At 58.7% G+C, this 57,671-nt stretch carries 44 protein-coding genes and 3 pseudogenes (1 of these 47 running past the window's edge); 18 read left to right on the top strand and 29 right to left on the bottom strand.

Translation table 11 applies throughout. The annotated features are described in order from the left end of the window. The 4 genes and pseudogenes from XH93_RS42685 to XH93_RS42945 form a co-directional block, all read left to right on the top strand. A pseudogene (locus tag XH93_RS42685) lies at positions 1-138 on the top strand (reverse transcriptase domain-containing protein); its annotated part reaches 243 nt to the left of the window's first position; the annotation flags it as partial. A 37-nt stretch (positions 139-175) separates the two neighbouring features. Continuing rightward, a complete protein-coding gene (locus XH93_RS42115; RefSeq protein ID WP_246799776.1) occupies positions 176-370 on the top strand; it encodes a hypothetical protein in 195 nt (64 codons plus the stop codon). 177 nt (positions 371-547) lie between these two features. Beyond that, positions 548-834 (top strand): annotated as a pseudogene (locus tag XH93_RS09585) (transposase); the annotation flags it as partial. 18 nt (positions 835-852) lie between these two features. Then, positions 853-1,239 carry a hypothetical protein gene (locus XH93_RS42945; protein WP_371815152.1) on the top strand — a complete coding sequence of 129 codons (387 nt, stop codon included), beginning with the start codon at positions 853-855 and terminating at the stop codon, positions 1,237-1,239. 14 nt (positions 1,240-1,253) lie between these two features. On the opposite strand, the gene XH93_RS09580 is transcribed toward XH93_RS42945, so the two are convergent. Continuing rightward, positions 1,254-2,205 (bottom strand): IS630 family transposase gene (locus XH93_RS09580; protein ID WP_371814956.1). Its coding sequence is split into 2 segments (ribosomal slippage): positions 1,254-1,860 and positions 1,859-2,205, totalling 954 coding nucleotides; the frame shifts between segments, so codons are not numbered across the junction. Between the two features lie 288 nt (positions 2,206-2,493). Here XH93_RS09580 and XH93_RS09575 point away from each other — a divergent pair. From XH93_RS09575 to ltrA, 3 genes are all read left to right on the top strand, one after another. After that, the gene (locus XH93_RS09575) at positions 2,494-2,895 is read left to right on the top strand and encodes a transposase (protein ID WP_194473306.1); all 402 of its coding nucleotides are present in this window, start codon (positions 2,494-2,496) and stop codon (positions 2,893-2,895) included. Beyond that, the gene (gene tnpB, locus XH93_RS09570; RefSeq protein ID WP_194473305.1) at positions 2,892-3,104 is read left to right on the top strand and encodes an IS66 family insertion sequence element accessory protein TnpB; all 213 of its coding nucleotides are present in this window, start codon (positions 2,892-2,894) and stop codon (positions 3,102-3,104) included. The genes XH93_RS09575 and tnpB (XH93_RS09570) overlap by 4 nt, the downstream gene beginning before the upstream one ends. Positions 3,105-3,623: 519 nt before the next feature. After that, on the top strand, positions 3,624-4,898 hold the full coding sequence (ltrA, locus tag XH93_RS09565) for a group II intron reverse transcriptase/maturase (RefSeq protein ID WP_194473304.1): 1,275 nt from the start codon (positions 3,624-3,626) through the stop codon (positions 4,896-4,898). Positions 4,899-4,994: 96 nt separating this feature from the next. Here ltrA and XH93_RS09560 read toward each other — a convergent pair whose 3' ends face one another. The 3 genes from XH93_RS09560 to XH93_RS42940 form a co-directional block, all read right to left on the bottom strand. Beyond that, positions 4,995-7,112, bottom strand: a complete 2,118-nt coding sequence (locus XH93_RS09560; protein WP_194473303.1) for a recombinase family protein — start codon at positions 7,110-7,112, stop codon at positions 4,995-4,997. Positions 7,113-7,397: 285 nt separating this feature from the next. After that, complete coding sequence (locus XH93_RS09555) at positions 7,398-7,859, bottom strand: helix-turn-helix domain-containing protein (protein WP_194473302.1); 462 nt, start codon at positions 7,857-7,859, stop codon at positions 7,398-7,400. Between the two features lie 176 nt (positions 7,860-8,035). After that, positions 8,036-8,302: a DUF5372 family protein gene (locus XH93_RS42940; RefSeq protein ID WP_194473301.1), complete on the bottom strand. Its 267-nt coding sequence runs from the start codon at positions 8,300-8,302 to the stop codon at positions 8,036-8,038. Here XH93_RS42940 and tnpB (XH93_RS09545) point away from each other — a divergent pair. Together tnpB (XH93_RS09545) and XH93_RS09540 are read left to right on the top strand one after the other, a co-directional pair. Then, positions 8,290-8,499 (top strand): IS66 family insertion sequence element accessory protein TnpB, encoded by a 210-nt coding sequence (gene tnpB, locus XH93_RS09545; protein WP_210340462.1) that lies wholly within the window; start codon positions 8,290-8,292, stop codon positions 8,497-8,499. The genes XH93_RS42940 and tnpB (XH93_RS09545) overlap by 13 nt on opposite strands. A 44-nt stretch (positions 8,500-8,543) precedes the next feature. Next, positions 8,544-10,184, top strand: a complete 1,641-nt coding sequence (locus XH93_RS09540) for an IS66 family transposase (RefSeq protein ID WP_194473299.1) — start codon at positions 8,544-8,546, stop codon at positions 10,182-10,184. Between the two features lie 94 nt (positions 10,185-10,278). Here XH93_RS09540 and XH93_RS09535 read toward each other — a convergent pair whose 3' ends face one another. The 11 genes from XH93_RS09535 to XH93_RS09485 all read right to left on the bottom strand — a co-directional run bounded on the left by XH93_RS09535 (position 10,279) and on the right by XH93_RS09485 (position 23,044). Further along, positions 10,279-10,716 (bottom strand): hypothetical protein, encoded by a 438-nt coding sequence (locus tag XH93_RS09535; protein WP_050421751.1) that lies wholly within the window; start codon positions 10,714-10,716, stop codon positions 10,279-10,281. A 331-nt stretch (positions 10,717-11,047) separates the two neighbouring features. Further along, positions 11,048-12,037, bottom strand: coding sequence for a LysR family transcriptional regulator (locus XH93_RS09530; protein ID WP_194473298.1), 990 nt, complete (start codon positions 12,035-12,037; stop codon positions 11,048-11,050). Between the two features lie 1,256 nt (positions 12,038-13,293). Then, positions 13,294-14,034 carry an IS21-like element helper ATPase IstB gene (gene istB / locus XH93_RS09525; protein WP_194473297.1) on the bottom strand — a complete coding sequence of 247 codons (741 nt, stop codon included), beginning with the start codon at positions 14,032-14,034 and terminating at the stop codon, positions 13,294-13,296. An 11-nt stretch (positions 14,035-14,045) separates the two neighbouring features. Then, entirely contained in the window at positions 14,046-15,569 is a 1,524-nt protein-coding gene (gene istA, locus XH93_RS09520) for an IS21 family transposase (RefSeq protein WP_194473296.1), read from the bottom strand. Positions 15,570-15,757: 188 nt separating this feature from the next. Further along, positions 15,758-16,222 (bottom strand): FAD-dependent oxidoreductase, encoded by a 465-nt coding sequence (locus tag XH93_RS42935; RefSeq protein ID WP_194473295.1) that lies wholly within the window; start codon positions 16,220-16,222, stop codon positions 15,758-15,760. A 145-nt stretch (positions 16,223-16,367) separates the two neighbouring features. Then, positions 16,368-16,580 (bottom strand): FAD-dependent oxidoreductase, encoded by a 213-nt coding sequence (locus XH93_RS42930; RefSeq protein ID WP_371815104.1) that lies wholly within the window; start codon positions 16,578-16,580, stop codon positions 16,368-16,370. After that, a complete protein-coding gene (locus tag XH93_RS09505; protein ID WP_194473293.1) occupies positions 16,540-17,523 on the bottom strand; it encodes a saccharopine dehydrogenase NADP-binding domain-containing protein in 984 nt (327 codons plus the stop codon). The genes XH93_RS42930 and XH93_RS09505 overlap by 41 nt, the downstream gene beginning before the upstream one ends. Positions 17,524-17,933: 410 nt before the next feature. Then, a complete protein-coding gene (locus XH93_RS09500) occupies positions 17,934-18,731 on the bottom strand; it encodes an enoyl-CoA hydratase/isomerase family protein (protein ID WP_194473292.1) in 798 nt (265 codons plus the stop codon). Positions 18,732-18,748: 17 nt separating this feature from the next. Further along, a complete protein-coding gene (locus tag XH93_RS09495; RefSeq protein WP_194473291.1) occupies positions 18,749-20,239 on the bottom strand; it encodes an MmgE/PrpD family protein in 1,491 nt (496 codons plus the stop codon). Positions 20,240-20,351: 112 nt separating this feature from the next. After that, entirely contained in the window at positions 20,352-21,911 is a 1,560-nt protein-coding gene (locus XH93_RS09490) for an AMP-binding protein (RefSeq protein WP_194473290.1), read from the bottom strand. 257 nt (positions 21,912-22,168) lie between these two features. After that, entirely contained in the window at positions 22,169-23,044 is an 876-nt protein-coding gene (locus XH93_RS09485; protein ID WP_194473289.1) for a transporter substrate-binding domain-containing protein, read from the bottom strand. A gap of 1,689 nt (positions 23,045-24,733) precedes the next feature. Between XH93_RS09485 and XH93_RS41845 the strand changes: the two genes are divergently transcribed. Beyond that, positions 24,734-25,096, top strand: a complete 363-nt coding sequence (locus XH93_RS41845; protein WP_210340460.1) for a transposase — start codon at positions 24,734-24,736, stop codon at positions 25,094-25,096. Between the two features lie 475 nt (positions 25,097-25,571). Next, positions 25,572-25,925 (top strand): transposase, encoded by a 354-nt coding sequence (locus XH93_RS41840; RefSeq protein WP_210340459.1) that lies wholly within the window; start codon positions 25,572-25,574, stop codon positions 25,923-25,925. Between the two features lie 232 nt (positions 25,926-26,157). On the opposite strand, the gene XH93_RS09475 is transcribed toward XH93_RS41840, so the two are convergent. Beyond that, entirely contained in the window at positions 26,158-27,663 is a 1,506-nt protein-coding gene (locus tag XH93_RS09475; protein ID WP_194473288.1) for a porin, read from the bottom strand. Positions 27,664-28,072: 409 nt separating this feature from the next. Next, a complete protein-coding gene (locus XH93_RS09470; RefSeq protein WP_194473273.1) occupies positions 28,073-28,912 on the bottom strand; it encodes an IS5 family transposase in 840 nt (279 codons plus the stop codon). 145 nt (positions 28,913-29,057) lie between these two features. Here XH93_RS09470 and XH93_RS09465 point away from each other — a divergent pair, with 145 nt between their 5' ends. Further along, positions 29,058-29,270 (top strand): hypothetical protein, encoded by a 213-nt coding sequence (locus XH93_RS09465; RefSeq protein ID WP_194473287.1) that lies wholly within the window; start codon positions 29,058-29,060, stop codon positions 29,268-29,270. Positions 29,271-29,533: 263 nt separating this feature from the next. Beyond that, positions 29,534-29,702: pseudogene (locus XH93_RS42110) on the top strand (helix-turn-helix domain-containing protein); the annotation flags it as partial. Between the two features lie 175 nt (positions 29,703-29,877). Here the strand turns inward: XH93_RS42110 and XH93_RS09460 are convergent. The 4 genes from XH93_RS09460 to XH93_RS09445 all read right to left on the bottom strand — a co-directional run bounded on the left by XH93_RS09460 (position 29,878) and on the right by XH93_RS09445 (position 34,163). Continuing rightward, positions 29,878-31,392 carry an amino acid ABC transporter permease/ATP-binding protein gene (locus XH93_RS09460; protein ID WP_194473286.1) on the bottom strand — a complete coding sequence of 505 codons (1,515 nt, stop codon included), beginning with the start codon at positions 31,390-31,392 and terminating at the stop codon, positions 29,878-29,880. Further along, complete coding sequence (locus XH93_RS09455) at positions 31,389-32,090, bottom strand: amino acid ABC transporter permease (RefSeq protein WP_246799541.1); 702 nt, start codon at positions 32,088-32,090, stop codon at positions 31,389-31,391. Before XH93_RS09455 ends, XH93_RS09460 begins: the two co-directional genes overlap by 4 nt. An 11-nt stretch (positions 32,091-32,101) precedes the next feature. Next, on the bottom strand, positions 32,102-32,956 hold the full coding sequence (locus XH93_RS09450) for a transporter substrate-binding domain-containing protein (protein WP_194473284.1): 855 nt from the start codon (positions 32,954-32,956) through the stop codon (positions 32,102-32,104). 199 nt (positions 32,957-33,155) lie between these two features. Beyond that, on the bottom strand, positions 33,156-34,163 hold the full coding sequence (locus XH93_RS09445; protein ID WP_194473283.1) for an aminotransferase class III-fold pyridoxal phosphate-dependent enzyme: 1,008 nt from the start codon (positions 34,161-34,163) through the stop codon (positions 33,156-33,158). Between the two features lie 1,353 nt (positions 34,164-35,516). Here XH93_RS09445 and XH93_RS09440 point away from each other — a divergent pair. Both XH93_RS09440 and XH93_RS09435 read left to right on the top strand, forming a co-directional pair. Continuing rightward, a complete protein-coding gene (locus tag XH93_RS09440; protein ID WP_194473282.1) occupies positions 35,517-35,744 on the top strand; it encodes a substrate-binding domain-containing protein in 228 nt (75 codons plus the stop codon). 57 nt (positions 35,745-35,801) lie between these two features. Next, positions 35,802-36,575: a CmcI family methyltransferase gene (locus XH93_RS09435; RefSeq protein WP_194473281.1), complete on the top strand. Its 774-nt coding sequence runs from the start codon at positions 35,802-35,804 to the stop codon at positions 36,573-36,575. A gap of 1,255 nt (positions 36,576-37,830) precedes the next feature. On the opposite strand, the gene XH93_RS09430 is transcribed toward XH93_RS09435, so the two are convergent. Next, positions 37,831-38,565, bottom strand: a complete 735-nt coding sequence (locus XH93_RS09430) for a hypothetical protein (RefSeq protein ID WP_194473280.1) — start codon at positions 38,563-38,565, stop codon at positions 37,831-37,833. A 49-nt stretch (positions 38,566-38,614) separates the two neighbouring features. Continuing rightward, positions 38,615-39,913 (bottom strand): diaminobutyrate--2-oxoglutarate transaminase, encoded by a 1,299-nt coding sequence (ectB, locus tag XH93_RS09425; RefSeq protein ID WP_194475066.1) that lies wholly within the window; start codon positions 39,911-39,913, stop codon positions 38,615-38,617. A gap of 899 nt (positions 39,914-40,812) precedes the next feature. Between ectB and XH93_RS09420 the strand changes: the two genes are divergently transcribed. Beyond that, complete coding sequence (locus XH93_RS09420; protein ID WP_194473279.1) at positions 40,813-41,271, top strand: UPF0149 family protein; 459 nt, start codon at positions 40,813-40,815, stop codon at positions 41,269-41,271. 282 nt (positions 41,272-41,553) lie between these two features. On the opposite strand, the gene XH93_RS09415 is transcribed toward XH93_RS09420, so the two are convergent. Next, a complete protein-coding gene (locus XH93_RS09415; protein ID WP_194473278.1) occupies positions 41,554-43,047 on the bottom strand; it encodes a porin in 1,494 nt (497 codons plus the stop codon). Between the two features lie 926 nt (positions 43,048-43,973). On the opposite strand from XH93_RS09415, the gene XH93_RS09410 reads away from it, so the two are divergent. After that, positions 43,974-44,714, top strand: a complete 741-nt coding sequence (locus tag XH93_RS09410; RefSeq protein ID WP_194473277.1) for an aldo/keto reductase — start codon at positions 43,974-43,976, stop codon at positions 44,712-44,714. Between the two features lie 421 nt (positions 44,715-45,135). On the opposite strand, the gene XH93_RS09405 is transcribed toward XH93_RS09410, so the two are convergent. The 3 genes from XH93_RS09405 to XH93_RS09395 all read right to left on the bottom strand — a co-directional run bounded on the left by XH93_RS09405 (position 45,136) and on the right by XH93_RS09395 (position 53,147). Next, positions 45,136-46,629, bottom strand: coding sequence for an MBL fold metallo-hydrolase (locus XH93_RS09405; protein WP_194473276.1), 1,494 nt, complete (start codon positions 46,627-46,629; stop codon positions 45,136-45,138). A 1-nt stretch (position 46,630) separates the two neighbouring features. Further along, complete coding sequence (locus XH93_RS09400; protein ID WP_194473275.1) at positions 46,631-50,188, bottom strand: S8 family serine peptidase; 3,558 nt, start codon at positions 50,186-50,188, stop codon at positions 46,631-46,633. A 523-nt stretch (positions 50,189-50,711) separates the two neighbouring features. Then, a complete protein-coding gene (locus XH93_RS09395) occupies positions 50,712-53,147 on the bottom strand; it encodes a hypothetical protein (RefSeq protein WP_194473274.1) in 2,436 nt (811 codons plus the stop codon). A gap of 121 nt (positions 53,148-53,268) precedes the next feature. On the opposite strand from XH93_RS09395, the gene XH93_RS09390 reads away from it, so the two are divergent. Further along, a complete protein-coding gene (locus XH93_RS09390; RefSeq protein ID WP_194473273.1) occupies positions 53,269-54,108 on the top strand; it encodes an IS5 family transposase in 840 nt (279 codons plus the stop codon). Positions 54,109-54,116: 8 nt separating this feature from the next. On the opposite strand, the gene XH93_RS09385 is transcribed toward XH93_RS09390, so the two are convergent. Further along, positions 54,117-55,535, bottom strand: a complete 1,419-nt coding sequence (locus XH93_RS09385) for an AAA family ATPase (RefSeq protein WP_194473272.1) — start codon at positions 55,533-55,535, stop codon at positions 54,117-54,119. Positions 55,536-55,975: 440 nt separating this feature from the next. Beyond that, positions 55,976-57,394 carry an N-acetylmuramoyl-L-alanine amidase family protein gene (locus XH93_RS41835; RefSeq protein ID WP_210340458.1) on the bottom strand — a complete coding sequence of 473 codons (1,419 nt, stop codon included), beginning with the start codon at positions 57,392-57,394 and terminating at the stop codon, positions 55,976-55,978. Between the last annotated feature and the right edge of the window lie 277 nt (positions 57,395-57,671).

Below are 57,671 nucleotides of genomic sequence, written 5' to 3'. Positions count from 1 at the left end.
CTGGGGCCGCGTTCGCAGAGGATGTTCTGCGGGTTCACTCCGGCGGTCAGCAAACCAGCGCTGAATGCCATGCGAGCGACGATCCGAGGCTTGAAACTTCGCAAGCGAACCGAGGTGACTTTGGACGATATTGCCCGCGAGCTAAACCCGATGGTTAGGGGGTGGATCGCTTATTATGGGCAATATACGCGTTCAGCGCTATCCTTTGGCGCGCTACATCAACCAGACGTTGGCTATCTGGTTGAAGCGAAAGTACAAGCGCTTCCATCACCGCTTTGGACGCGCGCGTCTCTTCCTGGAGAAGATCGCGCGTGAGAACCGCAGGCTCTTTGTGCATCGGCAACTCGGCGATGGCGGCAAGCTTGCCTGATGGGAGCCGGGTGAGGCGAGAGTCTCACGCCCGGTTCTGCGAGAGGCTGGAGGTGAAATACCTCCGGCCTACTCACCGCACCGTGCCGGTCTTGGCCAAGGGCAAGACTCGGAGCGGCCGGCTCTGGACCTATGTCGCGACGACCGGCCATTCGCCGGACCAGATCCCCCGGCGGCCGTGTTCTTCCACTCGCCCGATCGTGATGGTGAGCATCCGGAACAGCACTTGGCAGGCTACGCGGGGCTGATGCAGGCCGACGCCTATGCGGGATTCAGCAGACTCTACGAGGCCAATCGCAAAGCAGGCCCGATCGTCGAGGTGGCGTGCTGGGCGCACGGCAGGCGCAAGTTCTTTGACCTCGCACGACTCCGATCGCGGCCGAGGCTGTCAAGCGCATCGACGTCCTGTTCGCCATCGAAGGCGAGATCAACGGTCTTGTTCCGCAGGAACGTCTGCGCGTGCACCAGGAGCGGAGCCGCCCGGTGATCGTCGAGCTGGAGGCGTGGTTACGCGAGCAGCAGCGTCTTGCTGGGTATCGGGCAGCACGCCTCCTACAGGTAAGCGGGACGCGGTTCTTTGCGGCGGAGATAATTGGTCTCGTCCGGATACTTGGAATCTGCCCAGTCGATCTTGAAGAACTTGCAGGCCGCTACATCTCCGCCGAACTCCTCCAGTATCGCCGCGTAGACTTCGTGGCGATTGTCGGCGAGCCAAGCCAGCGCGTCCGTCGGGTCGACATAGTATTCGGGCTGGCAGTCCCCGTTGTCGTAGGCCCATGCGTGGAGCAGGGTGTCGTAGAGAGTAAGGTAGCCGTCGACTCCTATGACACCTTTGCTGCCTTTTCGGCTGGCGCGCCGCTCCACTTCTAGAGAGCAGATTCTGATCAGACGCGATCATAGCCGGCAGCGGCGAAGAAGTTCAGACACTCTTGGGCGGTGAAGGCGGCCAAGGCGAGGGCGATAGCGTTGACCAAAGCCTCGATAGATCTGGCGGCCGCCTTTCGAAGGGCGGCTTTGAGCTTGGCGAAGGCCATTTCGATCGGATTGAGGTCGGGCGAATAAGGCGGCAGATAGAGGAGCCGAGCGCCCGCTGCATCGATTGCGATGCCGACCTCGGCCCGCTTGTGTGCTGCGAGATTGTCCATCACCACGATGTCGCCGGGCCTGAGTGTCGGCACGAGGACTTGCGTCACGTAAGCCTCGAACGCCGAACCATCCATGGGGCCATCGAGGACCGTCGGCGCCGTCATGCCAGTCGCCCTGAGCGCGCCGACGAAGGTCGTCGTCTTCCAATGACCATGCGGGAGCGCTGCAACACAGCGCTGGCCGTACGGCGAACGGCCATAGAGCCGCGCCATCTTGGTCGAGGCTCCGGTCTCGTCGATGAATACCAACCGGTGGATGTCGATTTCAGACTGGGATGCCTTCCACGCCGCGCGTTCAGCGGCGACGTCCGGCCGATCCTGCTCGCTGGCGTGCGATGTTTTTTTTGAACGTGATGTTGCGGCGATCGAAGAACCGCCAGACCACGCTCGGCGCGAAACGCTCGCCGTGGACTTTGAAGAGATGATCGGCGATCTCGGCCAGCGTCATGTCAGGCGTAGCCTCGACCAGGGAGAGGATCTCTGCAGCATGCCCCTCGATCCGAGCCGAACGCCGGTCGCCACCCTGCGCTTCCGCCTCACAGGCGCCGGTGCTTCGCCACTCGCTGACCAGTTCGATCGCTGTCGACGGCGCCACGCCGAACCGGCCGGCGGCGCCCCGACAGCTCATGCCTTCATCTTCCACGGCCCGAACAATGCGAAGGCGAAGATCCGGCGAGAGGGGTTTAGCCATGGGGGCTGGCCTCCATCACCAGCCCTCAGGGTGAATCACGATTTGCCCCGGAAGGGAATCCCTTTCGATTCCGCCAGGTCGGAAAATGCTCTAGTCGACGAGCCTGTGGATCGCGTTGAGGTCCGCTATTTCGAACCAGGCCGAGGCGTCGAACCGAACCGCACCGTGAGTGCGAGCGTTGCAGTAGGCATGGATCATGGAAGGTTCCTGGGAATTCCTACGGCGTGGGCCGCCTTGTCTGACGTGACGGGACGGTGAAGACATAGGCGTATGACTGGTCATACGCCTATGTTGAAGGTCGCGCGGCTCGACGTAATTTCGTCGGGTGCGCGGCGCCGTTGGACGCTGGACGAGAAGCAACGGATCGTGGCGGAGAGTTACGCCGCGCCGCGGCAGGTGTCGGCGACAGCGCGGAGGAACGGGCTGTCTGCGAGCCAGCTGTTTACATGGCGCCGGCTGGCCCGGGATGGTCGGCTTGCGGAAGCGGACGGGGGGACGACATTTGCACCGATAGTTATATCGCCGGAACAGCCTGAAGCTGCGGATCGGAGCCTGTCACCTCAGGCATGTGCGCCGGCGGTGGCGGGTCGGATCGAGATCGTGCTGATGCGCGGACATCGGGTGATCGTCGACAATGACGTCGATGCGGCCGTGCTGGCGCGGGTTGTGGCGGTGCTGGAGCGGCGATGATTCCGGTGCCGAGCAATGTTCGGGTGTGGCTGGCAACCGGGCACACCGATATGCGCAAGGGATTTGCGAGCCTCTCGCTGCAGGTGCAGGAAGTGCTGCGGCGCGATCCGCTGGGTGGGCACCTGTTCTGCTTCCGCGGACGCAGCGGCAATCTTCTGAAAGTGATCTGGCATGGTGTGCTGCAGAGCATGAAGGAGGTGAATAACTGAATTTAATGCGTACAGCTTTATGAGAGATGGAGGACGGCCCTCCTGCATCGGCGTTCCAGGCGCAGATGCAAAACCACGACACTGTGGCTTCGCTTAAAAGGCGCGGTCATCAGCAAGTGTTGCAAAAGTCCCGGGTTTACGGGGCAGGTGAGTATCCAGAAGGCGAGCGAAAGCGAATCTTCCGATGACGCGTCGAAAATTATTCAGACGTCGCCAAAATCAGGGGCGCGTGCCATCCCTGAGATCAATCCGCGAGGCGCTTGGATTACTGCGCGGATGGCGACCGGCGTTTAGGGGACGCGATCTGGATACAGGCTCTTGTAGAGAACTGCAGGAACCAGTCGTTGTGATGCCAAGGGAGAAGTTCAAGCGGCGCACACCGCGAGACGAGAGTACCGAAGCACAACACTGGGGCGGATCGGCTCGTAGTAGTGATGAAGGTGCTGTAATGGTGCTGGAGCGAAGGGGTCGAAACAAGTGGGTTGCGCCCGCATGCAACTGTGATGAGCAGGAGGACATATGAGTGTAACCGGACGCAAGCAGTACGATATCGACAAGCAGACAGTGATGAAGGCCTACCGATTGGTCAAAGCCAATGCGGGCTCGGCTGGAGTGGATAAGGTGTCGCTCGAAGCATTTGAGAAGGACTTGAAGGGCAACCTTTACAAGATCTGGAATCGAATGTCTTCCGGCAGCTACTTTCCACATGCCGTTCGGGCCGTCCCCATTCCCAAGAAGAACGGCGGACAACGCATTCTAGGCGTGCCGACAGTAGCAGATCGCGTGGCGCAGACGGTCGTCAAGCTAAAGATTGAACAAGCACTCGAGGAAATCTTCCTTCCCGATTCCTACGGCTACCGGCCTGGAAAATCCGCGCTGGACGCCGTTGGCGTCACCCGGCAACGGTGCTGGAAGATGGACTGGGTGCTGGAGTTCGACATCAAAGGCTTGTTCGACAATATCAGCCATGAACTGCTTATGAAGGCCGTCAGGAAGCATGTGCAAGACGAATGGGCTCTGCTCTACATCGAACGCTGGCTAACAGCGCCGATGCAAGGCAAAGACGGAGCGACCACCGCTCGCGACCGGGGCACACCCCAAGGCGGCGTGATCAGTCCCGTCCTTGCCAATTTGTTCTTGCATTATGCGTTCGATACATGGATGGCGCGGAACTTCCCGCGGTCACCGTGGTGTCGATACGCGGACGACGGGCTCGTACATTGCCGAACCAAGGGTGAAGCGGAAGCTATCAAGGCGGCGCTGCAAGCAAGGTTCGAGGAGTGCGAACTCGAAATGCATCCCGACAAGACCAAGATCGTCTATTGCAAAGACAGCAATCGCCGGGGGAGCCATGACAGTCAGTCATTCGACTTTCTGGGCTTTACCTTTCGACCGCGCAGGGCAAGAAACCATCAGAAGAATAAGAACTTCTGCACGTTCTCGCCAGCGGCCAGCAGGGTAGCGATGAAGTCTATGCGTACGACGATCCGGCAACTCCGGCTCAGGCTTCGCTCGCAGACGGAAGTCGACGCAATCGCTTTGGAACTGAACCCCGTCCTTCGTGGATGGATGCAGTACTACGGCAGATATGGGCGGTCAGAAATGCACGACCTGTATCGATACGTCGACGAATCTCTTAACCGCTGGGCGCGACGCAAGTACAAAGGGCTGAAGAATGGAAAGGTCAGAGCCTCCACCTGGCTCAGGTTGATCCGCTGCCGTAGGCCGAAGCTGTTCGCTCATTGGGCGAGGTTGAGTTCTGCTTCGTTACTTGTTGAGAGCCGTATGACGTGAGAGCGTCACGTACGGTTCGGAGAGCGGCTCCGGGTGCAACTCCCGGGGCCGACTCACCATGGACTGGGCATGTCGCTTTATGCCAACTACGTGCATTCATACTACAGCTCCTTCAGCTTCAGTTGAGGGTTTTGGCACCATTGCCGTCGTGAGGGCGGCGGCTCGATCGACAAGACGATTCCATCGACTGCATTGCTTGCGGGGCAGGTTCGCTGTGGGAATCTCGTAGAGGCAATAGTGTGCATTGTAGGCGTGTCTGGTAACGAGTCCATGTTCAGCCCACCTGGCGATGGTCGTTTCGTGGATGTTGAGGCGCGCCGCGGCTTCCCGTTTTGTCAGCATTCCGCGATCTCGCAGTCGGTCATAGCGCGAGCGCAAGCCATAGCGATGGACGAGATACGCGACCCGCAAGGCCGTGAAGCAGGTCTCGTGGCGGCCGGGGCGCGCTGATCCACCCGGGCGATATCCTTGCTGGTTGAGAAGTTCGGCAATCTCGGAATAGATGTGTTTATCGAGGAGCTTGTCGACCAACTCGACGATACCGGGTTGCGTCTTGACCTGCTGCGCGGAAGATTTTGGGCTCATGGTGGTGAGCGTTTGGATTTTGCCACCCTTGAAGCGAACGTGAATTTTGGTGGTTCGTTCCGCCGGCATCTTGATGAGGGTGACATCCTCGATGATGTGGGCGAGCAGCCGTTTGCGTTCACGGTCCGGCGTGTCTGGATCTGCCCAAAGCTTACTGAAGTCGGCCGTCATCGCGGTCAGCCGCTCGCGGACAGCTTCATCGAGGACGAGCTGATCCCGCTCTCGTGCGCGCTCTCGATCTTCCCGGGCTTTGGCCAGCACGCGGAGCTTGTCGTTCCATTCACCTTCGAGCGTATCGGCGACGAGACGATTATTGGGGTCGACCAACATGAAGCGGCGCTGAGCGAGATCCGCTTCGATTTGGGCGCGTTCGATCGCGCGACAGCGCAGCTGGTCTGCTTCCTCATACCTGGCTTCGATCTCCCTGCGGATGTCGAGCGTCAACTCGACGGCGGCCGGCGTCATCTGTTCGGCAATCAGCATGCCGATGGCTTTATCGATCTGAGGCCCGGCGATTGACTGGCAGTTTGGCTCGCCACGATAGCCGTGAGCGCGATCACAGACGTACCAGGCATCCAGCCGTCCGCGCCGGGCAGCGTAGCGGATGCGGAAATGTTTACCGCATCGCCCGCACACCACCCGTCCTTGCAGCAGTGCCGTACCTTCCCGAGGAGGCGATGCGCGCGCCACTTCATATCCTCGACCGTTGGTCTTAAGAATTTTGAGATTCTCCTGGAACTGCTCCCAGGTGATGTAGCCGGGATGGGCATCCGGGATACAAGCCAGCCAGTCATCGTGGTCACGCCGCTGCAGAGTCTTCTTACCGTCGATGGTTCGTCGATAGCGCCGGCGTCCATAGGCGTAGGCGCCGGCATACCTTGGATTGTTCAAGACGCGTATCGCCGTTGATGCGGTCAGTGTCCGAAAAACTGTGGTCTCGCTGTTGCGCAGACGCGAGGGAAACAGAAGGCCTTCCTTGCGAAAGGCCTTGACGGTCTGGCATGCGGAGCCCACGCGAGAGAACGTGTCAAAGAAATGGACGATTGTCTCCCTGATCTGCGAGTCGGGATCGAACGTCACGTTGCCGGACTGGTCATAGATCAGCCCAGTTGGCAAGACGCAGCGGTACTCGCCGCGCCTGACCTTGTTGAGGATTCCGCCGCGTAGCCTTGCTTTGATCACATGCAACTCGGCCTCACTCATTGTGCCCTTGAGCCCGAGCAGGAGGCGGTCATTGAAGCTTGACGGATCGTAGACGCCATCCTCATCGAGGATCAGGGTGTCGGCCAGTGCGCAGATCTCCAGCAAACGCTGCCAGTCAGCATTGTTCCGCGCCAGGCGAGAGACCTCCAGGCCCATCACGATGCCAGCGTGCCCCATGCCGACGTCGCTGACTAGGCGCTGAAAGCCTTCGCGCCAGGCAGCCGATGCACCGGACTCGCCCTGATCGCTGTCGATGACGATAATTTGCTCGTCGCGCCAGCCAAGGGCAGTTGCGCGTCCGCGAAGCGCATATTGCCGCTTCGCGCTCTCGACGTTCTCAACGACTTGTCGCATCGAGGACTGGCGAATGTAGAGGTAGGCACCCCGTTCGAGGTGGTGAGGCTGGACTTTGAGGGACTCCTTCATAGCGTTCTCCGCTCGGGTGTGCTCATCGCCATTGTCGCGAGCACGTAAACGACAGCTGTGCGCTCGTTACGCGGCGCTGGTGGAGTACGCGATGCAACTGACTGTTGAACGGGGCCTGCGGCGGCCAGCGTCTGCGCCCATCCCCACATGCCCCGGCGCAGAAAAAGCATGAGGCCACTGCGGGCCGTAGGCGGCAGCGCTTCGCCGAGAGCTGCCATACGCAGCACCTCATACTGGGCCGCAATGGCGGGCGAGAGGATTGAACACGCCGGTGTCGTGGCGTGTTCATCCGGCAGTTTTTTTTAATGCTCGCTCGATCGTCCTGGGATGAACCACGATGCCGAGCTCGGCGCGGATCAAGCTCGCCAGCTCCCGAGCGCGAACTGGCTCGCCCGGGACCAGCCGCGCCTGCAGGAAGGCGAGGACCTCGCCCTGGACCTTGTGGGGGCCGCGGGGGCCCGGCTTCTTTGGGACCAGTCCCGCAATCCCTGCAGCATCGAAGTTCGCCTTCGCTTGGTAGTAGGTCGGCCTGGAGACGCCATACTCGTCGGAAGCCTCCGTCACCGAAGCGTTGTCGATCGAGACACGACGCAGCATCTCGTACTTGACCTGCACGGCGTCGTGCGGATCGAAGAACTCGCTTCCCTGAAACTTTGGATCGCGCACCTTCTCGGGCGTCGGATTGAGCGTGCCCTCCTCGAGGAGGGTGTCGGTCTTTGAGCGCTTGCTGTCGTGCTTCGCCGGCACCGTCGGCTCCGAGCGCGCGAATCATTAACGTAATTGTATTTATGCCGCACAATGTGCAAGCGTCAAGTCCACGACAGCAGTCGATAGCATACAATTGGCCGATATTTTGCGGAACTACGCGGACAAGAGAGGACTGTTGCGGCATTAATCACCTTACATTTGCGGCATAATCATCTTTACGGTTTGCGCGATCGCGAGGCTGCCCTGTCGGAAAGGCGCTTCACCAGGCTGGCCAGATCCATCAGGTCGACAGCACGCAAAAGTGCCCGTCCATGACCCATGATGATCTCTGGATCCGGGCTCACGAGATCGGTCCATTGCGGAGGAACTGACCATACGGTGGCGCCGTCGCCCTGCAGTAACAGGCGTTCGCCATACCGGTTGTATCGTTTGCCGACGCAGGGAAGCTGCCGCCCGAACAATGGGTGGAATGGATGCGTCACTCGCACAAACTGCCGCGCTGCATCCGAAGAGTCTGCATTCTCAGTTGAGGTACAAGCGGCTGGAGCGCGGGCGGTTTTTGTGGCCGAGCCCAGCCGACGGCGCGATCACGATCTCACCGGCACAGCTTGGTTACCTGCTGTCCGGAATTGACTGGCGCAATCCTCAGGAAACCTGGCGTCCGACGTCGGTCGGCTGACAGTTTTGGCTTGTGGATCGCGGCGGATGTGATTCCATCGTCTAATGAAAGACGCAGCTGAATCGCTCCCATCCGATCTCGCCGCCGCTCACGCGATGATCCTTAAGGAGCGCGCTGCGCGTGTGGAAGCCGAGGCGGTTGCAGCCCGCGTCCAGGCTGTGAACGCGAACACGGAAGCGCTGATCGCCCATCTCAAGCTCGAGATCGAGAAGCTGCGGCGCGAGCTTCACGGCAGCAGCTCAGAACGCAAGGCGCGGCTGCTCGAGCAGATGGAATTGCAGCTGGAGGACCTGGAAGCAGCCGCGACCGAAGATGAGATGGCGGCCGAACAGGCCGCGGCCGGTGCACAGACGGTACGCTCATTCCAGCGCAAGCGGCCTTCGCGCAAACCCTTCCCCGATCATCTGCCGCGTGAGCGCGTGGTGATTGCTGCGCCCGAGAATTGTCCCTGCTGCGGCTCGGCGAAGCTGTCGAAGCTCGGCGAGGACGTCACCGAAACGCTGGAGGTCATCCCCAGGTCCTGGAAGGTGATCCAGACGGTGCGCGAGAAGTTCTCGTGCCGGGAATGCGAGACGATTACCCAGCCGCCGGCGCCCTTCCATGTTACCCCGCGCGGCTTCGCTGGGCCGAATTTGCTGGCGATGATCCTGTTCGAGAAGTTCGGCCAGCACCAGCCGCTGAACCGCCAGAGCGAGCGATACCGGCGCGAAGGCATTGATCTCAGCCTCTCGACGCTGGCCGACCAGGTGGGGGCCTGCACTACGGTGCTGCAGCCGCTGCATGCGCTGATCGAGGCCCACGTTCTGGCCGCCGAACGGTTGCATGGCGACGACGCCACGGTGCCGATCCTGGCGAAGGGCAAGACGGTAAAGGGGCACATCTGGACCTATGTCCGCGACGACCGGCCGTTTGGCGGACGTGCACCGCCGGCGGCGCTGTATTACGCCTCTCGGGACCGACGCCATGAACATCCCGTCCGGCATCTTCGAAACTTCGCCGGCATTCTGCAGGCCGATGCCTATGACGGGTACAACGAACTTTACAAGGCGTCCCGCTTGCCGGGGCCGGTTACGTCGGCCCTGTGTTGGGCGCACGCAAGGCGGCAGTTCTTCGAGTTAGCGGATATTGCCGCCAATTTCCGGCGCGGCAAGAACGCAGCGGCGATCTCGCCTGTCGCGCTGGAGGCGGTCAGGCGCATCGACGTGCTGTTCGATATCGAGCGCGGCATCAATGGCCTAGGCGCCGAAGAGCGGCTGCGGGTGCGACATGAACAAAGCGCGCCTCATTTGACGGTCCTGGAAGCCTGGCTGCGCGATGAGCGTGCCCGCCTGTCGCGCTCTGCCTCCGTCGCCGAACCGATCGACTACATGCTCAAACGTTGGGACCGGTTTGCGCGATTCATCGACGACGGCAGGATCTGCCTCACCAACAACGCGGCCGAGCGCGCGCTGCGCGGCTTTGCGCTCGGACGCAAATCGTGGCTCTTTGCCGGTTCCGAACGCGGGGCCGACCGGGCCGCGGCCATGGCCACGCTGATCATGACGGCCAAGCTCAACGACATCGATCCGCTGGCCTGGCTCGCTGACGTGCTCGCTCGCATCGCCGGCATTCCGCAAGGCCGGCTTCACGAGCTACTGCCTTGGGAATGGAAGTGCGCGGCGTCCGCTATCGCTCAGGCGGCCTGATCACTATCGCGCCGGGTCAGAACGATCATCGACGGGCTGCGCGAGCTTCTGGCGTGCAATTGGAGAGCTGTACGCGAGCGGGCCAGGATGCGCGTCATCGCAGGCTGGCCGGTTCGACCGTCGTCTCGGCGTCAGCAGTATCGGCGTGGATAGCCTCCCGGATCAGCCGTTCTGTGGTCTGCTCGAAATACAGCCAGAGGTCCGTGTGCAGGTCGGAAAACTGCCGCCACACCACGGTGTCGAAAAAGCGGCGCGGCGCCCTGACCATGATCGTCGTCGCGCGCTGCCGCGGATATCGGAACGGCCGAATGCCATAACGCCGGCACAAGGCAATGAACAGCCGGACCGACCATTGGTCTGGCAGGCTGAACTTCATCTCGATCGGGGGATCGCGACGACTGACCTCCTCGAGCTTGGCCTTCAGCCGCTCTGCTGCGGCTTCAGCGGCGTCGCGTTCTCCCGCCGTGGCCGCGCCGAAATACAGCGCCTCCACCTTCTTCAGCCGATCGCGAAGCTGGTCTTCGATCCGCATGCCCTCGCTCCTCGAAAGCAACGAGGCCCTCGCACGAACCGGCCGTCAACCGCGGAAAACAGGCCGTCCACACATCATCGCACCGGAGCTAGGCTCCGCGGCCCTGGGCGAATGCTTACGTTCCTGGGGCTTCTCCAGACGATTATCGCGGGCTCGCGGCATGGTGCAAGTAGCGAGATCACTGGATTTCAGACAGTCCAGGGCAACCTGACCAGGGGCCCTCACCGGATGGGTACTTCCGATACGAGCTTGACGCTATTCTTCGCCTGATTGGATAACAGTCGAACTTGGTGTGTGTCGTAGCGCCAAGGCCGGCGCTCTCAGGCATAGTTTAGTGAGGGGGTATGGGCGCCGTGGAGCGGTGGCCCTTGTGCCTATTGAACCCGCTTTCGGTGCGTCGAGCTGTGGCCGGCCGCGGCATAGGAGCCCAATTTTCGTGTTGCTGCAAAGAAGTAAATATCACATTAACAACCACCTGCATTGGTCCAACGTACTCATCGGATCTACAAACGACGGATGTCCACCAATGAATGGGCGATCCTTCCAAAGGTCTCCAGACAAATTCGTTCGGTGCGGTTCCACTGTGTTGCTTAGGAAGCTGCTCTGTCGCGAGCGCAACTGCAGACTCGATTCTGAGAAACGCCTTCGTCATCCAGGCGCTATGCAGAATACGCGCCGGAACGTAACCGCCGGCGCGGCAAAGCTTCATGGTTTCATCGTAAAGCCGCGGGTGAAGATGACGCTCATACTGCACCAGAGCATAGGGGTTTAGGTCGCGAAGACATAGTTTATCCATTGCTGCAAGTGGATGCTCGGCAGAAATGATTACGCCTAGCGGCTGCCCAAGCGGCTCTGACACCCAAAGCCCCCTTTTATTGAACGGATAGCGGAGAACACCGACCTCTATTTTGCCAGCCGCTAATAGACCTTCCTGCTCGATTGTATTGGCCTCAATCAGATCCAGTTCTATCTGCTCCTGCCGCAGGCACGTTGCAATCGCCGATACCACGTTTCGCGAGGTTTCGGACGGGAGTGCGATCCGAAAGCGCCTTGGTCGCCTTGGCGACAGTGACCGTGCCACGTGCAGAGCAGCATTGAATGCTTCCACGGCAGCGCGCGCCTTCGGTAGGAACGCTTTACCCGCTCTGGTCAGATCAACCCTTTTGCTGGTACGGTCGAACAGCTTTACGTCCAACTCTGCTTCGAGATCGGCAATTCGCTTCGAAAGAGGCGGCTGGCTCATGTTGAGATCGCGCGCTGCCCTAGCGAAGCTGAGAGCTTCCGCAACGGCCACGAAGTAACGAAAGTGCCTGATATCCATGCATTGATTATAAACTACAAAAACCTGCCATCAAGATTGGCAGACGGCAAATTACCCATCAAGCTGACCAGAAAATATCGGTGCGCTGGGCGGAAGTCGTCCGGAGCGCGCATGAACGCACGACAAGGAATCGGCTGCCAATGTGCCTTACTTCCAAGAACGGCGTCTCGCCCCAATCTGGTTGCTCCGGCAGCGCAATATGAGGCGCCGGTCGGCGCCGAACCTTGGACGCTTGGATAGATAAGGGAGCTTTTGATGACCTGCTATCGATAGCTTCTGAGCTAATGAGAAGGATTGGCGTGAATCACCGCCGATCGGGCGCAACATACGACCTGGAAAATGGCCCGACATTAGGCGGGAACCTTCTGCCATACTGGCCGAAACACTCCATCCGACATCGTCACTATGAACCAGTTTGGTGACCGCTTGTGCCGTGTTGTTCGTACCTGACCGCAATCGTCCTCTACGCGTTAGCTCCGCATGAAAACGCGTGAACACATATCTTACCAGAGGCCGAAGCACTCTGAACTGAGCTGGCTTGAATAGTCCGACGCGTTGTCTGTTACGAGGTCGGCAAGGCCGCGTGCTGTAACGGCGGCCGAGGTGAATCCTGCGTGTCCCAGTCCGGTTGCCGCGAAGAGGCGACGAAGAGTGGGTACCCGTTCGACAATTGGGATGGAATCGGGGTGGCCGGGCGCTCTCCGCTCCAAACCTGGCAACCGGGTCGCGCTTTGAGCGCCGGTAGCAGCTTGCGGGCACGCTCCAGTGCGGACGAGAGCAACTGGGGACGAGCTTTCAAACCTGGCCAACCAAAGTGACTCAAGCCGGCGATTCGCGCTCCTCGTTCGCTAGGCGTGAGAACTACACCCAGGCTCGGTAGCGAAAGTGGCCGGCTGACGAATCCGGGCTCGACGTCCAGTTCAACGTGGTAGCCTCGCTCTGCAATGAGCGGGATCTTGTGACCGCAACTCGCCAAGAGCTGGTTAACTGCGGATTCCAATGATCGCGCGCAGCTATTCCAATCTGATGCCGCGCAGCGTTCCAATCTGATCGCGCGCTTGTGAGGGCCCCCGATCGTTAAGGCAATTGGCACTATCGTTAGCCCGTGGTCAAGCGGCTGCCGAAGAGATCACGCCTGATGTTTGATGGTGTCGCTCGACGGAGCGAAGCTGACCGGACGCGCACCCCCAACAGTGCCGTAGCGGCCGGTCAGATTCGCGGGCTGCAGTCTCGGTCTTCATCGGCTGATCCCGTAATCAAGGCCGAGGAAGAACGGGCGAGCGACGCATGGAGTCACCATTCAGTTCGAGCCTGTGAGCGTTGTGAAGCAGGCGATCAAGTATGGCATCAGCGTAAGTTGGGTCGTTTATGAGCTCATGCCATTTGGCAATTGGGAGCTGGCTGGTGACGAGTGTTGATCGACGGCCGTAGCGGTCTTCAAGGATTTCGAGCAGATAATGACGGGCATTGGCGTCGATGGCCTGGAGGCCCCAATCGTCCAAAATCAGGAGCTCGACGGCGGCGATGCTCTTCATCCGCGAAGTGAGTCGCCCGTCGCCCCGGGCAAGGTCCAGTTCTTCGAACAACCGCGGCAGCCGGGTGTAAAGGACAGAGTGGTTGTCCCGGCAGGCCTTGTGACCAAGCGCACAACCAAGCCAGCTTTTCCCGACGCCGGTTGGCCCGACGATGGCGCAATTCTCATGGTTTTTGATCCAGTCTCCCTTGAGCAGCATGTCGAACAAGCGGCGGTCGAGCCCACGGGAGGCGCGGTAGTCGATATCCTCGGGCACGGCATGATGACGCAGCTTTGCTTTACGAAGACGAAGCGCCAGGCGCCGGTTGTTACGCCAGGTCGCTTCATGGTCCAGCAGCAACGCCAGCCATTCGGCGTGAGCGAGATCATGGACCTCCTCGTTGTCTGCGAGGCTCGTGAAGGCATCGGCCATGCCGGTAAGGCCGAGCTGGGTAAGCAAGCGGAGTGTGGGGTGTGTCAGCATTTTCTTCCCTTTTAGTGGTAATAGTCCGAGCCTCTGATGTTTGTGTGTATGATCGGCTCGCGCTCGGGGGACGCGGGCGTTGCAAGGCGATCGAGCCCCTTCTCGAGAATCGATTTGACGCTTGGGTAGTTGCGAGCCTCGATCTCAAGCGCGCGCAGCGCGGCCGCCTCGAGGCGTTCGGCGCCAAAGCGCTTCTCAAGCCGGAGGATGCCCAGGCACGAACGATAGCCCTGTTCGGGATGCGGCCGATCCTCGATGATCCGATCGACCAGCAGGCGCAGCATCGGGCCGATCCGGCTTGCCTCGCTGCGGATCTTTGCCGGCGTCCACTCGCCATAGCGCCGGTGGCTGGAAGGCATGTGGGCGCTGATCGTCGTGTGCCGCCCGTTGCCGCTGCCGCGCATGTGCGCGGCGATGCGCTCGCCCCCCAGGAAGATTTCAACCGTTCGTGCACAGATCCGCGCTTCTACCTCGCGACGGGCGAAGCGATAGGGCACCGAGTAGTAGTGTCGTTCGATCTCGACGTGATAGTCGAGCCCGACCCGGCATCGGCGCCATTCGGCATGGACCCACGGCTCGCCGGGGAGCGGTTTAAGATTCGGTGCATCAATTTCCTCGAACAGCTGGCGCCGTGTACGGCCATACTGGCGCAACACCCGTCCGTCATTGAGCTTGGCCAGCCACTCGGCGATCGCACCGTTGAGTTCGGCCAGGCTGTAAAAGGTCCGGTTGCGCAGCCGCCCCAGCAGCCAGCGCTCGATGATTCCGACGCAGGCCTCGACCTTTGCCTTATCTCTCGGGCGACGCGGCCGTGCCGGCAAAATCGCCGTGCCGTAATGCTGCGCCATATCGCTATAGCTGCGGTTGACCATAGGGTCATAGAGGCACGCCTTGATCACCGCGACCTTGGCGTTGTCGGGCACCAGGAGTTGCGTGGCGCCGCCAAAAAAGCTGTAGGCCGCGTTATGTCCCGCGATCCAGTCGCCGAGCTGCTCGGTCCACGTCGCCAGCGCAAACGACAAGCTGGACGCGCCCATGACCGCGACGAAGATGTGCGCGTCACGCACCTCGCCAGTCTTTCGGTCGACCACCGGCACCGTGTCGCCGGCATAGTCGACAAACAATTTCTCGCCCCCGCCGTGGTGCTGGCGCATCACCAGCGGCAGCCGGCCTTCCCAGTTGCGGAACAGGTCACAGAAACGGCTGTACCGGTACCCGTCCGGATGCTCTGCAATGTACTCGTCCCACAGTACCTGCAAAGTCACATGCTTGCGCTTGAGCTCGCGGGCAATAACGGACCAGTCAGGCTCGGCCACCTTGCGCCGGCCAGGCTTCACGCCAGGCACCCCGTACAGCAGTTGCTCCAGCTCGGCGTCGCTTATCGCTTCCGCGACTGGCCATGCCAGGCCCGCGCGGGCAAACCGCTTCAGCGTGTCACGTACCGTCGTCGACCCGACGCCGACACGCTCGCCAACCACACGCGTCGAGAGCCCAGCCTCAAGGCTCAACCTCACGATCTCGCGCACCTGGCGCATGATAACCCTCCTCGTTGGCATCCAATTCTCCAAGCTGTTTCCAGCCGGAGAAATGACCCAACGATCGGGCCTCACACCATCCGAAACTGCGCGCGATGAAATCGGAATGCTGCGCGGACAATGCTCGGAATGCTGCGCGCGATCATTTCGGAACCCCGCGCGCCATCAAGTCGGTACGCTGCGCACCATCATCTCGGAATCCGCAGGTTAACCTCGGCGCCGGTGGCGAGAACCACGGTTCCGGGTGAGTAGTTCTGGCGAGCACAAGTGACAGTCACTTCTCCGTTTTCTTGGCATTCCAGACTTTGGACGCGTTCGCAGCGCAAGATGCCACCGCGCCGGACGAACACCTCCGCGAGTCTGATTACGAAAGCCGACGGATCTATAACGTGAGCTGCTTTCTCGACGAATGTAGCCTGTGCCCTCAGTCCGCTGATGGCAGGCTCCATTTCCATAAGATCTGCCTCAGGTATCATCCGGACAGTTGCACCAAGCGAAGCGCGAATGGCGTTCGAACGGGATGCAGACTCGATCTCCAACGGCGAAAGGTGGACAATGAGGTAGCCACGTCTGTGGATCGATGGGAGGTCAGACCCGAGTAACAGCTCGTAGGAGCGGAGTGCGTCGCGGCCGAGGTCGTGAAGCAGTCTCACGTTATGCTCAATCCGATTCGGCCGAATCGCCTTAGCATATTCGATGGCCCAAGGAAGGAGCCTTGGAGGTGACGCCCAATCGAGGGCCGCGGGTGAGCTCACCTTCAGAAACTGAGCCGGAACGTGGGAAACACGGAAGTGCGCGCTAAGGGGAAATCCGGTCGGGACGTTCACGCCCGCATTGCTCAAAACTGCAGCCTTGCCCCGGGGGCTGCTGGTCCAGTATCAGGACTTTCAGGCCCCGCTGCTGCAAGGCCATGGCTGCGGTGACGCCGACAACACCGGCGCCCACAACAAGTGCATCAAACCTGTCCGCATCATTTCTCAAGCGGCACCCCGAGACTCTTAAGCCTCGCATTTGCAAGAGCGCGGGCGCCCAAAGCCACATCAAGAACGCCAAGTCCCGCAAGCGTAAGGTGAATTCTGGTCTTGCACTCGGGAAGCCGGAGCTGACCCGACATCAAGCTACCGAGATCGCCCGCGATTCGCCCCCATGCTGCGCCCCCCTCACGAAATCTGCTGTTCCGCATTCTAACGCCATCCGGGTCGTCAACGACAATCCAGGCTTGCGAGATCAGCTGGATGTCAACATCTCCTGGTGAGCCGAGCGTGCAAACGATCGCGTCCTGCTTGAGCCACTCCGCGTGGACAAGGTCAGCAGCTTCAGGGGCCGCAGTGGCTGTGAATACGACGTCAGCATCACGGACGGCAGAGGGAATGTCCGAGGTAGCAAAGAGGCTAAGGCCCCGAGGAAGAGACGCGGCTGCATGTTCGCATGCAGCTTGCGCACTTGATTCCGTCCGTGCCCACACCGCAATGCGATCAACGGGCTGCGTTACTGCCAGGAGCTTCACCAGGCCGCGGCCAACGTGGCCCGCCCCAATGACGGCCACATTTCTTAGTTGCCGCCGTGCGCATGCAAATGCGGCAGCGATTCCCATCGCGGCCGTCCGGTCACACGTGAGCTGGGTGGCGTCCAGCACGCCCTCGAGCGATCCAGTTTTTGCGTCAGAGATCACGAGCGTTGCCAGAGCGCGCGGCAAATCCCGCGCTCGGTTGTTGCCCGTCATGACGAACCATTTGAGTCCTGCCGCGGAGCTTGAGAGTACGCAGCCGGCGACGCTACCCATGTGGAGGTGGTCCCCGTCGATGTCTACGCCAAATCCCGATTTAGGACCTCTCACGACGTGCGCCGTGTTCATCTCGCGAAGCGTCTGGCTGACAATCTCATAGACTTCTTCATCAGAAAGGCACGACTGAACGGTCCTGGCGTTCAGGTAAAGAGTCGTTGCTCTGCTCATTGCTAACCATCTGTTAGATTCGCGGTGCGTTTTTCGGTGCGTAGGCGCTTCAAAAGGTGAGTGAGAGAACGGTCGGTTCTCCGTTGCTAAATGCCTCATGCTGGGTCATAGCGTCCGATCCAACCTGGCGATTCGTCGCTTTCGAGATCTGTGTGTGTTCGTTGAGGCGGCCCTGCGGTGATAGGCTCATATGGCCGATCGCCAATCGTGCCCGCGTCGGTCAAGTGCCAAGACAATTCACATGCCGGGGCGAGTCTCGCTCAGTGCGACGGCGTCCGTCCTAGCCAACCCTGTGACGACATCGCCCTCGACGCTCGCCCTGCTGAAAGCTCCTGCGCTTGAGCTTGTCTTGCAAATGGAGAAACTCCATCGGTCTTACGACATTTGGGGCCCTTCAACCGCTATTCGCGTTAAAATTTGTCGACGCCACGGTTTTCGAAGAAGCGTTGGACTTCCTTTTCAAGTGCGCCACTCTCAAATGCCTCTCTATAAGCAGCGAAAGCCACCTTCCAGGCATTCTGGTAGCGCTCCTCGTCAAAGCAGCGGATGGCGGTCTTAGAGATCCTGAACGCCAGACGAGGCTGCTTGGCCAGACGACGGGCCACGTCTACCGCAGCGTCCAGCACCCCGGCTTCATCTACAATCTCGTTGATGAAACCGAGGTGCTTCGCTTCTTTGGCTTCCATAAGGCGCCCCTGCAGTGAGAGTTCGTAGGCCCGGCTGCCAATTCGCTCCCACATCAACCACAGGCCGAATATGCTTGGAAGTCCTGCCTTCACTTCCGTCTGACCCATCCTAACATTTGGATGAGCGACCACGTAGTCGCACAACTGAGCAAGCTGGAAACCGGAGCCCGCGGCAACGCCGTTGACCGCGGCGACAAGCGGCTTGCTGAAATTGCGCACCGCATCGTAGCAGCTTGCGAAGCGATCGAGAGTAGCGCGGACTTCAACGATATCAGCGCTGGTCTCGCCCAAATCTTGGCCCGCGCAGAAGGCTTTGGGTCCTGCGCCAGTGAGAACAATTGCCTCGGCATTGGCGTCCTCGTCTGCAGCGAGCAGCTTGCGCATGAGCTCTTCCCGCATGGCCTCTGTCCAGGCATTGCAGCGCGCCTGCCTGTTAATAGTGAGCACGAGCACGCCGTCACGTATTTCTGAGAGCAAATCGTCAGGGTGGAAGGGAAATTTTTTGCCCTTTTGCATCGTCATTATGCAGTCGCTCCAACTCACCGACTGTTTGCCATCGCGGCATAGAAGGCATCGACAAGGACACTGGCATCGTCGACGCGCTCGATATCGGCAACGAGCGCGACCAAGCGATCCGCGTGATCCGCGCCGACGAGACCCCGAAATTTCGCTTGAATGTGAGAATCGTCGATACGGTTCTTGGGGTGATGGTTGTCGGCCCAGATGTAATCGCTTTCCTCCCGGAATGTACCCTTCGTGGTTGTGACGCGGACGGCGGAAGGTACGCCCTGCGTTGCATCGGTATCTGCGAATGGATCCGCATAAGAGTAAGCTTGAGGTATCGCGTATCCCTCCACCCGGACACGCTCGCGCATCGTTTTCACCGCCCGCGCCTGCGCGAGCTCTGCCGATAGCCATTCTGGTCCTGCCGGGACGTTCATCAGCAGCATCGAAATGGCGTGGGGGATGCTGAACTGCAAGCTGATGAAGCTCTGCGGCTGAGTGTCGGTAAATCTTTTGACAGTTGCGCCGGAGGCAATTTCGACGACCACCTCCGATACGTCATCCGCGCCGATGCTGTGCTTGGTCATTAAGCGCTCGAGTGCGGCCAGCGGATATTGAATCCATCCGCAGCAAGTCCAGCGTTTGTACCAGATGCTGCGCAAGTGCCAACGGCTGCCGAGGTGGGCTAGGAAGCGCTGGCTGTTGTTGTCTCCGCCCTGTACGATACGGATCAGCCCATTCTCGCCGCCGAGTATTGAGGTAACCGCCGTTGACCCGCGCATCGCGGATACTGCGCCGAACACGCCTGTCAAGGCACACCAGCCCATATCGCCATATTTCGTGTTCGGCAGATCGACCTCCGTCGTCCATTTGCCTCCGATAGGGATCGGCATATTCGAGGCTGCGATGCCATAGGCCTGCGTCGTCTGCTCCGCGGAGAGGTTCAAGGCCCGCGCCGCTGCACCAACAGCGGCAAACACGGGAGGCGCCGTGATTCCCCAGACGTCCAGTCTCCCATTCGCCCGTCCCTCGGTCACCTTGAATTCGGGACCGATTCCAAGGGCAATCTGGCCGGCGAGTTCGTAGCCGACTACCAGTGCACTTAGGAGCTCTTTGCCTGACAAACGTTGCCAGCGCGCCATTGTCATCCCGCTCGCCACCGCGACCGCACCGAAATGGCAGTAGGCATAGCCCTCTTCGAGATCCATCAGATTGCCTAGACGCCCGATTTCGTACGAGCGGCCGAGGAAATCTGTGCCGTCGGCGAAAAAACCTGCTCCCAAGGCGGCACCGAGCTGGGAGACCATTTGCCCAGTTTCTGTGCACTTAGCCGAAATCACGCAGCCCAACGTATCGAGAAGCATGCGCTTCGCCTCTTGGCATACATCGGCTGGGATACCGTCATAGTGTAGGTCAGCATAGTGGCGAGCCAAGGTGAACGTTTCTTCCTTATCTTCTTCCCTACCCTTGGATCCAGCTATCGCGGCGTCGCTTGCTGGCCGTGGAGCGGATTCTGTTCGTCTCATCTCGCTTCCTCATCAAAGATGGGCGCGCGTGCGCGTTAGTCGGTTGCTGTATTCGTTCAAGCAGATCGAGGCATATGGATAGACCTCTTGCCTTGTCTCATCATTGAGGTCCTTAGGCAGTTCGCTTCGGCATGACACCGGCGGTTTCGGCGTCCCATGCGTTCTGAAAATCGACTTCAATCAGTTGCTTCTGGATTCGCTGGCTGGGTCCCCGGGGGAACTCCTCAACGAATTGGATGAAGCGCGGCACTTGATAGTAGGCGAGCCGATCTACGCAGAAGTTGACAATCTCGACGGGATCAGGCGTTGCCCCTGAACGCAGCTTGATAATTGCCATGATCTCTTGGTCGTGCTGTCCAAGTGAAGAAGCGACGCCGATGACTGCCGACTCCTCCACATTGGGAGCCGCATTTATCACGCGCTCAAGTTCCCACGCTGATACGTTTTCGCCCCGGCGGCGCATCGCATCCTTCTTCCGGCCCTTGAAGTAGTAATTGCCCTCTTCATCGAACATCACCAGGTCGCCGGTGTAAACACGCCCATCCCGAAGCACTTCGGCAGTCTTCTCCGGCTCACCCCAGTAGCAGCTCATCGAAACGCCGGGAGCTTTTGGTTTGAGCACAAGTTGGCCTACGACGCCCGGACCGACAGTTTCGCCGTGGTCATTGATCACGCAGCAGTCGAGCTCCTCGATCGGGGTGCCCATTGAGCCAAACACTCCGCGCAAGTTCAGGTGGGTAAAGTTCTGACCTTCCGTGAGCCCGTATCCTTCGCGCACCTTCAGACCGAAGCGCTCTTCAAGCTTGCGCCAGCTGCCGGCGGGACACCCCCCTCCCCATGCGATCGAGACCGGATTGTCACGCTCGCTTTCGACCTGTGGCTGCGCCAGGATGATGTTCACCACGCCACCTAGATAGTGAAGCTTGGTTGCTCCAGCCGCTGCAATCTGGTCCCATAGCTGCGAGGCGCTGAAGCGCTCGACCATATGGATGCGCGCCCCTTTTTGCAGCGCGATCGAGACTGTCATCATGGCGCCGTGATAGAAGGGTTCCCAAAGGAAGAAGGTGTCGTCGCGTTGAGCCTCCGAGAGGATGGCCGCGTTCTTTGTGCCGACCCACCAGTAGCATTCCGACAAGACTGCGCCTTTGGGGGCGCCAGTCGTTCCCGATGTGTAACCGATCACGATGGGATCGTCGAAAGATCGTGCAACGGCGCTCCGCACGCGCTGACTCGCGCCTAGAAGTGCATTCAGCTGAAATTCGCCGTCACGGTTGATGCCATCTTCGAACCACACCACGGACGGCCGTTGGCGCAACGCAGACAAGGTCTGGCGGATCGAATCGGCATGCATGCGATTGGCGAGCAGTACTCGTGGTCTGCAGCTATCGAGCTGGAGCTCGAGCCCGGCCGATCTCAGATGGATACTGAAGGGTATGACCGTCCCGCCTATCCAGGGTATGGCTAGATACAATTGGATGTGCTCAACGGAAGGGCCGAGCATCAAGCCAACTCGATCGCCTGGCTTCACACCGGCGTGAACCAATGCGCCGGCCATTTCCTGGACGCCGGCGAGTAGTTGTCCGTATGTGGTGTGTTGTCCTCGGAACGAACAGAAGACTCGCTGACGGCTGTCTTGGGCGCGGGCTCGAACGAGGTCGGAAACAGTCTGCATGGATGGTCTCGCGTCATTGGTTCAGAACGTACCGCAGGATGGAGCGGTGCGCGTACGCTCTTGTTTGCTGAGCACTCGTCGAGCGGACCCTATTCGATGGGAGGGGTCAGGCTCAATGACGCCAGACGAGGCGGGCGAAGCGCATCTCATGCCGTACGACAGCAACGAGACCCCGGACTGATGTGTAACGCGGCCCTCCACGTCGAGCCACTTGACGGTAATGTCGCGTTCGGCGCAGCTTTCACAGGCGTGACGCACTACCTGCAGCTTTGTACGAGGTCACTGGCCTTCTGCATCCTGGAGAGGACGTCCCACGCGGCGTCGAAACCATCTAGATCGCCGTAGGCCTGCTTCCAGTACTTCTCGAGAAGGTCTTTCATCACGCCGTTGCCGCGCAATTTGTTCAGTTCCTTGTCGAACGTGTCGCGGAAAGCCTCGTCTTCGTTGCGGAACATCGCGCCAAAGCCAAACGCTGGCGACTGCTTGTCGACGATGAATTCGAGACCTTTCTGTTCCGGGTGAATGATTGCGACCGCCGAAAGGTAGGTCGCATCTGCTCGGCCGCCGGTGACCATCGCTACGGCAGCCGGAATGTCGGGGACGTTCACGAACTGCGCGGACTTGAGTCCCACCTTCGATAAGTACGGCCAATAGTCCCCTCCTGCAGCGTTCGCTACCTTGATGTCGGGGTTCTGTGCGATCTGGTCGACGCTCGTGATGTGTTTGGGGTTTCCACGCGCGACATACAACCCGTTCAGCGCCACGAAATTGGGCCCCGAATAAATCGCCGCTTTGCAGTGCTCTTCCGTGTAACCCAGGCCGGGGGCTACAAAGTCGACCTGACGGGACTGCAGCGCGGGAACTTGGGCGCCCCAATCCATCAGCATACCCTTAAGCTCCGGCAACCCCATGCCCTTGAGTACGAGATTCATGAGCTCAGGCCCATAGCCAGTTGCCTTCCCATCCGGCGATATCATGTCCCACGGAGGCGCCGAGCCAAGAGCCATTTTGACTTCGCCAGCCTTGCGGATCGAGGCGAAAAGAGGTCCGTCATCCTGCGCCAACGACGGATACGGATTGCCGACCACCGCGAGCAACAGGATGGGTAATGAGAACTTGAGCCTACAACGCATGCTGTTTCTTCCTGATCAGAAAGGTCTTGGTATCTCACGGAGGGAAGAGATGTTGAGCCTCTTCGCACGCTTTGGCTGCATCTCGAGTTTATCCATCAGCGCTGGCACGCCGCGCGCAAAAGCACGCGGTCTCACGCAAACACGCCTAGCATTCTCGGCAAACAGCTCCACAAGGCCAATACCATTTTCAGAGGGATCGATACCAAGTCGGAATTGTCCGGCGGTACATCGCCGGCTTCTCTATGCCGGCAATCAGCCGCAAATCGATTAGAGCGCTCGTGAGGCATGCTGAGATGTTGCAACACCGCGCGGTCCGTGGGAATTGGATCACACATTTCTTGCGTCCGCTCGTAGCAGAGCGGGTCAAATGTTGGTACGATGCGCACGAAAGTGACGCGCTGCTGATACTGCTGAAATATACGGACTGTTCGATGCGTCGCGCGAGATACGCATGAGTATGGATTAGCTATACATGCGGAGCCGCCGAGCGATCGGGGTAGTTGCGGTAACGAGTCTACCGCCGCCCTTGGCGGGCGTTTCCTCCCTGACTTGGCCGCCGGTCGAAAAGCCGGCGGCCGTTTTTCGTGGAGGGTCGATCTTCTCATGATGCTCGCTTGAGTAGACGAATCGCGAGCGGCAGCTTACATAACGAAGGTCAGTCCGGATCGGTTTGAGTGCCAACGTAGAGGCCTGGGGTGCGTGGCGCGGTGACGATTGCTCAGGATTGCCATGGACAGCGCAAATCGCCCCTCAAATCTTGAGCAGGAGTAGTTCGGCTCTTTACGAGGCCGACGCCTGTTAGCAGATCACACTTGGACGATTTGACCTTAGCGCATTGGCGATTTGCGCGCGGGGACTCGCGATCTTGCTGACTCGATCGGCGCGCGTAGCGGCATGCTCCCCCGAGCGCATAGGGTCAATCTGCAATCCGAAAAAAGTTCGTCGCCCGGCCCATACTGAACCGATATGCGTGGACGCGATCAAGGTGAGGCGACGCTCCTGCCCCTTTTGTTAGGTGCGTAGGACCACGAGCATCTCGCGATGCGCGCTCTATCATTGAGGCCCTCGGAGTGCCGCGAACCGGCAAGGCATCAAGAGCGAAGCGCCGAACCGAGAAGTAGATTGTGAATGATAGATCCAGGGCCGCGTCAACAGAACAGTATTCGGTGTGGCGGCCGTGGCGGACCAAACTGCCGCGTGGCAATCTGGGGTTCTTCCGCATATTTGGTGCAGGGTGCGGGATTCACGGACAGTTCGAATAAGGGCATAAGGTCGGAAACGCAGTCGACGCCCGTGATTCGCCTTGCTCCATGCCTTCCGCTCGCTGATTTCGCCCGAGCTTTCGATTGTCCAGATTCTTCCCCAGACCGACAGGGAGGTGCTCGTGGCTCGGCCGAAGTCAGCGGTCTCACTCTGTCCCTATTGCGGCTACCAGACGGTCGCGTCCACAGCCACTACGTGCGACGATTAGCCGATCTGCCGTCGCAGGGGCGGGTTGTCGAAATCCGGCTTCACGCGCGACGGTTTCGATGCGCGAATCCGCAATGCCCGCGTCTGATATTCACCGAGCGGCTACCGGCAACGGTGCGACCGAAAGCAGGACGCACAACCCGCCTCGGCGAGAGCTAACTGGCGATCGGCTTTGCGGTCGGCGGTGAGCGCGGCTCGCGCCTGTCGCGCAAACTGGCTATGCCGGTCAGTGGCGACACCTTGCTCCGAATGATTCACTCGGCTCCCTTGCCGGATTTCGTTGCCCCGACCGTTGTCGGCATCGACGATTGGGCCTGGCGTCGTGGCCAGCGATATGGAACGATCATCTGCGATCTGGAGCGTAATTGCGTGCTTGACCTGCTTCCCGATCGTAACGCCGACAGTGTTGCGCGCTGGCTGAAGCGCTGGCCCGGAATCGTCGCCCGCGATCGTGCGGGACTTTATGCTGATGGCACACGCTGCGGCGCGCCCGACGCGGTGCAGGTGGCGGACCGCTGGCACCTGCTCAACAGTTTGGGGACGCCCTGCGCCACGCGGTCGGCCGCCATCGTCACAACGTAGCCGCCGCCGTGCAAATCATGGCGTCCGCGCAAAGACCGGAGACCGGCAGTTCCACGGCGCCGCCCGGTCTTGCACAGTTGCGGGCGGATCGGAAGGCTGCGCGACGCGAACGCTGGGATGAAATCTGTCGCCTACGCGAGCAAGGTTGCCCGACATCCAGAATCGCCCACCTGCTCGGCGTCGACAGACGCACTATACAGCGCTGGCTGGCCGCTGGCGCGAACCGGAGCATTTGCGTCCTTACAGACCTTCACATCTTATCGGTCCCTTCGAGGCGTGGCTCGAAGCGCGGTGGGCCTCCGGCTGCCAGGTGGGCCAGCAGCTTTGGCGAGAGCTTCAGCAACAGGGCTATACTGGAAGTCGGGTGACCGTCGCGCGATGGTCCGCTGACAGGCGTGCACGTGCGGACGCGGGAGGAACAGCACAACCACACCTGACCTGGAAAGCTCCCACGCGTCGTCGCTGTGCTTGGTACTTGAGCCAGGATCCGGATCAGATCGATGCTGAAGCCAGGCTGTTTCTCGGCCATCTGTTTGCGCAAGCTCCGGAACTCGCCACGGCGGCCGATCTGGCGAAGCGGTTTGTGTCCCTTCTCAGTGGTAGCGACATCGCCGAGCTCGATGAATGGATCACACAAGCAGCCAACAGCGAGCTCAAGAGCTTCGCCAACGGCATCGCGCGCGACATCGATGCGGTCCGAGCGGCAATAACTATCTCCTGGACAACCAGTCCGGAAGGCCAGATCAGCAGGATCAAAGCCATCAAACGACAAATGCATGGCCGGGCAAGCTACCTGCTATTGCGTCGACGCGTCCTTCTGGCTGCCTGAGAACGACCGCGCACCCTATCCAACCCCAGTCGCTCAGCTGCACCAAATATGCGGAAGAACCCCTGACTGTCGCGCGCTTCCCAGCCAGATTGTCGCGCTATAGCAAACATCGGCCGCAGTCGAAAAGCGCATTTGAAGCTAAAGCCTCCGGCGGGCATGCCGGAGGCTCTTTTGGAGGTTAATCAGACTACGAAGTGTTTGCCTATTCTCCTTCCGCTAGTTTGACAACGACTCACCAATTACGCTGAGCTCGGAGCAGTAAGCTCACCGTGTTCTGATCCTTCAGTTCGTAGGTAGCGCCGGGCTTTCCGATACCTGCCTGCGTCGGCAACACCACCGTGCTTCCGGCCGCATACTTTTGGTCAAGCATGGTGTAAGCTAGGTCGGCCGAGAAGGTCAGGTTCTTGACCGGAGTCCAGCGCGTGATTGCACCGACAACCCCGTAGTTGAAGTCGGGGTTACAGCCGCCAACTCCGCTAGAGAGCGCCAGCCCTGCAACGAAAGCGCCGCAAATGTAGCCTTTGGCTGTGTCATTGTACCGTACGGCAGCCCACCCACCGTAGATCGCGGTGTTCCAGTGGGGATCCCAGTTATGGGTGTAGGCACCGCTGAAGCCATAGGTCGTGGTCAGCTCCTGGCCAGCGCCGGTCACGAACACAGAGTCAGAAACGCCGGCAAGGCCGACGCTCTGGTAAGCACCCGCGAGGCTAGTACCACCGTACATAGCGTAGTTGGTCGACGTATACTGCTGAAAGTTGTAACGGCTCGCACCATTCGTATAGACGCCTGACATGTTGATCGTGTCACCGGCGCCAGTCGGGATGTTCTTAATCGACAAAGCAAGCTGACCAGCCCAGCCCCACTTGTCGCCGGGATGGCCCGTGACCTCGGTGGCACCGTAGTAAGCGGCGTGGTTGTCATGCGCGGCGAACGACGCCTGGAAGAGGCCCCAAGCCTGGTCAACACGAAGCATGGCGACGAGGTCCGGGGACCGCGAACCGCCAATGTCGTTGGCACCGTACGCACCGGTGGCAAGACCTGCGGTCGTAGCGCTGCTCACGTTCCAGATATTAGTCGTGTCATGTTGGACTTGATCCTCAGCCGAAAAGGCGGCCGAAATGCCCTGACCGAAATCCGCAGTGTAGGTGAACTGGTTCACGGGTTCAAAGCCGTTGCCCCCCGGCAGGCCGTCAAAGTTGTTCCCAGGATAATTCATCCAGGGCGCGGAGAACTGCGAGGTTGCCTTACCCAACGTGAAACCAGCGAACTGAATGAAGGCATAGTAGACGCCGAGCGAGCCACCTGCGACGAAGTCACCAGAATAGACGGTACCGCCGCCACCGGCACCCGCATATCCACCTGACGTCCAGGTAAACACGCCATCGAAGAAGGTGCGGACCACGCCGTACTCTGTCGCGGTGCGCGTATCGATGCTAAAATCCTCACGAGAACGAGCGGTGAAATAGTTGCTCAGGCGATTGTTAGCTCCGCCTGCGCCGTTCACTCGCCCTGATGCGTAAACCGAATTGGTGTTCAGCGCCGTCTCAGCGCGGAGGTATCCCCCAAGCTTAATGCAGGTATCAGTCCCCGGAATGTAGTAGAACCCAGCGCCATAGAGCGAGCAGATCTTCACGTACTCGATCGCCTTGGCCTTAACGGGCAGATCAGCTGCCTGTACTCCACCGGCGGCAATCAGACCCACCGCCGAACTGAGCAAAAGGCTCTTCACCATTTTCATAAAAGTCCTCCGAATTGTTTCACCTCAAAAGTGGCCAATCAACTGTTGCGGCAGAGACCAGCCACCTTTGCCCCCAATCATTCTCGACCTGCAGGCCATCCTCGAAACGCCAACTGATAGATCGAACCAGTGAACGTCGCGGTGCGGACCATCCCGCTGTTCGCAGGATGAGGTTGACAGATTGCGCTCATTGTCGGCGTGAAAACTCCGTACGGAGTGAACCAACGCACACGAGCGCTCTACAGCGTGCTCTAATCGCGCCACAACGGTACGATTCGGACTACGAAACGAGCACGTATCGCCCGTTTCGTACGCTGCATCATCAATCTCGCGATGTGTGGAAACGACGCTTAACTGTCAACTTCCGCGGACGCACAGCACAAGAGTCACTGAGAGTCTGACTCAAAATTCATGACTTGACGTTGGCCGATCTGGCGATGCGGCGGACCAGTTGTCGAGTTGACGCAATAAGGAGCCATGCTTCAGCCGAGGTGACGGAGGCCTCCCAATCCTTGGCAAGACGTCGGCAGCGGTTAAGCCATGCCAACGTTCGTTCGACGACCCAGCGTCGGGCAACAACAACGAAGCCTTTTGCCTCGTCCGGGCGTTTGACAATTTGAATCGTGGGCCCGTCGATTTTCCGGAGCGCGTTCTCAAGCTTTTCGCCGGCATACCCACCGTCAGCAAACAAGTGCGCGATAGTCGGGTAGCTTGCACACGCCAAAGAGACGGCGGTCGGCGCACCGTCCCGATCCTGAACATTGGCCGGGTGCACGATGGCGCTCAGCAAATTTCCTTGTGTGTCGGTGACGATGTGGCGCTTGCGACCTTTGATCTTCTTGCCCGCATCAAAGCCGCGCGGCCCTCCGCTCTCGGTCGTCTTGACCGATTGACTGTCGATGATCGCCGCCGTTGGTTGCGGCTCCCGTCCAGCAAGCCTGCGCGCGATTTCAACCAAGGCATCATTGATCAAGTCCAACACCCCGCTGTCGCGCAGGCCATAAAAATAGTACTGAACCGTCGTAAAGGGAGGAAAATCCTTCGGCAAAAGCGCCCATTGGCATCCCGTCGTCGCAATGTACTGGATCGCATCCCATACCGATCGCATGCAGGTCTTGCGCGGTCGACCCACCTTGCTCCGCCCTGGCATCAACAGCTCGATCAAAGCCCATTCCGCATCCGTACAATCGCTTGCATAGCGGAGCCTTCGTCTGTCATGCTGACAGCGGGTGATTTCAGTCCAGGTCATCTGCTTCTCCGATGGCTTCGAACACCTTCGAAGAATCACAACCTGCTGAAATCACCCAACTTTAATTTCCGGTCAGCCTCTGAGACCCGCAGATCAAGTATGTCCGAGTTTTACAGTTGAGCCGCGAGAGAAAGGACCTAAGGGCATGCGGCTTCATGATCATCCGTCGCGAGACCAACAATACGACGAACAAACCAACGACAGTTGGCACTCGGTGCGTTGCGCTACGGCATTTTCAAGCTCGGAGACGATCAACAACACCAATCAGTTCAACGTTGAACCACTGGTGACGACCACGAGAAACGAGAAACGACGACTTGCCCGTGCAGCACAAGAGTATTTGTATCCGCGCGACTAGAATTAGAACGATTTCCAGCTGCCATTTGTGACGTCGGAGGCGGTTTTTCAGCACTTTGGACGCTTACGTTGTCGAACAACTGTCAGCCAGAGGGGGAGCAGTGAGCAGAGTCGGCAAACTGCTAATAGTACCAACGGCCTTGAGGTTTGACTCAGATTAGGGATTCCCAAATCAGTGAGTTTCTGAATCGATAATTGCTCTTTAGGAGAGGAGCGGCATTGATGGGGGCGGAGGTGGCGATCACCCGGCTCGACTGCCTCTGAACTTCGCATCTTCGCAAGGCGGCGCAACGGGAGAAGGACAGCACGGCGGCGCGGCGGATGCTGGCACTTGCGCTGATTCTGGAAGGCACGGACTGCAGGAAGGCGGCGGAGAGCTGCGGGATGGATCGCCGGACCCCTACGGGACTGGGTGCATCGTTACAATGTGGAACACCTAGGGCTCGAACAACCAGGTCGCGATTGACGATCACGCGCATCGGAAAATCTCGGTCGGGTCGTCAACGTCGGCTGGTCGTTGACACTGCGGCGGCCCACCTGCTGGCCTGCTTAATTGATCGAATCCCCCGCCGCCGCAGCATTGCGCAGCAATGAGGTGGCTATTGGTGTTACCAATGTCCGCCCCGATGAACCGACTGCAGGAACGCGCGTGTACGCTCACGTTCGGGATTTCTGAAGATCTTGTCCGGCGAGCCCTGCTCGATAATGCAGCCGGCGTCGAAGACGGCGATGCGATCGGAGACCTCGCGTGCGAAGCGCATCTCATGGGTCACGATCAGCAGCGTCACCTTGCTCTCGTGCGCTACATTGCGCACCACGTCGAGAACTTCTCCGGCGAGCTCAGGGTCGAGTGCCGAGGTGATTTCGTCGAGCAGGAGTATTTCAGGTTTCAAGATCAGAGCTCGCGCGATCGCGATGCGCTGCTGCTGGCCTCCGGAAAGCTGGGCGGGATACGCATGCACTTTGCTTTCCAGCCCCACCATACGAAGGTATTCCAGCGCGCTCTTCTCAGCCTGGTCCCCGGACTGCTTCAACACGGTCGTTGGCGCCAGGATCAGGTTCTGCAGCACGGTCAAATGCGGAAACAGATTGAATTGCTGGAACACCATGCCGCACCGGCGGCGGATACGCCCCTCCTGCGAGTCCGACAGCGGTTTGCCCGCCGCATCGACCAGGATGCTCTCGCCGAAAACCCGGATATCGCCGCTGGTGGGCTTCTCGAGGGTCATCGCCACGCGCAGTACAGTCGTCTTTCCTGAACCGCTCGGGCCGATTAGCGCGACCTTTTCGCCGGGCCGCACTTGCAGATCGAGATCGATCAGCACGCGGTGAGCACCGAAGGATTTGGAGACTTTTTCGAAATCGATAGCCCACATGGCCTGTTGCGATTTGGGGGTGGATGCATGTGCTTCTATCGCGCTGGAGGCCGCGGCGGCCGCCGGCTCGAATGGTTCTACGCGGCTAAATTCTCTGGTGTTAGCCATGCTTGTCCTTGAACGGGAGAGAAAGTAGAGGAACGGCAAATTCATGCCGATATAAATGATGCCTGCCAGGGTGAACGGCTCTAGGTAGCGGAAGTTTTCGTAGCCGACCACGTTCGCCTCGCCCATCAGCACCGGCACACCGATCGCAAAAAGCACCGCGGTTTCTCTGAACATGCCGAGCACGTAGTTGAGCAGAGCGGGGATAGCCCGCTTGATCATCAACGGAACGAGCACGCGTTGCCATGTAACAAAGGAGCTCAGGTTGAGCGCGATACAGGCGTCGCGCAGTTCGGATGGGATCGTGATCAGGCTGCCGCGATAAACCTCCGAGCAGTACGCGGCGTAGACAACCCCCAATACGACGATGCCAATGGGTATTGCCGGAAGGGTAATTCCCGCTTCCGGCAGCACATAGAAGGCGAAATACAGCAGCACAAGGGTCGGCACGCCTCGGAAGAGTTCGAGCCAGAAACGCACGAAGAATCGCCCAAGCGGGGTATTCACGCTCTCTAGGATCGCAAGCAGCAGCCCGCCCAATAATGCAATCGCCGAAGCCGCAACGGTCACCAGGACGGTGTACCAAACGCCATCAATGAGGTTCGGCAGGATCTGTTGGACGTAACTCCAGTCCCACGTCATTGGGGGACTCCGGATGCGGCTTGAGCCGATATCCGCGCGGCTCGCAACGCACGGTTCAGTGGGAGCACGTGCTCGAGCGCGCTAAAGGCAAGCCCGCAAAGAACGGTCAGGATCCAGTAGAAGGCGGCAAGCAGGCAAAAGACGGTCACGGTCTCGTAGGTTTGGCCGCGAATGTAGTTCCCGACATAGAGCACGTCCTGCACACCGATAAAGCTGACGAGCGCGGTCCACTTGACCATGCTCCTCGTGAGACTGCCGAAAGCGGGCACGATCTGGGAAAGCGCCTGTGGCAGAACGACCTTCGTGAGACTCTGCAGTTTGCTCAGCCCAAGCGCATGACAAGCATCGGTTTGCCGGCGATGAACGGCCTCGACGCCACTACGAACGATCTCGGCGCCATACGCGGCTCCATCGAGCGCGAGCACCAGGATCGCCGCCATGAGAGGGCTCAGACGCGGTATCCCGGGCAGTATCGGCAACACATAAAATACCCAGAACAGGAGAACCAGAGCGGAAGGAGCCCGAATGAATTCGATGAGGAGCATTGATGCCCATCGTAGAGATGGCGTGTCGGACAATCTTAGCGCGCCGAGGATAACCGCGCCGAGTGCCGCACCGGGGATGATGCACAACGCGACCCAGACAGTGACCCACAAGCCCTGCGTGAGTAAGGGCCAGTACTCCAAAACAGCCCTCACCGTGGTGCTCTCTACTCGCAGCTGGGCACGATGTCGCTGGCCTTATTGACGTTGGCGAGCAACCGGGCTTGTGTATCGCCGTTAGCAATCCCGTACTTCGCGTAGAGCTTCTGGACGATGCCGTTTCTGAGCAACGGGACGAGGTGCTCATTGTATGCATCGCGAAACTGTTTGTCCTCTTTGCGGAATGCCATGCCCGCCCCAAATACGGGGGACTGTTTGTCGACGACCACCTCAAGGCCTTTCTGCTGCGGATTCGGGATAGTGAATTGACCGGTTATGAACGCGTTCGCCCGACCACCGATGACCGTTGCGGCGCCAGCCTGAATTTCCGGGACTGTTATGATTTGCTCGGGCTTGACCCCCTGCTCCCGCGCGTACGCCAGCTCACCTGACACAATCGCCGCCAATTTGATGTCAGGGCGACGTGCAATGTCCGCGAGGCTCGTTAGGTGCTTCGGGTTTCCGGGTAAGACATATATCCCGGTCTGAGCTGCGTAAAAGGGCGCTGAGAATATTACGACTTTGCAGCGTTCGGCCGTGATGCTGAGGCCGGCGCCGACATAGTCGAACTGGTGGGCCTGCAGTCCGGGGATCATGGCATTCCAATCCGTGAAAATCGGCGTCAGCGCCGGCAGTCCCATGCTTTTGAGCACCATATTTTGCAGATCACCCCCAGAACCCGTCAGCTCTCCGCTCGGCAACACGAATTGGTAGGGGGGGTTCGAGGCAAGCGCCACCGTGACCTTGCTGGCGCTGCGGATCGAGGCGAAAAGAGGGGCCTCGGATTGTGCAAACGTCAGAAGCGAATAGCTGGTCAATGTGAGCAGCAGGACCAGCAATGACAACTTTGATTTCGAACGCACCTTGCCTTCTCCTCTCAATCCAAAAGGTCTTGTTCACGCACTGCGGGCACGGCCTCTTTGGCCATCCTTAAGCCATGCGTCTCATCCGCACACTGGACGGACACTAGATCCTGGCAGGTCCGCAGACTCTTCTTCTGAGAATCATCTCCGCTCTTCTGAGAATCATCTCCGCCCGAAACACGAGCGGCAGCGCCTTGTCTCAATGCCGTGACGGCTGAACGGTATTCCTCGGACCGTCTCCAAACACCACTTGCTGGAAGGCGGGCCGACCAATTGTCTGTAGGGCACCGAAAGCCTGTCGGCGATTTCGAGCAAACCGACCGCCAGAGCTTCGCACCTTTTTTGAGTATGGCCGAAGCCCCTGACTTATTGGCGCCGACCGGCCATCACCGGGACGGCCAGAGGTCGTGAGCTTCAGAACATCAGTCTGCTCCGCCACGGCGACCAGCGGCGATCCACCGCCCAAAATCTTACCCAAGGCGCACAGGTCCAGTATAACGCCGAAGTCTTGAGCACCCTCAAGCTCGAGGCGAAATCCGGTTACCACCCCATCGAACACCAGCAGGGCGCCGATACTATCGGACAGCGCCCGCAAATCTTGGAGCAACCCGGGTAGTGGCATAAACGTAAGCTGCATCGATTCGACAACGATTGCGGCAACCTCGTCCCCGGCGGGTTCGACAATCTGCGGTGTCCGCTCGATGTCGTTGTAAGGCGCGATGACGATCGTCTCAGTTATCTCCGGCGGAATACCGGCCGATTCGGCCACCGGACGCTGACCATTGTGACCGGGCTCCGCGCGATGGTTCTGCTGGAGCTGTACATGGAAGTCGCCATCGATCTTCAATATGTTAGTGCGTCGCGTAAGAGCCCTCGCCAGCCGAAGGGCGAGGAGGTTCGCTTCCGATCCATCGGTACAGAATCTTACTGAATCAGCGTACGGGCCCAACTGACCTTGAGCCCGCTGGTACATGAGATAATGGTGCGTGCGCATAGCGGCCTGCTCCGTGATAGCCAATACGCCCCCGGAATGCGCATGCCCAAGCACCATCGGCCCCGGCCCCACGACGCAATCGGCGTACCGCCGTCCATCAGTTGACCAGAGCCATGCTCCATTACCACGAAGGTGAACGCCACTTCGTCCGGGAGCTTGAACACTCCCAGAGAGGTTCCAGCCAGATATGGTTATGCGCCACAACGGCTGCATTTGGTTTCTCCCTAATGCATTCCGCGGAGTTCTCGGGTCCCGCGCTTCGCCGATGCTGCGTCGTCCGACGCAACGGCCACGGCGTACTCCGCTCAGCCGCTGCAACGCTCACAATGTCGTCGCGCACATCACGCAACACACGTGACGGATCGAGTGTTCGCGGATCGCGATGTCTGCCCTACACCTTGGAAAACCGTCGGGTCAGCGCTATCACAGCGGAGTTCCTGGCGGCGGAAGCGTGCCGGATAGAGCTGCAAGCTCACCCAGCGAAATTGGTCCGCCGATCTTGGGCCGAGAGAGGCACCTGGAATGCTGCGCCAAGCGTGATCTGACTGAAAATTGTCCACTTGCGCCGAAGCTCGGCACGGCCTCATGGCCCGTTCTCTGTGTGAAGGCCTCAGTGGTTTCCTTAGCCGGCTCGGTGAAGTTTGCGGCTGCCACGTTGATGTTCGCCGCTTCGGCGCTGCCATGCAAAACCCTCGTCAGCCAATCATCAGGATCAATCGGGCAGGCGTCATCCGCAACTCCTGGAGCGAACCGATTGCTTTGGGGGCGCTCTCTTCCTCGCTTCAGCAATCGGCGTGCCACTCGCAGGACCGGATGCCGCGCCTCGTTTGACGAGAACGACTCGCGTGCCTGCCAACATCGTTGTGGAATAGCATGCCCATCTGATGACGCGAGGCCACCACGCCTGATACGGCGTCTTTGCCAACTGTCGCCGGTTGATTTGGCACGACAATGATTCGCGAACACGGGAAGAAATGGCTATCGAGTGGCCCGCCGATTGCTGAAAAGAGGAAGAAAGAGTCCGCGCGCCAAAGCTGTCGATTTGAAGTTGCTGATGGTGCTTGCCCGATCGATCCTAATGCAGGCGTTCGCACCGAAGTAGCGAACATTCAATGCGGGGTCCCTGGCGAAGCATTCAGAGTCTTCAGGCAATCTCGGCCCATGTCGCTTACCGATGCTTGAGCTACTAAAGAAAATGGGCCTATCGGTTGCTGAGGGGGTTGCTTCGATCCAGTGCTTGCCAATGGTAGAGATTAAGCGCACCCCGATGAGGACAGCAAAAGCCCATCATCCTCAAGCAGTCGTTCAAGACTCGGCACGAGAAGCAACCGGTGTCTGCGTTCCTCCATACTTGTCGTGCCATCCATGTGCAATTGAACACCTTGATGTTGGAAAGCGGACAAAAGCGGCCGGCCATTCACAACGACGTTGGAGGCACCCGCGTCTTTCTCATCAAACAAGGCGCGGCATCAGGGGTGCCGCGGGTGGCACGGCGATTGCTTAGATGAGGAGCATAGAACCAACGCGGCCAAACCGGTCGTGGCGACCTCGTCCCAGGAGTTCCCGATGAGACTTGGCAGATTGATCTTAGTCGATGCAATGCTGGTGCCGCTTATCCCTAAAATTCAGGAGAGGCGAACATCAATTCTGGCGATCGCCCCCAACTTTACCGAGGCGGCCAAGGAGATTGCAGCGTCGTTTTTTAAGCAGAAGACCGGGCACGAGGTTCTGTCGAGCTTTGGCGCGAGCAGACGGTTTCACAGCCAGATCACCCAAGCCGCGCCATTACAGTGAAACTGATCTGGGCGACGCAATTTCGTGAGACGACAGGCGCAATACGGAGATAGACCTATGAAACTTGCTTCCGGACACAAGGCCTTTTGGGAGGCGGCCCACAAGAATTATCCCGACCATATAAGGCCGGGCGGAATTCTTGGAAGATTTGAGGCAATAAACGCAATAAATACAGTCGTTAATGCTGACCATTCTGACCGCTTTGTAAAGCCATCATCACGTGGATGGCGGTCGTCTATTTACCCGTGGAGCTTCCCCGTTTATCGCTCGACAAAGGTCGGAGCTTTGGCGCTGACGTACAAGGGGTTAATAATGATCAAGACGCCCTTTGATCTAGCCTTGTATGCAAGGCTTATTTGGGAACTTCAGCCGAGGACAATTCTTGAACTTGGTTCGTTTCAGGGTGGCAGCGGACTGTGGTTGGCTGACCAGATGTCGGTGCTTTGCGAGCATCCCGGTGAAGTTCACTCCTTTGATTTGCTCACCAAATGCATCCATGAAAGTGCAAAACATCCATTTCTTACCTTTCATCAGGCTGACCTTTCGGACCCCAATGCATTCGATAAAAACCTGCTGATGAGGTTACGTCACCCTTGGCTAGTGATCGACGACGCGCACGTGCAAATATTTTCGATATTTTCGTGCCTAAGAGACTTCCTAGAGTCGGGTGATTACTATGTAATTGAAGATGATCCCATAAGAGCAGACAAAGAGATTATCGACGGCTTGCAGCTGGCCGAACAATCAGGATTCTTAGTCGATACTTACTATACCGACGCGTTTGGGACAAATCTTACCAGTGCTCCAAACGCATGGCTTCGAAAGTCGTAAAGGAGGGTCAGGAGGTGCCGGCTTGGAAAGTCGGCCCTCCATTGTACGCAGTGTGGGCGCGGCCTATGGTCTTGAGTAGCTTACGTGGCGCGAGAAGGAGGCGATTGAACGGGCGACCTCAATCCTCCCAAATTTTCATTGAAATAATCCGCGACCATTCCGTCAAGCCGTCCAATCTGCCGCTGGTCATTAGCTAAAACCGGCCTGCGGACAAGGCGGATTGAGATCGCGAGTGAGAAACCGCATGATGCCGAATGACGCATTGATGCGAAGCGCGTCTCTGCCCCACCGTCCCTGGTCCTAAAGAGAAATGTTAAAGCCGCACGAGACGAAATTGTTTTATTTTCGTAGCACCATGTATGAAAACTCAACAGCAGACCCAAACGATGGTCCACGTCGTCCCGTTGTCCGTGAGGCGCATCAAGTTTTTGCAAACCCACGCTGACGGCGTGACGGCGTCTGGAAGGATGATTTGCTCGCGCTGAAGGGTGCAGCTAACGGTAGACAACTTTCTGGCCGGTGATCATCAACTGCTCATTTCCGGTCAGATCGCCGCCGTGAATCGACCGAGCAGAGAGCTATTGTGGGTGAATCGTCTTACCGGGGCCAGAAGTCAGAAGCTCGAGGATCGAGCGGGCTTCTATGGGTACACCCAATCACGGGGACACGCGACAATAAGCCCGCCTTCGATCTTCCCGTTGAAGATCGGCAGGGCGACGCAAGATCAAAGCCTCAGCCGGGTTAGGAATGAACAGATCCGTTTGCGCACGGCACTGCTTTGGGCGACGGCGATCAAGGTGAGACCTCGTATTGCCTCATCCTGATTGTCGCGGAAGTCTCACCCTGATCACCGCAGCGCCCCCTCGTGAATCACTGCTCAACAAGGAATCACGGTAAGCGTTGTTCCTGCCTGAGAACGACGCTTACGAATCACGAGCGTTTCTTTCGACTCAAGATTTCGCCGATCAGCGGATCCGTCCGAGTTGTCAAAGTTTATGGGCATTGAAAGCCACACCGGCGGGAGATGCTGGATACGCCTCTCACGCTCTCGCAATGTAGTGGCAAATGCGACTTTCAAAGAAACAAGTGAAAGACCTCCGGCAGCCATACGGACAGAGAGATGATGCTTGGCTCAAGGCTCAACACAGCCCGGCATAGGGTAAACGCTTCCTTTTCTCGATCTTTACTGTTGACTGACCTGATCAAGGGAGCCCCGCATTCCTAACGTCTGCCCAGTCTGACTGACGACAATCGCTTAGGCCAATTCGCCTCTGTCGCAACGATCAACGCGGCCCCTCAACTCTTCGCCGGTTAGCCAAATCAGCCAGTCGTCATCCACAATATCCTCATTTACGAGGCGCAATATCGACCCGCCCGGCTCACGATGCAGATATCCGTATTGGGCGACCACGCCCTTATCCAGTAGCCAACGTGCCACAAGTCCACATACGAAGTCAGGAGCCCACATGGCAAAGGACACGCCGAATGCCATTCCCGCCATGATCTTGGGCATACCTTTTCCTCTATAATCGCCCCGCACCCAAGCATCCCCGTGGTAGGCGACCTTCCCGGTCATCTTCTTGGCGCTTGGCGCTAAGCAAGTACAACTGTCATCAGGATGCGCATGCATAGTCGGGTCAGCGTAGAATGCTTTCAGGGACTGAAGATGATTCGCAAAGTTACTGCACGGGAGGTTGTACAATCGAACAGCCTGCAGCGCGGCAACCTTGTTATTTTCGTCGAGACCCACCATCCAAAACCCATCACCTGATTCAATTGGCGATCTATCCGGACGAAAATTTGGATATGTGGGTCCCTTTGTTGGGGTGGCCCGAGTGATCGACAGGTACTTCTGAAAATCGGATCCTATCGAAAGCTTGATACCTTTCTTGGCAGCGTCATCATCATACATTCGAATGAAGCGTGAGACGCGCAATGGATTAACCAAGCGTTTCATTGTTGCATGCTGTCTCTTGAGGATGAGCTGCATCGTGGGCGAGCACCGCAATTCACTAGTTCATGGCGCGCTCCCCGGCGTCTTAACACCGCGACCGGAGGAACGCTCGCTGGCGGGGAACGTCGGACCTCGGCTCCATCAGTGTTTCCGTCAACGACAGTTCGAATATGTCAAGACCTCGATTTAGCGTCTCAAGGTCGATCGTAAGTGCGGGCAAGAACTTTACGACCTGATCAATGGGGCCGCATCGTTCGACAATCAGTCCCTTCTCAAAGGCCTTTCGCGCCGTCGTTTCCGCAACTTCGGCCGTTTGACAATCGAATCCCAGCGCCATGCCCCGTCCTCGAACAGCAAAACCGCTTCCATGCTCGGATGCAATGGCTTCCAGTCGACTCCGCATCAGTTCTCCCATGCGCTGCACGTCTTGTGCGAACGTCCGGCTGCGCCAATAAATGTTTATTGCCGCGGTCGCGGATACGAGCGCGAGATTGTTTCCTCGAAAGGTGCCCGTATGTTCTCCTGGCATCCATGCGTCGCACTCTTCTTTGATCAACAGCATTGACAATGGTAAGCCGTACCCACTCAGCGATTTCGACATGACGATGATATCCGGCGACAACCCTGCGAACTCGAAGCTGAAGAATTCGCCCGTGCGACCGCACCCCATCTGGACGTCATCAACTATAAAAAGAGCACCAACATTCTTTGCTATGGCTTGAACCGATTGCAACCATTCCTTGCTCGCTACATTTATTCCCCCTTCTCCCTGTACAGTTTCGACCAGAATAGCCGCTGGAGTATCGATACCGCTGCTCTCATCCGACAATAGCTTCTGCAGGTAGTCAGCCGTATCGACAGCTGGCCCAAGATAGCCATCATAGGGCATGAAGGTCGCACCAGCCAAAGCCGCACCACTGGCTCTTCGATAGAAGCGATTGCCACTCGCCGCCATCGCACCCAAGCTCATGCCGTGATATCCATGCGTGAATGAAATGATGTTTTGACGTCCTGTGATTTTGCGCGAGAGCTTTAGAGCTGCCTCGATCGCGTTGGCGCCTGTCGGTCCCGTGAATTGGAAGCGGTATTGCAGATCCCGTTCTCGCAATATGACAGAACTGAACGTCTCCAAGAATTCGAGCTTCGCGGGAGTAGCCATGTCAAGGCCGTGGATGACGGCATCCGACGCCAAATACTCGGCAATAGCCGCTTTGATTTGATGATTGTTGTGACCGTAGTTCAGCGCTCCCGCACCGGAGAGAAAGTCAATGACCTTTCGGCCATCTTCGGTCAGCATAATGGATCCGCGCGCTCGACTGAAAATAGCTGGAAACGAAAATGGGTACGAGCGGACATTTGATTCCAAGGTGTCAATAATCCGCATACTTCGCGGCTCGCCAATCAACTGACCCAAGATCTTCTCCGAAAATTAAGTGATTCACGAATATGCGCGCTTCCCCTAGAACCGCGAGGCTGGCGGGCGTGAATGTTGCGCGTTTGGAAGGCCATGTTGCCCGAGGGTTTCTTTCCCAGAATGGGCCCAATTACGTATCTGAGACCCGCGGACAACGAACCTACCAATGCTGGCAGCTTGCTATGCGCAGATGGCGTCCGGTTTCGGGAAACTGCTTCCATTGCTTGCCTTCTGCATGGCGCAGCTGGGCGATCGGCATGGCCTTTCTGTCCGACCACCGCAAGGATGAACCCTGCCCCGAGCCTCGCCAAACTACCTCTTGAACATCGCGGAACTTTCTTTTGCGGACGGGGAACTTGGATGGCATCCGCGATAGAAAAGATACCGAGTAAGGTCACGCCACTTGACGATGCCGGGATGGTTGCGACTGGCCGCATGCCCAACGCGCCCTGATCCGAACCGCGATCCAAATGGGTAACGAGTACAAGGCTGTTAATCAGACTTGCCGAGACCTCCGCGAGCAGGGAATACTCCGAAGCTCACCAACAGGGTGATTGAGATAGAAGCTCCCGTTCGCGAGCAGGCTCCGCATCAAGCGGCAAATCAAATGCAACAAATGTGCGAGCATGCTAGCCAGCGTGTCGCCTCAGGGCCTTGATACAGATCGATCGAGCGTCTCTGCGCTACATGCACAGTGACCTCGGACTAAGCAGACAGTCCGTGTCCCCTAGAAGCCGTAGTGCCGAGCGTCGTCGGGCTGCTACGGCATGCCGGACATGGCGATTAAGATCGGCGGTGTTCCTGCCTTGGCCGCATTCCAGTCCTCACGCGACTAGCTACTCGCCGCGATCGTGGCCGGACCGGTGTCGATGAGCCATCTCGACTGGATCTGTCCGCTGCTCGCTATCGATGCCGATGCTTTCAACCACGGCGGCACTCTGGAGTTCGCCGTGATCTCCACCGTCGCGCTGCGTTATAACCAGAACAACCAGATCCTTTCGACCACGCCTAACCAGTTCGAGCCTATGCATCGGCGTGAAGCCAATGGCGGTATCGATGCGTGTCCCTGGTGCCAAGGTTTCTATGCCGCGATGCGGCTCAGGATATCGGCGTGGGCGCCGCTGCTGGACGCCAGCAACGTCAATCACGGCCTGCTGCTGCCCATCCTGCTGCACGGTCGCGACGATCAGGGCCATCCGCTGCTCGGACCGCCGCGAACTGGGCGCGTGACCGAGGGCTCTCCCCGCAACGCCTACCTTGATATCGCAGTGGCGGTTGAGGCCTTGCGCCAATACTGGATGCCGATCCGCTACGCACGCGCCCGCTGATCACCGCAAACGTGGGAGCTCATTCCGGTTACACTCAGTATGGGCAACTGTTCTCCCCGGTGGGTCGACGCGAACCAGAGTGGCCAGTCGAATCTCAGGTTCCCGCGCGGGTGTGGACGGGCGCTGCACATCGCCACGAGTCGGTTCCGGCAAGCTCAGGTCACTGGCGGATAATTAACTTAGAATAATGAAAAGGCCTCCGATGGGCATACCGGAGGCCTTTCTTGGAGGTCAAACCAATTCAACGAGCGCTAGTTTTCTCCCTTCATGGTTGACAAAGCCTCACCAGTTGCGCTGAGCGCGGAGCAGAAGCAGCAAGTTGCTCTGATCCTTAAGCTCGTAGACCGCCAACGGCTTACCAACGGCGACACTGCTGGTGGTGATTGTGCCGGCGTACTTTTGATCGAGATGGCTCCAGGTCAAGTCGGCCGAGAAGGTCAGGTTTCTGACGGGAGTCCAGCGAGTGATCACACCAAGCTGAGCAATATTGTAGTCAGGGTTGCAGGTAGTGATGCTGGCGCCAAACAGAGCCGGGATGGTACCGACTGGACCGCACATAAGAGTCTTGGACGTGCTGTTATACGAGACCGCAGCGTATGCGCCGTAGATAGACGTATTCCAGTAGGGGTCCCAGTTGTGGGTGTACGCACCATTGAAACCCCATGTTGAGATCAACTGCTGCGAGCCGCCGGTTGTGAACACGGAGTCGGGCGCAAAGCCATACCCAATGCTCTGGTAGGCACCAGGCCGACCGGTGTTGCCAAATAGGGTCGCTGCGCCCCCCTGACTCAGGTCCTGGATATTGTAGCGAGTCGCACCGTTCGTATAGACGCCCTGGACGTTGATCGTATCGCCGGCTCCCGTCGGGATGTTCTTGATCGACAAGGCCAACTGACCAGCCCATCCCCATTTGTCACCGGGATGACCGTTGAGTTCGACTCCGGCCGGAGAGTAGTAGGCGACGTGGTTGTCGTGGGCTGCGACCGATGCCTGAAACAGCCCCCAAGTTTGGTTAACGCGAATCATGGCGATGAAGTCGGGCACGATGGTTCCAGCGTAGTCGCTGGTGCCGTATCCGAACGTGCCGGGGACAGCGAGGTTGTTCACACCAGCCTGATAGTATTGAACCGGATCCTGAGCTGAGATAGTGGCCGTTACTCCCTGACCAAAATCAGCAGTGTAGGTGAACTGATTCACGCCAGTGACCGTGCCGCCGCCGCCAACAAGACCATCGAAGTTGTTACCAGGATAGTTGGTCCAGGGAGCGCTAAACTGGGAAATCGCCTTGCCCATCGTGAACCCTGCGAACTGGATGAAGGCGTAGTACACGCCGAGCGAACCGCCGGCGATCCCGTCACCCGCATAGGTCGTAGTTCCGTTTCCGTTGCCGGTATAGCTACCGGAAGTCCAGGTGAAGACGCCGTCGAAGAAGGTGCGTACCACGCCATACTCGGTCGCGGTGCGCGTATCGATGTTGAGGTCTTCACGAGACCGCCAAGTGTAGGCATTTGTGTACCGGTTCTTCGCGCCGCCCTGCCCGGAGAGATTGCCGGTGTTGTCAGTATTCGTGTTGACCACGACGTCCGTACGCAGGTAGCCACCAAGCTTGATGCAGGTGTCAGTACCGGGGATGTAGTAGAAGCCTGCGCCATACAGCGAGCAGATCTTAACGTATTCAACCGCCTTGGCCTTGACGGGCAGATCGGCAGCCTGGGCTCCGCCTAGGGCGATCAGACCTGTCGCCGAACCGAGCAAAAGGTCCTTCAACATCTTCATAAGAGTTCTCCGAATTGTTTCACCTGAAGTGGCCGCTTAACTGTTATGGAAGACACAGCCACCTTCGTCCCCAATCATTCTCGACCTGCAGGGCCCTTCCTCGAATGCCAACTGATAGATTGAACTAGTGGACGTCGCGGCGCGGACCATTCCGCCGCTCGCACGATGAATGTTGACAGATTGTCCTTCTCATCGGCGCGCAACCTCTGTACGGAACGAACAAGTACGCGCACGCGGCTTCGCAACGTGTCCTGATCGTGCCATAAGAGTTCGTTTCGTACTGTTATGTGCTCATAACGCACGTTACGTACATTTAGTGTCGGCCATCGAAACAGATCTAACCGTTGGAAAATGCCCATGGCGGCTGCATAGGGCGCGCACAAGTCGACACACCCAGCATACGACACCGCTTTCGGCAACATGTGCGGACAATGAACTGACAAGGCGAATCAGAACGCCCGGCGGCTTTGCGGGCTTGTGACGAACAATCAGAAAGATCGATTAGCCAGCGACTTGGCCTAACAACTCCTAAATTGCTGACGCGCGTCAGCCTTCTCGATTCGTATCTTTCGAGCAGCTGGCTCACAGTGCCCTGATCCAGCGAGTCTTGGCCGTTCGAAGCAAGCGTCACGACAAGCGTAACCGGTATGAGCTTCCACGTCTGCAGTGACCAACGCGCGCGAGCGTAGCGGGCCGGCATCCAGTACTGGCGCATGGCCTCGACGACGTCCGGAATGTCGGTATGGGCGTTGCGCAGGAATTCCTCGGTCTCGCGGCCTTTCCTTGGTGACCAAGCAGTGGACGCCCTTGATCGTCGACGCAATGCAGCAGGATGGGCAGGAGTCGGCTTGATCCATCGCGCTTTCGATCGTGGGGTCACCCATTTCGATACCGCGGAACTCTATGGACCCTAGGCGAACGAGGAATTGCTTGCCGAAGCGCTCGGCCCCAATCAGAAGGACGTCGTCATAGCCACAAAATTCGGCTACCGGTTGGCCGGCGGCAAGGTAGTCGGGCTCGATAGTACACCGGCCAGGACCCGTCCGGCGGTGGAAGGCTCGTTACGGCGTCTGCGCCGCGATCATATCGACATTCTCTATCAGCACCGCCAGGATCCTGCGATACCGGTGGAAGACGTTGTCGGAGCGATGCCCGACCTGGTTCGCCAAGGAAAGGTTCGGGACTTGGAACTATCCGCGGTCAACCATGAGATCCTCCAAAGAGCCGAGAGCGTCGCTCCGATCGAATTCGTCCAGAACGAATACTCTCTCATCCACCGTGCTCCGGAGGACGTTTTGCTGCCTTACCTGGCTAAGGGCACAGTACAGTTGGTGTGCTATTCGCCCCTTGGCCGCGGCATCCTGACGGGCAACGCGTATCCTTTGACAGATCGCTGCGACTATCGCCGCAACGATGCGCGCTTCGAGGCGGACAATCTCTTTATACTCCGAGAGCTTCTGCGAGCACTCTGGCAGATCGCGCTATCACATGCGGTTGCTCCCGCTGCTGTGGCGCTCGCATGGTTGCTATCCGGGAGAGAGAACGTCGACGCCATTCCAGGACCGAGAACAATCGAACAGCTTGAGGATTGCCTTTCGGCCGCTCGCCTTCCGCTGACCAGCTCTGACATCGCACAATTGGACGACCTGACCTCAAGGCCCGATTAGCTCGCGCACTCACTTTTGCTGCGGTGCAAGCGATGGATTCACCAAGATCTCGGAAAGCCCGTTCCCATCGAGGACCATACGTTTCCAGAAGTCACGGACGGCCCCAGCGCGAGCTCGATGAGCCCACATGCCGGCGGAGCACTTCCCTCTTTTCAAGCATGAAACTCGGAGAGAGCCGAAGAGCCTCCGCAGTTATGGTGCACAGCGGTCGGCCCGGCGCGACTTTCGCATTTTCCACGGTGGTACGCGGAGTCGCGTGCCGATCCACCAGCCTCTTTGCGTGTAAAACATACCGATCAGGTCTCATGCCACACAGATTGTAGTTGCCTGCCGGCTGCCGCCACTCCCATCGATATCGTCGCCCTCTATCGCAGCCTAGGAAAACCACCCACTCGTCGCGATCTTTCCGAACTCGGAACTTCTACACCGTTAGCTCGAAATACAGATCATCGACCTGGACGCCTGCTATGGTGGCTTCAGGGGTCTTATCTGTCCTCAGCGTCCGCGCTTGCGTCCTATCTGACAGTGCGGCCACCAGGGAGGACAGCGGCATGGCTCCCCAGCGCATCTTCTTGGCAACGACCTCGTCGACCGGGATGATCGCCGTTTTGAGAGCGGTCATCAGCTCGAGCCCCTCCTCTTTCATGGTGGCGTTGTGGCTGCCGTGATGGCCTACCTTGTAGAAAATCGTGCGTCCGAGCAAGCCTGGTCCGGTTCTCCTCTCCGCGCCAGTGCCCCATTCCAGCGTCTGCCAGGAGTGCCAATTTCCGACTTGAGCGTCGGCCGCGAAGAGCAATACGTCCCCATCCGCCAGCTCGATGGCCAGGACGAGACTGGTATTGTTTGTCGCCGATTGAAGCATCAGGGCAAACTCGTCTGTATTGCCAAGCCAGTCCGTGTCGATCCGCCGCCAGTCGGCCCCGGTCCAATAGGCCTTGCGGAAAAACCGATGGCCTTCCGACATGGAAAGCGGGATTCGGGAAGATGGTGGAAAGGGTATGACATCTCCGTCGCCATCGCCGGAGAGCGCGCCGATGACGCCGAGCGGCAGCACGCCACTGCCGTCGAGCGCAAGTTCGTAGGTTTCAGGATTCTTTTTTGACGGGTTGAAGTGTTTGATGGCCTTCTCGTCGTGAGGCGGGCCAAGGACGAAAACCCGGAAGTCGCATCCTTTAGGAACGATGGGCGGATCGTTTGGATGGAGATAGACGGGATCGCCGCTTCCCGCTTTTGCTTTCGCAATGTCGAACGCGGCCTTTGTCTTCTCCCCTGCCGCGCCGAACATGCCCGTCAAGGCCAGAACAGAATCGGCGCCTGCCTCGTTTCCCGCTGCTTTAAACGCATCAACGCTCGCCGATACCAATTGGAGCGCCTGGGCGCGTTCTTTGCGAAGCTTTTTTGCAAGCTCATCGCGCGGATCTTCGGTCCAAGCAACCCAGACCTGACCGACGGCGAGTCCGGCGAACAGTTCCTCCGCCTGTTGGAAGCCGGAAACGTGGTCCCAGTGCTCGTGAGTTACGGCGAGCACATCCACAGATCCCTTCGTGACGCTCAAAATGTCCTTCATCACGTCCCGCATTTTCTCTGCGCCGTCTTTCTGGGCTACCGCCACTCCGCAATCGATGAGCAGCTTGAACATCGGCCCGTTCTTGCGTGGAATCCGGATGAGAATACAGTCTCCCAGGCCGTGTCTGTAAACGCGGATCAGAGCCCTCGGATCGCCTGTTCTTTCGGCGGTCGTCTTGCGCCGTGTGCCTTCCGATGACGCTGTCTTTTTCGCAGCTGTGCGCTTCTTTGCCACGCTGGTCTTCTTTGTCGCACCGCTCTTGGTGGCCGACGCAGATTTTCCATCGGTTGGGCGCTTGGCGTGCTTTGCGGTCCTCTTTGCGGTCTTCTTTGCGGTCTTCTTGGCCATTTCAGGTCCTCCAGCCGCGGTGCAGAAGAGCAAACTGCTCGCGCTCATGATGAGGATCGCCCGGCGAATCGTACGTGACGCCTAGTTCCGCCGCGCGCTCTCTGGCTGCCGATCTGGCCTGCCGCTGGGCCATCGCGCCGGTCGAGCCGCGCAGACACTTTCTGATGAAGTAGACCGGCATATTATTGTTGAGATCGACCATCACCGTACACCCGCCGCGGTAGCGCTCCGCATCGGGGTGAGCTCTGAAGGTCTGCGTGATGCCCATCACCAGCCAACCGTGACTAGTGCCGTCAGGCGCGGTCTTTCGTGACGGCCGCACCGAATGGACCTCTACCGGGCGCATCTCGCCGTCGATCTCACCGATCTTGACGTTCTCGGCTGCGTTCTCGAAGCCCAGCGAAGACAGCAGCGCCGCGCGCTTCGGATCGGATATCCATTTCCAGACCTTGAAGCGGTTCCTCTCGGAGGTTTCGTACGCATTGCGGCGGACCGAATTCAGATTCCAGTCGAGATCCAACGACTTGACGAGAGCCGCAAAATCACGCGCCATCTCTTGATCGATGGCCGGCGGTCTCCTCCAGACCAGACTATCCTCGGCGAGATGGGCGACGTCTTTCGGATAGATACCGCGATCCCGGAAGGCGGAGATGAAGGCAACGCGGTAACCGCGGGTGTCTTCGCGTACCAGATCACGATCGCCGGTGATCAAGGCTCGCAGGTATTCGCCGAACGTCAGATCCGTCGGCGGGCAATAGTCCAGTGCGCGGATGCAGATATTGAGAACCTGGTCCGCGACAGTCGACGCCTCGCCGGCCAGTCTCAAAGCCAAATCGTGCGAGATCTCGCCTTGCGGCAACACGCCGGTGCCGTTGGTCGCGAGCCTTACAAGGTCTGCGCTCCGTCCCCGATAGATCGTCTCAAACGCCGCAAACACGGCGGAGACCAGCACCGAGCCTAAAAGGTGAGGATCCCCGGTCGCCTTCTGTGTCTCATAATCGGTCTTGTTGGGCTTGGCCGCTCGCCACCTACCATTCACGATCCTGCCGATCGCGCTCCGCAGTGGTCCGTGCATCCCGCTGGCCTGTCCGAACTGCACGGCGAGCTGTCCTAAGAGGCTTTCCTGGCTGAGGTCGCCGCGGGTCCGCTTGATCTGTTGAAGGAGCGCTTCCGGGATCGTGAAATGCTGGAACAGCGCCACGATGTCCGCGAATGCCTCGTGGAACGCGAGCATGTCCGGATTGGTCGCTTCCTGGTATCTCGGGTGGAGCCCATCGAGCAGCGCATGGGTCGTCTCGTGCGCGATGATGTCATGCGAGACCGAGCAGAAGACCTGCGATCCTGGCAGGGATGTGCCGATATCGCCATCTTCCGCGGTGAAATAACCGAACAGAAGCGCCATTCGAGCGCTGCTGTAGTAGGCGTTATTCTCCCTCAATGCGTGCGGATAGACGCGTAGTCGCTGCACGAATTTACGGTCGACGACATTCCCGTCCGGCCCCCGCACCATCCGTGGCGCCCAGAGCGCTCTTCGCCCGAGAGCACGCTCGAACCGCGTGATAGTTCGCATCGCAACCGCGTAGGCCATCTGCTGGTGGAATTGGGGGTTCGCCTCCGATGGGGCGTGCCCGTTCGCCCCGAGAAGATGGGGATGATTGAGATCGACCGGGGCATAGCAGCATTTGCTTGCCGGATCGACGTCCACCACTTCGAGATATTCCCCGGTCGGACCTTCGGTAAGATCGACCTCCCAAGGAACCGACACTGTCGCCTCGTTGATACCGAACATCTGAGCGTCGGTCTGCAGGGTTGGGTCATAGGCAAAAACGCGGAGTTTCCGGACCGGAGGCACCGGCAATGGAGGCTCCAGTGCAAGCTGAATGTTAAGGTGATCCATCGGCGTCATCGCGGCGGAATGCGCGCTCGCCGGCACCTTTGCTCTCGTCGCCTCCACGGGCGCCTTCATGAGCGCCTTCTTTAAGGTATCCGAAGCAAGCGGGCTCGCCAGAATTTCAGCCACCACGGCACCGAGCGCGCCTCGCGCCGGCCGGCCCGCCAATTTGCAATCAAGGCCGGTCTTCTGCAGCACCTGGCACAGTTCGAGATCCAACATCGGTTGCTTCAGCGGTCCTGCTGCCGCCAGTCCGAACACAAGGTGGGCCATGGAAAAGCTGGCATCGTCTTCGGGCTGCTTCTCCAGGCGGCCATGTGGTATCCAGGTAGACGCGTCCTTTGCGCGTAATCTTCCCGCCCCGAGGTATTTCGCACGGGTCTGATCGTGAGCTGCGGATTCGAATAGCGCATTTCGGATCAATTCGACCCTTTGCCAAGGCTCTGCCACTCCGTCGTAGAGCGGCCGATTTGCCTGGATCCAGGTCGCTGCCGCAGCAGCGATCTGAGGCGTTGCCGCCGACGTGCCGGCTCCGTCGAAGTCGACGACGCTCGCTTCTCCGAACCTGGCCCAAGGAACATTGGGTGTGTAGGCGGCCAAGGCGCCGGCCATCTTGCTGTCGGGGCCATAATCGCCAGCCATCAACGCCGGCGCCAAGTCGGCGTAAGGGGTCCCATCCGCCATGACGCCGCAAGCGGCAACCACGCGGTTAAATCGCGCCGGATAGACGATGAGATGAGTCGGAATGTTGCCGTAGTTGTTGCCTGCGGCCGTCACCACGAAGACGCCAGCATCATAGAGGGCATTCACAGCTTCTGCCCAGGCCTGCGACGGTACGCCTCCCATGCTCATCGTGACGACATGGACCAGCGTCGATGGCGTCCTGCACAGGCCGTGGACGTGATCGAACGCCTGCGCAATTGCGCTGTTGCGGAACAGAATCACGCGGTTTGCCACCCGAATGGGAATAATCTCCGCATAAGGCGCGCAGCCGAACGGCTTCACGCCTGCCCCGCCTCCTCCGGCAAGAATGCTCAGCGTACCGGTGCCGTGGCTAAAATTATTGAACAGACCTGATGAGCGGTCCCTCGCATCGTCCGGGAAGTCGGGGTCAACGAAATTCTTCTGGCCTCGAATGAACTTCGGACAAGTCGCGTGGTCCGGATCGAAGCCGGTATCGAGATGAGCAATCCGGATCCTGTGGCCCTCGCCTGGATCGGATTGTCCCAATGCGGAAAACTGCCCGTGATCGTTGTCCGCGAACCAATAGTTGTCGGCCTCACGCGGGTAGTGTGGATCTTGATGGTTCGGTGCCCCCGCGCGCAGCGCAAGCTTCTCTTCGAGCAATGGCTGCTTGCTGATCGGCCACTGCTGCTCCAGATCCGGCTCGGCAAATCGGATCCCGCCCGCTGCAAGGGCCTGCCCTTTCGTGACCAGTTCGTGACACGCATCCCAGGCTGCGGCTGCGTCCGCCTGGGGAGCGTCTGCTTCGACCATGTGCCACTCGGCGGATGCCGCGGCGCCCAACCCGTCCCCCTTGCCGATGCTTTGAAAAAGCGGTTTCGCCGTCAGTTTAACCGCGGGTGCCTTAGCCAGGCCGATCGATGCTGTGGTCGGCGAGCCCGCCGCCTTCACCAGGAACCGCATCTTACCGTTTGCATCGCTCATCATCGATTCCCGAGCTGCAGGACGCGGCACAAGGTGGAGGCCGCTCAAAGCAAGGAAATCAGCTGATGGATGGGCTGACTACTGGGCGCCTCCCTAGGTGAACGATCGACGTTGCGCCGCGCAAGCGCCGCTCGGAGGAAGGATACTGCGTGTCGAGCGCCGCCGTAAAAACTCGATGCAAGGTCGCCCCCCTCCCTGCCCAACTGCTCGCGCCGCATTCGAGCTTCAGCACTTCTCGATGTGTCAATTCAAGATGCGCGTAGCCACCGCTCTTTAATGGCGAAACGCCGGTACGATCCACGCGGATCCAACTTGCCGTCTCCCGGAGCAACGTTGCCGAAGGGATACGCTCCGAGCAACCAGGTCGCTTTCAGAGCCTTCACGGCTGAACGAGACAGCGGCGCGGTGTTGGCATCCGGCGTTTCCTGCACGCGCTTGCGACTGTTACTGCCCCATTCGCCCTCTCGCATCATGCACCACCATCGATGAAGGCCGTGTCGTCGCCTTTAGGAACGTTCGCTAGTTACCCTTTCTTGGCTTGATCGGGAAGCTCAAACAGCACACCGACGACTTCTAGCAGGTCGGTCAACCTCGGAAGGCCGTGCGAGCCGTCCAAACTGAGCAGTTGTGCGGCCATCGTTCCATCTGGATTCAAGCTCTCCAATACAACGAGACTGCCGTGAACATGCAACCGCTTAAAATACCGCTCGCCGGTCTCGTCCACGGCGACAACAAGCCGGCCTTCCAGCCGCTTCAATGTTTCGGGGCCGAAGGACGTGGCATGCGTCGCAAGGAACTGTCCGTCCAGCGCGATCGGCTCAGCACTCCTGCCCTGCACTTGAAAGAGCCGCGCATTTGCTAACGCCTTTTCTACCAGACCAAGGTCGTTCACCGCCACAACCTCATGATCAACCATGTGGGGAGGCGAGGACGCAACGTGCGAGACGAACAACGTTCCGACGATCTTCTTCTGCTGTAACTTTTCTTTAGGCGCGATCACGGGCTGGGGGAGTTGATGAGGTTCGAGCGTTTGTCCCGTCAGCACAGTCATCGTCGGGTGAAGATCAGTTTCGCTATGGCGGCGTGCCAGTATCTGCTCGCCAAACGTTGCAACGACCAAGCTGTGTTTAGTGATGGGAGCATAGTTCGAAACGATTAGGAAGTCACCAATTCCTGCGACTGGATCGAGCGTAGCGGCGGCCAACTGGTAGACATCGTGATTGAAGAGCTTGATGGGTTCGGCAGACTCCCACTCCTTGAGCGTGACAATTCCATCGCCGGCCCTGCCGTCCGACTTCGCAGCAGCCGCTATGCCGGTCTTCATCAACGTAAGCGCCTTGAGGGCATCCCTATGACCGGCTGGGAATGCAATAACGTTCTCCCGCCATGCGAACATTCGCGGCTCGCCAGAGAACGCTTCGAACTGAGCGTACACGTGAAAGGCCTGATGCAATTTGGGCCGAAGCTGGTTATCCCAGAACCGTTTGATATCGACGGCCTGCGCGACTCCCAGAGTTTCGTTATCCTTGTGATGAGTCTCGTTGATTATGTTCATTTCTTTGCCGCCGCCACCTATGAGCATGGCGACGAGCTCTTTGAAAACCTGCCGGTTGAATGGCGCCACATGAGCTTCGCGCAAGCGCTTCAATTCGTTTCGCAAGCTATCAAGACTCATGTCCGCGATTTCGGTACTTTCCGCCCGCATCATGCATTTCAGCAAATCCTCACTATAGACTCTTATAGCGGCAATGAATTGACGAGCGACACTATCATCGTTGTCGGCTTCCGCTTTGTCGTATAGTTGATCGACATTGGTACCGTTGACGATTGTGACGACGGGCGAGGCCTTGTTGAGAGGCGCAACCAAGCCTTGCTGGCCGCTCAACAGATGCTCGTCAACGAGGAATTGGAAGAACCGGCGATCATGCGTCGTGACGATCAACTGCATTGCGAAAGGATCTGCCGAACCTGCGTTTGCCAGGCGCGCGATCTCTTGCGCCCATTTGCGTTGGTTACGAGGGTCAAGGGTCACCTGAGGGTCATCCAAAAGAACAAGCGGCATCGGATTGGAGCCTGCCGCGCCGATCGTTTCCTCGCGCAGCGCAAAGACGAATGCCCACAAAATCGCACGGAGCCAGGACGTGTTGGCGACCATTAACGCATCGATCTGAAGACCCGGTTCGAAACTGCCTTCTACTTTGATTGTTTTGCGCTCCAACGCTGCGTCCTCAAACAAAAAGCGCTCTTTCAGACGAATTTTGTTGAGGACCGCGCGGATGCGGCCGGACAGTGTCGTTATCGATCTTGCCGTTTCCGCCCCGACTAGATGCTTCAGGTCCTTGAGGGGCTCCAACGCCTCTATGATCGCCTCGCGAACACGCTGATGTTTTTGGATGTTCTCCCATTTTTCCGCGGCTGCTGCGGCTGCTTGCAGGCTGACAGCGAGCAGATCCAGAGGCTCCGCCTTCTCGATTGCCTGCTCAAGGATACGCAGCTGGCCAGCGATGGATCGCAAAGGCGGCGAATCATCTTTCTCTGCCATCTTGCCGACAAGTTGTGCCCATGCGTTTCGAAAAGCGCTCGCATTGCCTTCCCACCAAAAAGCAAGGTCAGAGACGACCTTTAGCGAATGGATCGTTTGACGAAGCGCGATCACCGACTGGGGGGCATTCTGTGAAAGCGTTTCCACGGCCGGCGGGACGAAATCGGGGAGGGCAGCGACCTGTTCATCGACGATCTCGCCGGTCAGTTTCGCGATGCCGGTTAGAACGTCGCTGAACGCCTCATTCATGCAGAACCGTGCTCGCGCAGCATCAGAATACGCATTTTTGGGGACCATGACACGGAGCAGGTCGAAATGCTTTCGGATCTCCGGTGTGAGCAGCCCCATTAATTCCCGATCGATGGCGCCGCAGGCATCGTCAATCTTGCGCTCGGCTGCCGACGCATGCGCCCGCAACTCCGCAAGTTCCGCAGCAAGGCTCCTTTGCTGCTCGTTTAGAGGCTGACCGGAAATTAAAGTTGGGTGATTTCAGCAGGTTGTGATTCTTCGAAGGTGTTCGAAGCCATCGGAGAAGCAGATGACCTGGACTGAAATCACCCGCTGTCAGCATGACAGACGAAGGCTCCGCTATGCAAGCGATTGTACGGATGCGGAATGGGCTTTGATCGAGCTGTTGATGCCAGGGCGGAGCAAGGTGGGTCGACCGCGCAAGACCTGCATGCGATCGGTATGGGATGCGATCCAGTACATTGCGACGACGGGATGCCAATGGGCGCTTTTGCCGAAGGATTTTCCTCCCTTTACGACGGTTCAGTACTATTTTTATGGCCTGCGCGACAGCGGGGTGTTGGACTTGATCAATGATGCCTTGGTTGAAATCGCGCGCAGGCTTGCTGGACGGGAGCCGCAACCAACGGCGGCGATCATCGACAGTCAATCGGTCAAGACGACCGAGAGCGGAGGGCCGCGCGGCTTTGATGCGGGCAAGAAGATCAAAGGTCGCAAGCGCCACATCGTCACCGACACACAAGGAAATTTGCTGAGCGCCATCGTGCACCCGGCCAATGTTCAGGATCGGGACGGTGCGCCGACCGCCGTCTCTTTGGCGTGTGCAAGCTACCCGACTATCGCGCACTTGTTTGCTGACGGTGGGTATGCCGGCGAAAAGCTTGAGAACGCGCTCCGGAAAATCGACGGGCCCACGATTCAAATTGTCAAACGCCCGGACGAGGCAAAAGGCTTCGTTGTTGTTGCCCGACGCTGGGTCGTCGAACGAACGTTGGCATGGCTTAACCGCTGCCGACGTCTTGCCAAGGATTGGGAGGCCTCCGTCACCTCGGCTGAAGCATGGCTCCTTATTGCGTCAACTCGACAACTGGTCCGCCGCATCGCCAGATCGGCCAACGTCAAGTCATGAATTTTGAGTCAGACTCTTATAAGCTGACCTTGGCAAAGCGGACAAATTGCAAGCGTGTCGCCTTCCGGTTCAACGAAGTATTGAGCCGCGAGTGCCTTAAGCCTCAACCTCGCGTCTTCTCCCTGTCGCTCATGCCAATGCACCGCTTCTTCGAGCTTCTTCTTTGCGTCTTCTAGAGCCGTCGGAATGGATTTGAAGCGCTCATTTTTGCGGGCTTCCTTCAAAGAGACCCAGGCTTCAAATTGCACAATTCCGCTGACGCCCAACTTCGTGATGGCACGAGCGCTCTCTACAGCTTGCTTGATCCGCGCTCGAACGGCAGCAACGCTTGTGTCCAGGTCAATCGCGATCTCGCTCTTGAGCGTCGCGATGTGTCCGGCTGCTTGCGTTGCAGCTGACTTCGCAGCCTCAACGAGCGACTTGTGATGAGCATGCTCGCCGAGGGTCCGCAGGCCGGAAAGGTCGATCGCCAGCGCCTTCGCGTAGACCTCTGCCTTTTCAAGGTTAGTTGTAAACGAGCCTACAATCGCCTCAATGCCCTGATCCTTTGCATATTTGTAAAAGCGCTGAGCTTTATTTCCGAATTTTGCCGCACCGTCCGCGATATCTCCAAGCTGATCGAGGCCCGTGAGTAGCTTTACGGCCTCATAGAGCGATTGGCTCTTGTCGCCGAAACCTATCCGAGGGATTCGCGCGGGCATTAAGAGCCCGGTCTCAAGCAGCTGCGGAATTGTCGTCAGCCTTGCGTCCACTGATACGTCAATTGAGGCCGCGCCATCTTTAGGGGACGTGAGTCTACGTTCCGCCAGCGCTTTCTCAGCTTTTTCGTTCTCAAAAGTGAGCCGCACCCAAGCAACAGCCTCCTGCGCGAGCTCTGCAACGGTTTTGGGGTACGAAACGATAGACGGCCAAGAGCCGACCTCTCTTCCGCCAGGACTGTTGACTGCTGATCGTTCTCCTAGCTCGTCGACAAGTCCGTCCTGTTCGCGAACCCGCTTTCCCGTCATCGCCCATAGAATGGCGTTGCCCAGAGACGTCTTCCCACTTCCGTTTTGCCCCTCTAAACACCAGTTCTCACCGCCGATCGTCATATCGAAAGATGGGCCATCCCAAGTGGTCAAACCCGCGAAGTTCTTGGCTTCGATGCGAACCAGCCTCCAGACGCCGCCCGCGACGACATCTGTTTTGGATGCAGTCGACGATGCCGGATCATCGCCGGCTTCCCATGCTGCAATGAGACCCGGGAAGAGCGCTTCGTTCGCCTCAGCGACCTTTGAAGGGCTTTGTTCGACGAGAAACTTGAAAATTCGTCTTGCGCCGGGTGAATTGAGGGTTATCGAACCCGCCTTGTGATTTTCGAACTTCGTCCAGGAAAGAGGTGTGCCCTTGAGCAACTGGGCCCTTGCTTCGCTCAGCGATATCGGCATTTCGGTTCCGCGGTGTGTTTAGAGGTTTGTGCCCGGTCTTTGGTCCAGGTCCGACCAAGCGGGAGCAGCTCAAACCAGTTGGTGCAAATTGTCCTTGGGCGCGCGCCCAGCTCAGATGGATCGAGGGACAAACCACCACTCGTTCCAGTACGGCGCGGAGATCGGGCCGGCCTGTGTAGAGCTGTATGCCCGTCCGCGAACATGAACGGAAATAGGTGCTCCTAACCGGCGTGGATCGACGTGAAGATCGGGCTCGTCCATATCGCGCAACAAGGTAATTGCCCCGTCCTTGATGGCCGCAGCGCGCTTCGCCTCCGTTGTGGTTGCGGAGCCGGATAAAGAGCTGTGCCACAGCGCATCCTTCGAACCGCGCAATGAGAATGCACCATCAAAGCGCGGCACTAAACGCCGTATCGACGAGCGTGATGCATTCGCAGAGCTTACGAGACGAGCTCGCCATGATGATCGTCGATCGGCGGAGAAATCACAGGCGCGTCCACCGGCGTCAGGTTCTTGAAGTTACGCTGGACTTTCGCCAGAAAATTGCTCCATCCGTCGGGCTTCGCTCGCAATACTCTAGGACAGTTCTTTCCCGACCAATCATGGTGCTGGTAAATCCCGCTCGGGACGTGAATGCCCAATCGGTACGCAAGCCAAGCGGTCACTAACGCTGCTCTATCGTAGCAGGCGTCGACATCGCGCATGTCCGAGTTCATGCAGATTTCAATTCCAATGCTGGTCTCGTTGCCTTGCCTCGTTCCTGTGTGCCAGGCGATTTCGTTAGTTGGCAGGCTTTGGTAGACGTATTTGTCATCGACGGTGAAATGCCACGACACCTGTCTTTTCTGCGCGTCCGGACCTTTCATGTAGCGCGCGTGAGCCGCGGCATTCGCCCCGACAGACTCATTGTCCGTGTTATGGATCGTGATGGAAGTTGCCGTCATCCTCGTCCCTGGACGATTGCTATTGCCGACCGGTACATAGTCCTGAACAATGTTGAGCTTGAGCTGGGCGGCGTCGAGGTTCATGGTCTTTCCTCTAAATGATGCGATACCGAAATTGCTGACGGAAACGGGCGTATCGGAAAATAGCTGCCAGATATCTTCGGGAGCCGTGTCTGCGCACCAGAAGCTGCACGACGTAAAGCCGTTGTTGGCGACCAGATCGATAAACTTTCTGCTAGCCGACAGACACGTCGCGACATCCGGGAAACGAACGTCTTCGGTCATTGTGATGTTTCCAGTCGGCTTATAACGCGAAAGGAAATCACTCGCCGGAATGAGATCTTTGTAGTCGCGGATCGATTTTCGAAGTCGTGTGTCGGGCCTGGCCGTGGTGTAGTAAACTTGAGGACAGACGTCCTCGATATAGTCAAGGAATGGCTGAAAAGGCATATCCCTATGCAGGGATGGCTGATCGTGACTGGAGAAGGCGATGCCGCATCCTGACGCTTCGAGGCCCTTCCTGAGAGGATCGAGGTACGCGACCGCTTCTCTTTCCGTCCCCCGAAAGCGCGGATTCTCCGCCGTGCGTTCGGCGTCGACCACTATGCCCGCTAGCGCCGCATCATCGACCCACGATAGGACCTTCGAAGCTTCATCCGCTGCAGCGTTCTTGTCCGCGCAGAATGGAACGTGCCAACCCCAGAGCTCTACGCCCAGCACGGAGAGCTCAGTCCTGAGCAAGCCAAGCTTCGGATGTTGCAGATTAGCGTCCCGGTTGGGACCGCGGCCCGCGCGTATCCATACCCCTTTCAGCTGAGCCCGACCGCACTTATTCGCGAACTGCGCGGGATCGGCCTTCCCCAGGACCTTGGCGAGGTCGGTAACGAAGACGTTTCGACCCTCGGTACGTTTCATGGCACGGCTCGCTTTCGGGCATCCGACGATGGCGCACTCCAGCTTGCGGCATCTGCGCAAGAGAAGGCACTAGGGGATCACCTAGGGAAAGCTCCGCGCTCACCTACGCAGCCGGTCGGCTTGACTGAAAAATGAGATCCGATCGCCTCAGCCCGATCGCGTTGCGATTCCCGCCGATAGGCTCATCGCGCGAAACAAGCTTGAGGGTTTTCCGGCGAGAATGAGAGTGAGGTTATGCCCTTAAGGTCCGCCGCTTCAAAGAATCCGCAAGGTCGCG

This window comes from Bradyrhizobium sp. CCBAU 51753, assembly GCF_015291565.1.
Taxonomy (GTDB): domain Bacteria; phylum Pseudomonadota; class Alphaproteobacteria; order Rhizobiales; family Xanthobacteraceae; genus Bradyrhizobium; species Bradyrhizobium ivorense.
The sequence above is the reverse complement of the archived record's forward strand: the minus strand, read 5'-3'. Positions and strand labels throughout refer to the sequence as shown.

Coding starts and splice junctions, on each gene's coding strand:
- ectB (WP_194475066.1), bottom strand. CDS start 39,913: ATGCGGATTATTGACACCTTGGAATCAAATGTCCGCTCGTACCCATTT.
- XH93_RS09505 (WP_194473293.1), bottom strand. CDS start 17,523: ATGAGCAGAGCAACGACTCTTTACCTGAACGCCAGGACCGTTCAGTCG.
- XH93_RS09530 (WP_194473298.1), bottom strand. CDS start 12,037: ATGGATATCAGGCACTTTCGTTACTTCGTGGCCGTTGCGGAAGCTCTC.
- XH93_RS09535 (WP_050421751.1), bottom strand. CDS start 10,716: ATGCGGATCGAAGACCAGCTTCGCGATCGGCTGAAGAAGGTGGAGGCG.
- XH93_RS09485 (WP_194473289.1), bottom strand. CDS start 23,044: ATGCGTTGTAGGCTCAAGTTCTCATTACCCATCCTGTTGCTCGCGGTG.
- XH93_RS09415 (WP_194473278.1), bottom strand. CDS start 43,047: ATGAAGATGTTGAAGGACCTTTTGCTCGGTTCGGCGACAGGTCTGATC.
- XH93_RS09575 (WP_194473306.1), top strand. CDS start 2,494: ATGTTGAAGGTCGCGCGGCTCGACGTAATTTCGTCGGGTGCGCGGCGC.
- ltrA (WP_194473304.1), top strand. CDS start 3,624: ATGAGTGTAACCGGACGCAAGCAGTACGATATCGACAAGCAGACAGTG.
- XH93_RS42115 (WP_246799776.1), top strand. CDS start 176: ATGGGCAATATACGCGTTCAGCGCTATCCTTTGGCGCGCTACATCAAC.
- XH93_RS09470 (WP_194473273.1), bottom strand. CDS start 28,912: ATGACCTGGACTGAAATCACCCGCTGTCAGCATGACAGACGAAGGCTC.
- XH93_RS09385 (WP_194473272.1), bottom strand. CDS start 55,535: ATGCCGATATCGCTGAGCGAAGCAAGGGCCCAGTTGCTCAAGGGCACA.
- XH93_RS09420 (WP_194473279.1), top strand. CDS start 40,813: ATGAGCCATCTCGACTGGATCTGTCCGCTGCTCGCTATCGATGCCGAT.
- XH93_RS09400 (WP_194473275.1), bottom strand. CDS start 50,188: ATGAGCGATGCAAACGGTAAGATGCGGTTCCTGGTGAAGGCGGCGGGC.
- XH93_RS41845 (WP_210340460.1), top strand. CDS start 24,734: ATGCCGGTCAGTGGCGACACCTTGCTCCGAATGATTCACTCGGCTCCC.
- XH93_RS09560 (WP_194473303.1), bottom strand. CDS start 7,112: ATGAAGGAGTCCCTCAAAGTCCAGCCTCACCACCTCGAACGGGGTGCC.
- XH93_RS09465 (WP_194473287.1), top strand. CDS start 29,058: ATGCGGCTTCATGATCATCCGTCGCGAGACCAACAATACGACGAACAA.
- XH93_RS42930 (WP_371815104.1), bottom strand. CDS start 16,580: ATGCGAGGCTTAAGAGTCTCGGGGTGCCGCTTGAGAAATGATGCGGAC.
- XH93_RS09445 (WP_194473283.1), bottom strand. CDS start 34,163: ATGCAGCCGTTGTGGCGCATAACCATATCTGGCTGGAACCTCTCTGGG.
- XH93_RS09475 (WP_194473288.1), bottom strand. CDS start 27,663: ATGAAAATGGTGAAGAGCCTTTTGCTCAGTTCGGCGGTGGGTCTGATT.
- XH93_RS09440 (WP_194473282.1), top strand. CDS start 35,517: ATGAGACTTGGCAGATTGATCTTAGTCGATGCAATGCTGGTGCCGCTT.
- istB (WP_194473297.1), bottom strand. CDS start 14,034: ATGCTGACACACCCCACACTCCGCTTGCTTACCCAGCTCGGCCTTACC.
- tnpB (WP_210340462.1), top strand. CDS start 8,290: ATGGATGCGTCACTCGCACAAACTGCCGCGCTGCATCCGAAGAGTCTG.
- XH93_RS09390 (WP_194473273.1), top strand. CDS start 53,269: ATGACCTGGACTGAAATCACCCGCTGTCAGCATGACAGACGAAGGCTC.
- XH93_RS41835 (WP_210340458.1), bottom strand. CDS start 57,394: ATGAAACGTACCGAGGGTCGAAACGTCTTCGTTACCGACCTCGCCAAG.
- XH93_RS09495 (WP_194473291.1), bottom strand. CDS start 20,239: ATGAGACGAACAGAATCCGCTCCACGGCCAGCAAGCGACGCCGCGATA.
- XH93_RS09540 (WP_194473299.1), top strand. CDS start 8,544: ATGAAAGACGCAGCTGAATCGCTCCCATCCGATCTCGCCGCCGCTCAC.
- istA (WP_194473296.1), bottom strand. CDS start 15,569: ATGCGCCAGGTGCGCGAGATCGTGAGGTTGAGCCTTGAGGCTGGGCTC.
- XH93_RS09430 (WP_194473280.1), bottom strand. CDS start 38,565: ATGCAGCTCATCCTCAAGAGACAGCATGCAACAATGAAACGCTTGGTT.
- XH93_RS09460 (WP_194473286.1), bottom strand. CDS start 31,392: ATGACGTGGGACTGGAGTTACGTCCAACAGATCCTGCCGAACCTCATT.
- XH93_RS09405 (WP_194473276.1), bottom strand. CDS start 46,629: ATGGCCAAGAAGACCGCAAAGAAGACCGCAAAGAGGACCGCAAAGCAC.
- XH93_RS09435 (WP_194473281.1), top strand. CDS start 35,802: ATGAAACTTGCTTCCGGACACAAGGCCTTTTGGGAGGCGGCCCACAAG.
- XH93_RS09490 (WP_194473290.1), bottom strand. CDS start 21,911: ATGCAGACTGTTTCCGACCTCGTTCGAGCCCGCGCCCAAGACAGCCGT.
- tnpB (WP_194473305.1), top strand. CDS start 2,892: ATGATTCCGGTGCCGAGCAATGTTCGGGTGTGGCTGGCAACCGGGCAC.
- XH93_RS09500 (WP_194473292.1), bottom strand. CDS start 18,731: ATGACGATGCAAAAGGGCAAAAAATTTCCCTTCCACCCTGACGATTTG.